The sequence below is a fragment of the Rickettsia aeschlimannii genome (assembly GCF_047973405.1).
Lineage (GTDB): Bacteria > Pseudomonadota > Alphaproteobacteria > Rickettsiales > Rickettsiaceae > Rickettsia > Rickettsia rickettsii.
In genome coordinates, this window is record NZ_JBFQGO010000001.1 from 172530 (window position 1) to 230200 (window position 57671).

Sequence of the window (57671 nt, forward strand, 5' to 3'; positions counted from 1 at the left end):
TTGAAACTGGTAAAGCACCTGATAAAATAGTAGAAGAAAAAGGACTTGTACAAGTTTCGGATAATAACGTGCTAAACACGGTAATTGACGAGGTAATAGCTGAAAATCCTGAATCAGTAGAGGGTTATAGAAGTGGTAAGGATAAATTATTCGGTTTCTTTGTAGGGCAGGTAATGAAAAAAACCGACGGTAAGGCTAATCCGACTCTTGTGAATCAGCTTTTAAAGGAGAAATTGAGTTCTTGATGCTATTCCCTTGAAGGTATTGCCCACGTGGATAGATTATCCTGTCATTGCGAGCAGCCATAGACTTTATTGCATGGCTCGGTTTCATCGTCATTGCAAGCAGCCGTAGGCTGTGTGACAATCTGGCCAAATATCCTGAGATTGCTTCGTCAATTACTTTGTAATTTTCCTCGCAATGACGATTTGATATCCGTACAACAAGGGCAATGCTTCGTAGGATGACACAGAACATACTCAAACTTAAAACATTATTTTTATGAAATTTCTGAAAATATTTTTACTATCTTGCTTACTAGTTTCTTGTGAAAAAAAAGAAACGGAAAAAACTTTAATAGTCGGTACTGCTGCAGATAATCCTCCTTATGAATTTATCCAAGACGGAGAGATTGTTGGGATTGATATTGATATTATCAAAGCAATAAGCGAACGTCTAAATAAAAAAGTTATCATAAAAAACTTCGACTTTAACGGTTTACTTGCAGCTTTGGTCAGTGAAAATATTGATGTCGCGGTGGCAGAGCTTTCCGTAACACCGGAGCGTGCCGAATATATCAGCTTTTCCGATAATTATGCTACTGCAAGATTTGCCATAATATATAGAACAGGCGATAATATACAAAATAGCAAAGATCTAGAAAATAAAATAGTAGGGGTACAGCTCGGTAGTGTTTTAGAAAAAAAAGCACACGATCTATCACAAACGATAAATATTAAAGTTCATTCTTTAGCAAATCATTTAATGTTGGTTGAAGAATTAAAAGCCAGAGTCATAGATGCTATTATTTCTGAGGAATTTCAAGGCAAAAAATTAAAAGAAAATAATTCAAATTTAGAAAGCAGTACTTTAGAAGAATTTTCATCCGATTTTGCTATAGGTATGTCTAAAAACTCAGGACTAATTAATGAAATTAATGAGGCAATCGATTCATTAAAAAAAGACGGAACCATTAACAAAATTATGAAAAAATGGCTGGGACAGTAACAGAAAGTCAATTTAAAGATGCTATGAGCCGATTCCCTCAGGGAGTGACTGTTATAACAACAAATTGCAACAACGAACTTTTTGGCTTTACTGCTAGTTCTCTTACTTCCGTATCTTTAAAACCACCGTTAATATTATTTTGCCTTAATAAAAACTCTTTTAGTATAAACAGTTTTCAAAAAAGTGATAAGTTTGCAATTAGTATTTTAGCAGAGAATCAAATTGATATCTCAAAACATTTTGCTAAATCACAATCTAATAAATTTACAAAAATTGATTATGAGCTTGGCAATAAAACTGATTGCCCTTTAATAAACGGTGCAACTTATCATATAGAGTGTAATAAATATGCTTCTTACGATGCCGGTGATCATGTTATATTTATCGGTGAAGTAATAAATACCGCTATTAAAAATGATTTAAAGCCTCTATTATATTTTCATAAATCTTATACAAAGATTTAATTTTGGTTATTTTTTGCTGCAAATTATAAGATTTTTTGAAATATAAGTAACTATTCCAGCAAAAATCTTATTAATTTTCGCTAAAAAATACTTCAAAATAGCCAATCAATTAGAAATATTCACAGAACCTAGTTTAATTTGAAAAATTGGCGTCGTCTAATAAGATCTGCGGTTCAAACTATATTAAGTATACACTACGATCCAAGGACTTTAGACTCCTTGCTCTTTTCCAAATTAAACTTCGTCTACTTACTGTTCATTTATTAGGAGTATACATTGCCAATATGTTAAATATCGGTCTTAGTGGTTCTACCGGTAAAATGGGAGAAACCATTCTAGAGAGAATAGATAAATTTAAAGATTGCAAAATTTCAGCAAAATTTAATAGTACTAATAATTTAGATGATTTAGATAATTTTTGTAAAAATTCTGATGTGATCATCGATTTTTCTACCCCTGAAATATTAGAAAAATTAATTAATTATGCATTAAAACATAATACAAAATTAGTAATCGGAACCACAGGTCTCCAACCTCAACATTTTAAGCTTTTAGAAAAAGCAGCTCAAACTTTACCTGTCTTATATTCTGCAAATATGAGTATAGGAGCTAATTTGCTTAGCTATCTAGCTAAAGAAGTAACAAAAATACTAGATGATTACGATGTTGAAATTCTAGAAACGCATCACCGTAATAAAAAAGATTCACCCTCAGGAACTGCTGTTATGCTTGCTGAAACAATTGCAAGCAAAAAAGGATTAAATATAACATTTAATCGTGGTAATAGACTAAGAAGCGAAAAAGAAATAGGTATTTCCTCGCTTCGTGGTGGAAATGTTCACGGTATACATGAAATATCTTTCTTAGGTGACGATGAAATAATCACCTTAAAACATGAAGCTCTGAATAAAAATTCTTTTTCTATTGGTGCAATTAAAGCCGCTATTTGGCTACAAGATAAACCTTCTGCTTTATATTCAATGCAAGATATTTATAAAATATAATTAATATAGCTTGAAAAAATACCTTTAAGAGGCTATATTTTATTATGTAAATAACATAATCCTAAGGTTACTTATGATCGATTATACAAAAACTTTAACTACCGCCTCAAAAAATAAAACTTTTGATGAAGGCCTAAGAAAATACATGCTTAAAGTATATAATTATATGGCTTTAGCACTTTTACTAACCGGTGTAGCAGCCGTAACAACTATATCAGTTGAGCCTATTTATAATTTAATGTTTCAAACAGGTTTCGGTACTATTATAATGTTTGCTCCGCTCGGTATTGCTTTATATTTCTTTATGGGCTTCGGACGAATGAACCTGCAAACGACACAAATATTATTTTGGGTTTATGCCGGTTTAATCGGTATGTCGCTTGCATATTTAGCTCTTATTTATACCGGTGCATCAATAGCTCGTACTTTCTTTATTTGCTCTTCCGTTTTTGGAGCAATGAGTTTATACGGTTATAGTACAAGTAGAGATTTAACATCTATGGGTTCATTTTTTGCAATGGGTCTTATAGGTCTTATCATTGCTTCATTAGTCAACTTGTTTCTAAAAAGCTCGGCTCTTTCTTTTGCTACTTCTCTTATTGGAATAGTAATATTTATGGGATTAATTGCTTGGGATACTCAAAAGATTAAGTCTATGTATTACACGGCAGGAAACGATGAAGTAGGACAAAAGCTTTCTATTATGGCAGCCTTTACTTTATATTTAGATTTTATAAATCTTTTCCTATATTTAATGAGATTTTTAGGCAATAGAAGAGATTAATTGGTATCATTCTTGCAAAGTTATGATTTTATTTCATTGCTTCCGTTTGTTCATTGTTATATCACGATCAAATCCATAGTACTGAATAGTTTTTAAAAAGACCTCGATGTCATATCCCCGCAAAAGCGGGGGCCTTGTTGCACGGCTTGGAAAACTTATTCAATGTCATTCCCACGTGGCATTGTTGCGTGGATACCGAATCGTCATTGCAAGCGGTCGCAGCGAACTTAACAATACAGAAAAAATAATACAAAAATTCTATAAATCAGAATGTTTACTGGATTGCTTCGTCAATTGCTGCGCGGTTTCCTCGCAATGATGAGGATTTTGACCCACGCAACAACACTCTTTCACTATTAGTTAATATTAATCAGATTATTTTTATGTCTAAAGAGAAAACTCAACAAGAGTTATTATTACAAGAGCAACTTTTTAAAGCCCTGAAAACTAACGATACAGAATTGAATGCCAAAATATCTAGAACCTGCGAAGGCATTGCCGAATCTGTTATTGACCTTTCTAATGACCAATCTCCTACTGCTGAAAGCCTATATATTAGCTATATGGCCCTAGCCGATTTAAACACTAAGGATTTAGCTAAAGTTACAACAATAATAAAAAACTCGTTTCCAGGAGATAAAAACAAGGAATTAAGGGAAATAATCGATGCACCTCTTTTACAGCATTTAGTTATGGCAGAGGCAATTGAACGACAGGTTGGATTAGATGATAGCCGATATAGCGCAGATTACAGAAAACTTGAAGGAATAAGAAATCCTAATGACCCTAAAAAAGCAATTGATGCTATGCTACGTGATAAGAGGGTGGCACAGCAAGCTGAGTTTGAGGGGAAAGGAAAAAAGGCAGCAGGAGTCTCAGCCGGTTATGTTGCTAAAGATAATGCCGGTAATACTTTTATTTTAAAACATTTTTATAAAACTCATGCTGCATGCCAAAAAATACAAGATAATAAGGCACAAAAACAGGCTATTGCTGACCGAAGAGACGGAGTACAAGAATTAATAGGCTCTACCATGTATCAATTTTTATTACATGATCGCGCACCAAAAGAAGGTCTGGTAACAGCGGATGAAAAACACCCTGATTCACTTTATGTACGTTCTAAATTTTTTGATAATGCTGTAACACTAACAGAATTTTCTGGTTTATCAGGTCAAACTAGAGTCAGAGCTAATGATCAAAATTTAAAAAAATTGGAAGGATTTGAAAAAGCCATAGCTGCTTGTCATATGCTGGGGGAAGTAGATTATCATGCTGGTAATTTAATGGTGCAGGATGGTAAAACAATAACCAAAATTGATCATGGTCGCTCTTTTTTAGCATTTCATAAGAATTTTGGCAGTATGATTCAATCAACAGCTAAAATGTTTGCACATCCTGGTGTTGGCTACAGTGCTGCTATTAAAGCAGGTAATTTCTCATTTAGTATCGATAAATATAGCGAATCGTTAAATCAAATGATAAGTCAATTTGATGAGAAACAGATGGAAGCAATAGTTGATCAAAAAATTGATGAATTAAAAAAAGCTGGGTTTGATCCAAAAAATATTGCGTTATCTACTAATATTAAAAATTTTGATGATTTGCGAAAACACTATAAAGGCAGTATAAAAGAAAATCTTGTTAATATGCAAGAAGTGGCCAAAGGAGCTGAGATAGTAACAAAATTTAGTAATGTTTCACCTGAATTTAAGAATGGTGGTTGGTTAGAGACTTTCGCTAATTCACCTGTAAAAGACCCGGTACTCTATGCAATAGATAATAACATTACAATTGAAGGTAAAGATGCTAAAGAGTGGGCGTATGAAAATAATTACCAAATTAAAATCTCTATAGGCTTGAAAAAAGAAATAATCAAGGAACAACAATGGAGCAAAGATTTGGATGGTAAATGGAAAGAAAAAGAAGTTGAGGTTAAGACAGGTAAAGTAGAAGTACAAATTTCTGATCCTGCAAAATCAATGCGTATACAAGACAAATCTACAGGCGAAAAATTGGCATCACTAATTGTTGATTTTACAAAGCAGACAACAACTAAAAACGTAACTGATAAAGCAGTAGCAAAATTCTACGACAATATAATGAAAGTGCTAAAAAAAGAAAATTATCTTACCGAGCAAGATATTGAGGGTATAAAGAAAAATTTAAAATATAAGGATAATATCGAAAACACGACCAACTTATTAAATGCTAAATCTTTCAAGTTAACTGCTAAAGATACTATATATTACAAGGTAGGAAATTTTTGTGAAAATAGAGGTTTACCTAGTATCTCAAATTATTTTATGAAACAAATTTCTCCCGAAAATTTAAATAAAATTCATAATACAGAAAAACTTATAGCGGAAAGTATAAAAATTGGTAATGTACTACAACAGAAGAAGCAAGAAGGACTCCAAACAAAAAGAGTAGAAACGGTAAAAGGAATCGCATTCTCTAAATTACAAGCTAGGAAGGAAAGACATCAACAAAGGTAAGCACTGTTGAGTGTATGCCTTAAACGTCATTGCGAGCAGTCACAGAGTCGTTGCATAGTCCTAATGTCATTTCTAGCTAAAAGCGGAAATCCAGTACTTTTCGATACCGTGGCTTGACCACGGTATCTAGAAAAAAATTTAAAAAAGACTAGATCCTGCGATCAAGTTGCAGGATGAGATTAATAGTTACTGGATTTCCGCTTTTAGCTAGAAATGACATACTATATGCCAAGTTGCGGTATGACATAATAACATACAACAACTATAAATTCTTATTCTTTTTCTGCATTTTTTCTAGCAGACGGTGAGAGCATATGCTTAGCTCTTTTAGAGCTTTATCCTCTACATAGCTTGGGGCGTTCATTAGTAAATCTTCAGCCTGCTGGTTTAAAGGAAAAGCAATTATTTCCCTTATATTTGTTGCTTCCGCAAGCAGCATAACGATTCGGTCAATACCGGGGGCTATTCCACCATGTGGTGGAGCTCCAAACTTAAATGCTCTAATCATCCCTCCAAATCTCTTATCAACTTCCTCTTCACTATAACCTGCTATGGAAAATGCTTTATACATAATTTCCGGCTTATGGTTTCTAATAGCACCGCTGGAAAGTTCAATACCGTTACAAACAATATCATATTGGTATGCGGTAAGTTCTAATAACTCTTCAGTGGTTTTAGCTTGCTCTAAAGCATCTATTCCACCCTGCGGCATAGAAAACGGATTATGGCTAAAATCAATTTTTCCTGTTTCTTCATTTAACTCATAGAATGGAAAATCGGTAATCCAGCAGAATTTAAAACAATCTTTTTCAAGTAAATCAAGCTCTTCACCAAGTCTTATTCTAACCTTACCGGCAAGTTTAGCAGCTTTCTCTTTCTTATCACTAGCGAAAAATACAGCATCACCGTTACTAATACTAGCTGTAGCTTTTAGACTCTCTAATTGCTGCTGGCTTAAGCATTTTACTACCGGACCTTTTGCTTCACCGGTTTCACTAAACTGAATATAGCCAAGTCCACCTGCTCCTTCTGATATCGCAAACTCTATCATTTTATCGAAGAAACTACGAGGCAGTGCAGCTGCCTTAGGTACAGGAATTGCACGAACTATGCTACCTTTTTGAATATTCTCTCTAAAGATTGTAAAATTGGAATCTCTAAATATCTCAGTTACATCGGCAATTATAATAGGGTTACGCAAATCAGGCTTATCAGAGCCGTATTTTAGCATAGATTCATTATATGGAATACAAACGAAAGGAGTCTCTGATACTTTCTTATCCGTGAATTTAGTGAATAAATCATACATCACAGGCTCAATAGTACTAAATATGTCTTCCTGTGTAACAAACGACATTTCTACATCTAGCTGATAAAACTCGCCGGGTGATCTATCGGCTCTTGCATCTTCATCCCGAAAACAAGGAGCAATTTGGAAATAACGATCAAAGCCTGATACCATCAATAACTGCTTGAATTGCTGAGGTGCTTGCGGTAATGCATAGAACTTACCAGGATGCATTCTACTCGGTACTAAAAAATCCCTAGCCCCCTCAGGTGAGCTTGCTGTTAAAATCGGAGTTTGAAATTCGGTAAAACCGCTTGCTGTCATCAAATGACGAATATGAGAAATAATTTGTGAGCGGAGTATTATATTATTATGTAATTTCTCACGTCTAAGATCTAAAAAGCGATGTTTAAGCCTAGACTCTTCGGGAGCGTCTTTTTCGGTATTAATAACAAAAGGTAGAGTGTCCGCAGCTGACTCAACACTAAATTCCACAGCTAGCACTTCAACATGACCTGTCGGAAGCGTATTATTAATCGTGTCCTCTGATCTTGCTACAACTGTCCCCCTTACCGTAATTACCGACTCATAACGCAAACGACTTGCATCCTCCATAAGCTGAGGGTTTTGATCGGTAAACACGATTTGAGTTATACCGTAATGATCACGTAAATCTATAAAAACTAGATTCCCGTGATCTCTTCTTCTATGTACCCAACCAGATAGCTTAACTTCTTTTTCTACATCGGATATTTGTAATTCGTTACAATTATGAGTTCTGTATTTATGCATTTTTATTTTTTTATTATACGATTTCCCCTATCTTATATACATAAAATCGCAAATTTTCGCAAATAAAAACTAAAAATTTATCTTGCCAAAGTTTTATCTTGATATTGCAGCAGCTTTTGGCTTTGATGGGCGTTGCTGATAATTTTGTTGTTGAGGTTTTACTTGATTTAACTCACCTTTAATCCATTCATATATTGCTTTCTTAGGATTTTTAATTATCTCTGCAACATTTTCGACTAGATTTATTATTCCTTTAACTAACGATAATACATCTTTTGCTATTTCACCTATAGAATTATTACCTGCTTGTAGTTTTTCTTGGTCTTGCTTAGACAAATTACTACGTATTCTATTCATTCTTGATTTAAGCTCATCTTGTTCTAGCTCTTCTTTTGTAAAATGTGACTTAAGTTTTCTATCAACAATTTTTTGTTCTTCCGGAGTTAAATTTTTATATTGATCAACAAGCTTATTAACTTTTTCTTGTTCTTCCGGTAGTTTTGAAATATTTTCAGCAATATTTGGCATTTGTTTCTCTTATAAAGTTAAAACATATTAATTTTGCACATTATATACATATTTTAACTTTATACAAGAAAAACTTGTATAGAAATTAACCTTTGAACGCAGCCTTAATTAATATCTAGAAAGTCTAAAAAATTTCGTAATTCTTGACGTGCAAGCACGTGTGAACTATTAAATGCTCTATCATATTTTGCAGTTTTTAGATCAAGTAATGTTAGACCTTGTAAAAATAACTCCCTATATATTACACGTTCACTAAATCCTTCTGCGAGTTTAAAGTTAATTCTTTTAGCAAGTTTAGCTAATACATTTCCTACACGTCTTTTATTTAATGCATCAAGATTACTTAAACGATTACGAAGTATTACCCAATCTATACTAATTCTATCACGACTAGCACGTTCCATTTTCTGCTCCCAAATCATTTGACTATATATTGATGGGCTAATAATTTCATCCTTGCTATCAACTTTTGCTATTACGTCTAAATCTAGAAAGCTATCATTAATCGGTGTAATAATTGTATTGGCGTAAGAATGAGCAACCCTTGATAAAGGAGTATGACTGCCTGGGGTATCAATCACTATATAATCGACATCCTGATTATTTTTGAGTATTTGCTCAAAACTCTTTGCTTGCTCTTCTACTTCGCTTTCCGATATATGAAAATGTTTCGGTACTAATACAGGTTTATCAGGATTTTGTTTATTATATAAATCTCGATTTTTTAAATAATTCGTTAACGAACTTTGACGTGAATCGGTATCTATACTTACTACCGAATAATTTTGATAAAGCAGAGCGATTATTAGATGCATAGAACAGGTAGTTTTACCTGCTCCGCCTTTCTCATTACCTATAACAAATATGTAAGGTTTATTTATTGTGTTCATAATTATATTCAGAATAAACGAATAGTAAATAGACGAAGTTTAATGTCATTCTTAGCTCAATATTGCCCATGTGGATAGTTTTTTCCATCATTGCGAGAAAATTACGTAAGTAATTGACGAAGCAATCTCAGGATATTTGATTCCGAGCAGCCTAAGGCTGCTCGCAATGATGACTCGGTATCCATGCGGGCAATGCAACGCAAGAATAGCATTTAAGTATATTCTTTGATAAATTTCTCTAGTAATCTCACGCCGTATCCTACTGCCCCCTTAGGACCAAGTGCTGAAGCTTTATTACTATTTGCAACACCTGCTATATCTAAATGAGCCCAATCTACTCCATCTTTAATGAAACGTTTAATGAAATGTGCAGCTATGCAGCTTCCGGCAGCTCCCGGTACGTTCCCGATATTTGCCATATCGGCTATGTCGGAGTTAATCATTGCATCATACTCATCGTGCAGCGGCATTCTCCAAAGTTTTTCATTAACTTCTTCCCCTACTTTTATTAACTTATCAGCTAACTCATCATTATTGGAAAAACAACCAGCATATGTATTACCAAGTGCTACGGTTATTGCTCCTGTTAGAGTTGCAACGTCAATCACACATTTAGGCTTAAATTTTTCTTGTGCATACCAAACAGCATCAGCAAGTACTAAACGCCCTTCTGCATCGGTATTTAAAACTTCGGCAGTTTGCCCTGACATGGTAGTTACTACATCCCCTGGACGCTGTGCATTACCGGACGGCATATTTTCGACAAGCCCTACAACACCAACTATATTTATAGGTAATTTTTGACCGGCAACCGCAATGATGGTACCCACAACTGCTGCAGAACCTCCCATATCGTATCTCATTAAGTGCATATTACTTGACGGTTTTAATGAAATACCGCCTGTATCAAAAATCACTCCTTTACCGACCAAAGCAATAGTCGGAGCATCTTTACTGCCGCCTTTATATTCCATCACCACTAACTTTGACTCGTTTTGTGAACCTTGCCCCACACCAAGTAATGCTCCCATACCAAGGTTTTTCATCTCACGTTCACCGATAACATCAACACCTACCCCTAGCGGTTCAAGTATATCAACTATTCTTTCGGCATAAACTTGAGGGGTTTTAATATTTGACGGTTCATTACTTATATCTCTTGTAAAAAATACTGCTTCAGCAATTAATTTTTTGATTTCAAATAATTTTGCCGTTTCAGTGCTATTATCGGTAAAAATTTCAATTGACTCTACTGCAAACTTCTCTGCTTCTTTTAAGGTAGTTCTATATTTATCAAATCTGTAAGAAGCAAGGAACGCACCGCTAGCAACTAAAGATGCAAATGTTTGAGATGTAAACCTGCTAATTCTATTTGTAAGTTTTAAGCCGATAGTAGAAATTTTACAACCGGTTGCATGCTGTAAGATTTTACCGCCTAACTCTTCAATTTTTGCTTCAGTTAATTTTTCTTCATTCCCAAGACCTGCTATTATCAAATATCTAACCTCGCCTGATTTAATGACAGACGGAATAACCTTGATCTGTCCATATTTACCGGTAAATTGCAGTTTATTCTGAATAGTTTTAGAAATTAATCCATGATGTTGTTGATCAAGTCCTATTAAATTACTATCAAGCTTTAACTGTTCATCAATAAAAACTACTAGACCTTGATTAGTAGATGATTCTTCATTCACAAAGTTTATGTTAAGCATACTTATTCCTTATATTACTTTTGACTTTGGATCATTCTATTTATCTTGATAAAACTTTGCAAGTATTATAATTGAAACAAAATCTCATTAAATAGCATTTGACAAATGTTAAAGTTTTTTATACCTTAAACTGATGATTAGTTAAATTTAAGTAATAATATGCCAGTATATGACATCACTTCTCATTTAATTAAGCAAAAGTATACAATGATTAAAACATCATGTGAGCTAAACCAAGATATGGCTAAGATTTATAGTCTCACGCCTCATCCAATACGATATACTTGCCTTAACTATTTAAAGTTATTATCTCTACCTATATCGCTAGCATTTTATGTAACAAAGCTTTGTTTTACGGCTAATCCTGTATGGACATGGATCGGGTTTAATGTTTTGTATGAGAAGATGGGTCAAGCAATAGCCAAAAAAATATTACACGGCTTACCTGACGAAGTAGAACCAGATCAAAATATACCTAAAATTGTCGAGTATGTATTTAGAAAATATGAAGAAAATCCTACATTAACCCCTCTTATTGAACCTACATTTATACAAAAATTTTTAGCAAAGGCCGGTAAATATATTCCTGTTTTGTCTAAAATAGTAAAGTTTTGGAATGAAGGAGGAATTAACTATTCTGATGAAATACAAACAAAACGAGCATTAATTGACTTTATTTATAAACAAATTATTGCTAAAGCTTATGAAGTAGGTAAAAAAGGAGGAAAACTTGAAATAACGGATGTGACAGCACTTTTCCCAGAGATAAATTTTCAAGAAAAAGTCAATGCTGAATCAGAAAATCTTGAAATAGAGAAGGTAGAAGTAAGCAATGAAGAGTCTTTAATTTCTGAATTGCCTGTTAGACATCTTTCTAAACCAACTTATAGAGAGGAATTTAAAATAGATACGGGACGCAGCACCACAGCGTATATAGACATACGTGAGGATTCGAGTACCGGATCGACGTACAAATCACCTCTAGAAGCGAAGTTTGGAAAGATGTCTATTGATCAAAAACACGAAGAAGCTACGATTACTACTAATGCAAATAATGCTATTAACCCATTAGTAAACTTACTCATGTTAAAAGCTTTACATGATCAAATTCGTCAAGAAGTACTGAAAACTTATGCTGAACATTGTTTAGCAGAAATTCAGATATCTAAAAATCAAGAAACACTTGAAAACTTCCAATATGAAGATTCTTTAGCAATATTACAATTATACGGTAATTATAATTATGATAACAATAATACGTATATCTTTGAACAACCAGTATCTTATTTAGGTCAAACCTACGAGCATTTAACAGCACCGATTGCTTGTTATTAAAGCGTCATTTCTGCAAGCGGGAAATAAGAAAAAGCCTATAAAAATCAAGTTTTTTATAGGCTTTTTGTCAATAATGCATAGTAAGATTATTTTTCTGGCTTCCCGCTTCTAGCTAGAAAGGCATCGTTGCGTGGATACCACCCCGTCATTGCGAGGAAATTATAAAGTAATTGACGAAGCCAGCTCAGGAGTTTGTTATTATTTCATGAGATTGCCACGCCAGCATAATGCTGGCTTGCAATGACGGGTTTTTTATAAACTATCCGGTACATAATACAAAAATCAACTTGGAAAAGAGCAAAGAGTCTGTAAGTCGAGGAGCGGAGCGTATATTAAACGTTCAGTATCCTAGGACTTACAAAAACGACACACAGCCAATTTTTCAAGTTCTATCTTAGTATATTTATACATTCTCTTCATCAAGCTTTACGGCTGCTTTACGCATTTTATCCATAAAGTAACCGGTTCCGGCAGGTACTAATCGTCCAACTATCACGTTTTCTTTTAGTCCTCGCAACTTATCTACTTTACCGGCAATAGCTGCTTCAGTTAAAACTCTAGTAGTCTCTTGGAATGATGCCGCAGAGATAAACGATCTAGTTTGCAGAGAAGCTTTAGTAATACCTTGTAATATTAATTGTGCTTCAGCAGGTTTTAAACCGTTTTTCATAGCTTTTTCATTTATCTCATCAAATTCATGTCTATCTATTTTTTCACCTGCTACTAACGTAGTTCCGCCTGAATCCGTAACCTCTACTTTTTGTAACATCTGACGGATAATAACTTCTATGTGCTTATCATCAATCTTTACACCTTGTAGACGATAAACGGCTTGAACCTCCTTAACAATATAATTTGCAAGAACCTCTACGCCCATTACTTTTAAAATATCTTGAAGTACCGGATTACCGTCAATCAATAAATCACCTTTTTTAACAAAGTCACCTTCGTTAACTACAACATGCTTGCCTTTTGGTACCATATACTCAATAGACATTGTTTCATCAATCGGATGTATAATAATACGTCTTTTAGATTTATAGTCCTTACCGAATTCTACTCTGCCATCAATTTCGGCAATAACTGCATGATCTTTAGGGCGTCTTGCTTCTACAAGCTCGGCAACTCTTGGTAAACCACCGGTAATATCTTTAGTAGTGGTTGATTCTTTCGGTATACGTGCAATGATATCACCTACCGATATTTGTACTCCGTCTTCTACGCTTAAAACTGCTCCAACCGGCAAGTAATATCTAGCTTCTAAACCGTTTGATAAGGTGATAACTTCACCTTTAGCATCTAAAAGCTGTATACGAGGGCGTAATTCTGCACCACGCGAATATTGCTTTGATTCAATAATAACTTTACTCGGTATTCCGGTAGCTTCGTCAGTTACATCACGAATAGAAATACCCTCAACCATATCTTTGAATAAAACTTTACCTGACTTCTCCGTGATAATCGGTATAGTATAAGGATCCCACTCTGCTAGTTTTTGAGTTTTAATCACCATATCACCGTCATCAACAAGTAATCTAGCACCGTATGGAATTTTATGACAAGCCTTTTCATTACCATTATTATCAAGCAATAATAATTCACAATTTCGGCTCATAACAATTTTGCGTTCTTCGGAATTAATAACAACGTTACGGCTTATAATTTTCACTTTTGCGTCATAGGAAGCGTCTACGGAAGAAACCTCAGCACCTTTTGTTGCCGCTCCTCCGATATGGAAAGTTCTCATTGTAAGCTGCGTACCCGGTTCACCGATAGATTGAGCAGCAATAACCCCGATTGCTTCACCCTCCGATACTAATGTACCGGTAGCAAGATCCCTACCGTAACATATGCTACATATACCGGTAGTACTTTCACAGGTTAATACGGATTTTATCATAATTCTGTCGAGTCCCGCCGACTCAATCTGCTCTAACTTTGCTTCATTAATAAGCTCGCCTTTATTGAGAATTAGATCATTAGTTACCGGATGAAATATATCAATAGCAGCAGTACGACCTAAAATCTTTTCAGCTAAAGGTACTATAACTTCTCCGCCTTCAATAACACTCTTAACTTCAATTCCTTTATCAGTTCTACAATCTTTTTCAGTAATAATACAATCTTGTGCAACATCTACTAATTTTCTTGTTAAGTAACCTGAGCTTGCCGTTTTTAAAGCCGTATCTATTTGCCCTTTACGCATTCCGTTAGCAGAATTAAAACACTCAAATTCAGTTAACCCTTCCTTAAAGTTAGAGATAATAGGAGTTTGTATAATTTGACCGTTTGATTTGGTCATTAAACCTCGCATACCGCCTAGCTGCTTAATTTGCTGGAAAGAACCTCTTGCTCCGGAAATAGCCATCATATATATAGCATTTATTTTCTGATGATTTGGATCATCAGAAACCGGCGGCGTAGCAATCTCTTTCATCATGTCGTTTGCTACTCTATCGGTACATCTGGACCAAGCATCGACTACTTTATTATATTTCTCTCCGTAAGTAATTAAACCGTTTGAATATTGTTGTTCAAATTCTTTTATTTCAAGCTGAGTTTCGTTGATATGAGTACTCTTAGATTCCGGTACTACCATATCGTCCATTCCAAAAGAAATACCCGAAGAACAAGCATATTTAAAACCTAGTTTCATTAGCTGATCGGCAAAAATTACCGTAGCTTTTTGACCGCAGTGACGATAAACTAAATCTATAACTAATGATATGTCTTTTTTAGTTAGTTGTTTATTAATAAACTTGAATTCTATATTAGGGTTAGAAGGCAATAACTCACCTACCATTAACCTACCATAAGTAGTATCAATGATAACAGGGACCATTTTACCTTCGGCATTTAACTGATTTCTGCGATATCTTATCTTTGTATGAATAGTTATAAATTTATTATATAAAGCATGTTCCATCTCAGCTAAATCTGAGAACATCATCCCTGCGCCTACTTCATTATCAAATGCAAGGGTTAGATAATATAAACCAAGCACTATATCTTTATCCGGTACAATGATAGGACGACCGTTTGCAGGGCTTAAGATATTATTTGTAGACATCATAAATACCCTAGCTTCAAGCTGTGCTTCAATTGATAACGGGATATGTACTGCCATCTGATCACCATCAAAATCCGCATTGAACGCAGTACACACAAGCGGATGAAGCTGGATCGCTTTACCTTCAATTAATAACGGTTCAAATGCTTGAATACCAAGCCTATGTAACGTCGGAGCCCTATTAAGTAAAACCGGATGCTCTCTAATTACCTCTTCAAGCACATCCCACACTTCTGATTTTTCAGCTTCCACCATTCTTTTAGCGGCTTTAATAGTTGTAGCGATGCCATACAACTCAAGCTTAGAATAAATAAACGGCTTAAATAACTCCAGAGCCATTTTTTTAGGCAAACCGCACTGGTGAAGTTTAAGCTCAGGTCCTACCACGATAACTGAACGTCCTGAGTAATCAACCCTCTTACCTAGCAAGTTCTGACGGAAACGCCCCTGCTTACCTTTAAGCATATCACTTAATGACTTAAATGGACGCTTATTAGCATTTTTCGCTGCTCTACCACGACGACCGTTATCAAATAACGCATCCACCGCTTCTTGTAACATTCTTTTTTCGTTTCTGACTATTATATCAGGAGCTTTTGACTCTATTAATTTCTTTAAACGATTATTTCTATTAATTACTCTTCTATAAAGTTCATTTAAGTCTGAAGTAGCAAATCTTCCGCCGTCAAGCATAACAAGCGGTCTAATTTCAGGAGGAATAACCGGTAAAACATCCATAATCATCCATTCCGGCTTGTTTTCCGACTCTAAAAAATCCTCTACTAATTTTAAACGCTTTACTAATTTTTTCTTTTTGACTTCTGAAGAAGTGGTTTGTAATTCCTCGTATAATTCTTGCTTTAACTTTGAAAAATCAAGCTCTTTAAGCATTTGTTGTATTACTTCTGCACCTATAGAGGCAGTAAATGCATCTTCACCGTACTTATCTTTTGCTTTCTGTAATTCTTCCTCTGTTAAGAGTTCGCCTTTTTGTAAAATCGATAGCCCTGGGTCAACTACTACATAATTTTCAAAATAAAGAATCTTTTCTACATCTCGCATTGTCATATCAAGAAGTGTACTAATTCTTGAAGGTAGCGACTTTAAAAACCAAATATGAGCAACGGGAGCTGCAAGTTCAATATGCCCCATTCTTTCACGTCTTACTCTAGAAACCGTAACTTCAACGCCGCATTTCTCACATGTAATTCCACGATTTTTCATCCGCTTATATTTACCGCAGAGACATTCATAATCTTTTACCGGACCAAAAATTCTTGCACAAAATAAACCATCTTTCTCAGGTTTAAAAGTTCGATAGTTAATTGTTTCAGGTTTTGTTACTTCACCGAAAGACCACGAACGTACCTGATCGGGACTTGCTATATTAATCCTTATCTGATCAAATTGTTGAGTATTACTTAATTGTCCGCAAAAATTTACTACGCTCATAAAAATACTTTTCCTTAAAAAATTACTCGTATATACTCGGTCAATTTCAAAAATTAGCGTTGTCGTTCTACATTGACCTTCGTCTACCAAGAGTTCTTATTGCACCCTATATGTCATTCCCGCAAAAGCGGGAATCCAGTAAAACAGATAAAAAACAAGTTTTTTATCTGTTTAAATGACCTATCTTTCTTAACTTGAAGTTACTTCAAGCTTTACGTTAAGACATAAAGATCTAAATTCTTTTATCATAACATTAAATGATTCAGGAATGCCTGATTCAAAATTATTTTCACCGCGTACTATAGAATCATAAATTTTGATCCTACCGTTTACGTCATCCGACTTAACCGTTAACATTTCCTGTAACGTATAAGCTGCACCGTAAGCTTGTAATGCCCAGCATTCCATTTCCCCGAAACGCTGTCCGCCGAAATGAGACTTACCTCCAAGTGGTTGCTGCGTTACTAAGCTATAAGGTCCTATAGAACGAGAGTGAATTTTATTATCGACCAAATGATGCAATTTCAGCAAATATTTCTGTCCAACGGTTACTAGACGGTCAAAATATTCACCGGTTCTACCGTCAATTAATTTCACTTGTCCTGAAGGATCTTGACCGGCAAGCTTTAGCATATCTTTAACGTCCTGAACTTTTGCTCCGTCAAATACAGGAGTTGCAAAATATACACCTTTACTTACTTTCTTACAAAAAGAGATAATCTCTTCTTCCGGTCTTTCAAGTATAGAATTAATATTTTCTCCATACAGTTCAATTAAGAATTTCCTAATCTGCTCAATACCTATATGTTTATTTTTATATTCCTTTACTAAGGTAGATATTTTTTTTGCTAAATTTATTGATGCCCACCCAAGATGCGTTTCTAAAATCTGTCCTATATTCATACGGGACGGAAGACCTAGAGGGTTAAGAACGATATCTACCACAGTTCCATCTTCTAAAAACGGCATATCCTCTTCAGGTACGATACGTGAAATAACACCTTTATTTCCGTGTCTTCCTGCCATTTTATCCCCTGGTTGTAACTTATGCTTAGTTGCAATAAATACTTTTACTACTTTTAAAGCTCCCTGAGGTAAATCATCACCACTTTGCAATTTCTCTACCTTAGTAGTAAATCTTTTATCAAGAGCCTCTTTTTTCTCCTCATAATGAGTCTTTATCTGCTCTATTTCATTCATTACATTTGCATCTTCCACGGTAATCTGCCAAAATTGCCCTTTAGATAAGCCTTTTAGCATTTCAGTAGTAATAGTTTGTCCTACTTTTACTTGCTTAGGACCGTTAATAATCACCTGCCCTACTAAAAGCTTTTCAAGCCAACTAAACACAAAATGCTCAATAATTTCTAATTCATCGTCTCTGTCTTTTGCTAATTTTTCAATTTGTTGTTTTTCAATAGCAATAGCTCGCTGGTCTTTTTCTACACCTCTACGAGAAAATACCCTTACTTCTACTACAGTTCCGCTAACTCCGGAAGGTACATGCAGCGATGAATCTTTTACGTCAAAAGCTTTTTCCCCGAAAATAGCACGTAGTAGCTTCTCTTCAGGAGTAATAGGCGATTCACTTTTCGGTGTTACTTTTCCGACTAAAATATCACCGGCTTTTACTTCTGCACCTATATAAATTATTCCGACCTCATCAAGATTACGCAACGCTTCTTCACTTACATTCGGTATATCACGGGTAATTTCTTCAGGACCAAGGCGTGTATCTCTAGCTATTACTTCAAACTCTTCAATATGAATAGATGTAAATACATCCTCTTTTACTATACGTTCAGATATTAAAATTGAATCTTCAAAATTATAACCGTTCCAAGGTAAGAAAGCCACAAGCACGTTTCTACCTAAAGCAATTTCACCGTTATCCGTACTAGGACCGTCAGCTATAATATCGTTTTTCTTAACGTAATGACCGACCTTAACTAAAGGCTTTTGATTTATACAAGTATTATGATTGGATTTTTGGAATTTTAGTAAGTTATAAATATCAACCGAAGGAGAACCGTCAACTTTTTGTTCTAGAGTTCTAATCACGATTCTATTTGAATCTACCTGCTCAACAATACCGTCATGTAATGCAAGCACTGACGCTCCGGAATCTTTAGCTACTACCCCTTCAACTCCGGTACCTACAAAAGGTGCATCCGTTTTAATTAAAGGAACGGCTTGTCTTTGCATGTTTGAACCCATCAAAGCACGGTTAGCATCATCGTTTTCTAAGAACGGTATAAGAGAAGCCGCAACCGATACTACCTGCATAGGAGTCACATCAATGAAGTCTACCTCATACGGTTCTACCATTACAAAATTACCGCCTTCAACACGGCAATTAATAAACTCTCCTTGCAGCTTTCCGTCTTTATTAACTTTAGAATTTGCTTGTCCGATTTTGTATTTACCTTCTTCAATAGCAGAAAGATATACCACTTCATCGGTTATATATCCATCTTTAACTCTTCTATACGGACTCTCTATAAAACCGTGTTTATTTATTCTAGCATAAGTAGCCATAGAGTTAATTAACCCGATATTCTGACCTTCTGGTGTTTCAATAGGACAAATGCGACCGTAATGAGTCGGATGTACGTCACGCACCTCAAAACCTGCTCGATCTCGACTAAGACCTCCGGGACCAAGTGCCGACAGCCTTCTTTTATGAGTTATTTCTGATAATGGATTTGTTTGATCCATAAATTGGGATAATTGGGAGGTACTAAAAAATTCTTTTACTACTGAAACTAAAATTTTAGAATTTACTAAATCATGAGGCATTACGGTATCAACATCACCTGCCGACATCCTTTCAATTACAAATTTTTCCATTCGGACTAAACCTATTCTAAATTGATTTTCTATCAATTCACCTACCGATCTAACCCTTCTATTACCTAAATGATCAATATCGTCTATGATACCTTTACCGTCTTTAAGCTCTACTAAAACTCTTACGATATTTTTAATATCATCAATTGTTAAAATCGTAACTTCTTCAGAAATATTCAGCTCTAACCTAGAATTCATTTTTATTCGCCCGACTTCTGAAAGATCATATCTTTCCGCATCAAAGAATAAATTATAAAACAGGCTTTCAGCCGCTTCGATATTAACAGGTTCGCCTGGTCTTAGAACTCTGAAAATATCACATAATGCTGCCTCACGATCCTGATTTTTATCAGCAAATAAGGTGTTCCTTATATATGGACCTGATTGAGGATTGATTACTAATACGTTAACATTTTTAATTTTAAGATCATTAATAACATTTAGCATATCAGCAGTAATCATTTCACCGATTTTTGCTAATACTTCATCGCTTGCAGGATCTCTTAAATCTTCGGATAGATATTTGCCGATTAAAGTTTCATGAGTTACTAAAATATTATTAAGCCCTTCCCCAAAATATTTTTTAGCCAAACGCGGAGTAATTTTTTGTCCTGCTTTCAGTAGAACATTTCCGGTATCTGCATCTACTAAATCACTTGTTAAACGATGAGCAGTAATATGCTGAGGTATAAATTTAACCGCCCAACCTTTATTTTTAACAAGCTTATAAGTTACTGAATTATAATAAAATTTTATAATTTCTTCAGTACTCATACCTATAGCTCTAAGCAAAGTAGTAGTATAAAGCTTTCTTTTTCTATCAATCCTGAAATAAATAACATCCTTAGCGTCGAATTCTAAATCAAGCCAAGACCCTCTATATGGAATAACACGAGCAGAATATAAAAGCTTGCCGGAAGAGTGGACTTTTCCTTCATCATGATAAAAGAATACACCAGGTGAGCGATGCATTTGTGATACAACTACTCTTTCCGTACCGTTGATAATAAAAGTACCGTTTTTAGTCATTAATGGGATATCACCCATATATACTTCTTGCTCTTTAATCCCTTTAATTTCTCTAGTACCGGTATCCTCATCTATATCCCAAATACTTAATCTTAAAGTAACTTTAAGAGGGGCAGCATAACTTAAACTTCTTTGACTGCACTCTTCTACATCATATTTTGGAGTATCGAACTCATATTTTACAAATTCTAAATTAGCAATATTGGAGGAATCTGAAATAGGGAAAATTGAGTTTAATATAGATTGTAAACCTTTGTTTTTTCTTTCAGAATCTTTAATATTTAACTGTAGAAAGTTTTTCTCATATGAATTTTTTTGAATTTCAATCAAATTCGGTATATCTGCTACTAAATTTATGTGACCGAAATTTTTTCTTATTCTTCTATTATGTGACAAGGATTGTGCTTCTATATTATCCCTTAATGAAACCATATAATCTCCTGACTGATAAAATTACTGCCCGTATTGCAGTGATTAGGTCCTATGCACTTTTAATAGAATAATCATAATTATGGCTCTTTTTAGCTGTAAATCATAAGGTTTTTTTGAAATAGTAATAAACTCTCCTCTCAAAAATCTTATTAATTTTCGCTTAAAAATATCTCCTAATTATAACCATGAATCAAAAGTGTTTAGAACCTAGGTTCTGTATATAAAATTTAAATTATATTTTAAACAGTAAAGTTTTTATTGGAATAGATACCTATTTCAATAAAATACTTATAATTTGCAGTAAAATAAAATATACTGTTTTAAATTTTTTTACATAGAAATTAAATTAAAGAAACCTAGTAAGTTTCTTATTTAGATCTTGTGTAGACTCTACGAACATTTCCAAAAAGATTTGATTTTGGTTATTTGTTTGTTGCAACAAATTATAATAATAATATTTTTTTAAAATAGGTAGAGCTATTCCTTCAAAAATCTTATTAATTTTCACTAAAAATCAATTATAAATGTTCACAGAACCTAGAAAATTTCAATAATTTAAATTTCTAGACGTATGGTACGTTAACAAAATTATTTTAATCAATAAGATTTTTAATGTAATAGCTTTATCCTATTTCAAAAGAATAACTTAAATTAGCTTTAAAATAATTTTTAAACAAAAAAGCCTTATTCAAATTTAATTACTAAAATAAGGCTTTTTGGATTTTAAGAAGTTAATTTAAAGCTATAAAATATTTCATCTGTAATGCAAAAACATTAGGTCCTGTAAAAAAATTAATCTATACTTAGTTGTTTTTGATTGAAAATTATAAGATTTTTCTTGGAATAAAAATAACTGTTTCAACAAGAATCTTATTAATTTTTACTTAAAAATATCTAAAAATACGAATAATTCAACTTTTCTTTACAGAACCTAGTGCAGAAATAATTATTTTAATTCAACTTTTGCTCCAGCAGCCTCTAACTTACCTTTGATTTCGTCTGCTTCTGCTTTTTTCACATTGCTTTTAATCGGCTTTGGAGCTTCATCAACTAATTTCTTAGCTTCAATTAAACCAAGACCTGTGATATCTTTCACAACTTTAATTACTTCAACTTTCTTGTCACCGGCAGCTGTTAAAACTACTTCAAACTCAGTTTTTTCAGCTACTGCTTCAGCCGTAGGAGCTGCAGCACCAGCAGCTGCTACAGCTACAGGAGCTGCTGCAGATACACCCCATTTTTCTTCTAGCATTTTCACAAGCTCAGCTGCTTGCATTAATGTTAATGATGATAATTGTTCTTCAATTTTAGCTAAATCTGCCATAATTTTTTCCTTTTTACTTTTTTTATATTGAAAGGTTACTGCATCCGGTATTTTAAAGTTAATTAAATTCTTTTTTGCTTCAAATTATAAGACTTTTTTAAAATAAGAATAATATTCTATAAAAAACCTTATTAATTTCCACTATAAAAACTCTTTAATTATCAATTAAAATACCTGATGCAGTAACCTTTAAGTTAATTTTTACTAGCATGTGCTTGTATTACTCTCGCCATACTCGAAGACGGGGCTTGTAAAACACCTACAACCTTAGTAGCCGGTGCTTGTAATAACCCAACAATTTTACCCCTAAGCTCATTAAGTGCAGGTAGCTTAGAAAGTTCTTTTATTGAATGTTCATCTAATACGTGATTATCGACTATTCCACCGATAATCTTAAGATTATCATTAGCCTTAGCAAAATTAACTACTAATTTTGCCATCTCAACCGGTTCTTTAGAATAAACAATAGCAGTAGGACCCGCAAATAAATTAGCAATACTATCAAACCCTGTTTGATTTGCAGCTATTTTTGCTAAAGTATTTTTAACTACTTTAAAACCTGCTTCTTTAGATTTAAGTGATTCTCTAAGCGAACTCACTTGACTAACGGTTAACCCGTGATAATGAGTAATAATTATAGAGGGCGATTCTTTATAAATATTTACAATATCCTCTACTGCTACCGGTTTTTCTGATCTTAACACCTTTTAATTCTCCTTTTATAATACAGTTTAATATATTTAAACTGATACAAATGCTTAAAATAACAAAATTTTTTTATTATTACTATATTACCGTTAAACGGCTATAAAAATTATGCTATACTAGTTAAATCTATTTGTACCGATGCTCCCATAGTAGAAGATAAATACATTGCTTTTAAATAACTTCCTTTTAATCCGGCAGGTTTTGCTTTAATTACTGCCTCAATAAACGCATTTAAATTTTTTAATAAATCTTGGTCTGAAAAAGATAATTTTCCAAGCCCTGCATGAATTATACCTGCTTTCTCTGCTCTATATTCTACCTGACCGCTTTTAGCATTTTTAATAGCATTTTTAATATCTAAAGTTACGGTACCAAGTTTAGGGTTAGGCATTAAACCTTTTGGTCCTAAAATTCTTGCAACTGAACCTATAGCTGCCATCATATCGGGAGTAGCTATACATACATCGAAATTAATTTTCCCTGCTTTAATTTCATCAATAATATTTGTTGAACCTACTAAATCTGCTCCGGCACTTTTAGCTTCTTCTTCTCTTTCTTCTTTACAAATAACGGCAACTCTTACGTTTTTGCCTGTACCGGCAGGTAAATTAACTACACCACGTACCATTTGATCGGAATGCCTAGGATCAATTCCAAGCTTCATAACTATTTCTAAGGTTGGGTCAAATTTAACATATGATGCTGATTTTAATCGTTCAACTGCATTTATTAAATTATATAAAGTATCTGATTTTACTTTTTCTCTAGCTTCTCTTATTTTTTTACCGCCGCTAATTTTTACAGCAACATCTTTCTTATTTGACATAATAATTAATTCCCTACTACTTCAAGTCCCATAGATGCAGCACTACCACAAATAATTTTTGTTGCTGCTTCAATATTTTTTGTATTTAAATCAGGCATTTTTAACTTTGCAATTTCACAACAATCATCCATAGTAACTTTACCTACTACGGCTTCTTTTTTAGTAGCACTAGAACCTTTAGTAATTTTAGCATACTTCTTTAAAAAGTAAGAAGCAGGAGGAGTTTTTATTTTAAAAGAAAAACTACTATCTTCATAAACGGTAATTACGGTTGGCAGAGGTATTCCTTTTTCCATACCTTGCGTAGCATCATTAAAATCTTTACAAAATGCTGCAATATTGACTTTTCTTTGTCCTAGGGCCGGTCCTATAGGAGGTGCAGGAGTGGCTCCGGCAGCCGGGATTATCAAGTTAATATAACCTTTTATTGCTTTCTGAGACATTTATAAATATCCTTATTTTTCTCTTAAATTAATATTACTTTATAACAACTGCATGGATCTTGTTTCCCATCATTATTGCGAGGAAAAGCTGTAAGTTTTGACAAAACAAGGAAGAAAAAAAATTCTGTAAATCAGAAGTTTTTTATTATTTCTTCTAGATTGTCACGCAGCCTACGTCTGCTTGCAATTACGACTCATTATCCCGCAACAATGACATCCTGAACATTCGTACAATACAGCTTAAGTAATTTATAAACCGTATTTAGTCCAATTTTTAATCATTTTTCTTTACTTGATTAAAATTTAGTTCTATTGGAGTTGCTTTACCAAATATTGCAACTGAAACTTTTAACCTATTTTTTCCTTGATCTATTTCTTCTACTGTACCCATGAAAGTTTCAAAAGGACCGTCTGTAACAGTCACTATTTCACCAACTTCATACAATTTAGAATTCTTTGCTTCTTTAGCTTCTGCTTCCAAATTATTAAAAATATTTTGTATTTCACTTTCTGTAAGAGCTTTTGGCGTGGTTTTGCTTCCTAAAAAGCCGGTTACTCCAGATATATTTTTTACTAAATGCCAAGATTTATCAGTCATATTCATCTTTATCAAGATATAACTCGGCATTAGTTTTTTTTCTACCTTGACATTTTTACCGCGTTTAACTTCAGAAACTCCAAAAACAGGTATTAATATATCTTCAAAAAAATCCGTCATTTTCTGTTTAGCGATTTTTCTAAGCATATCTTCTTTAATGCGTTTCTCTGCTCCCGATGCCGTATGTACTACATACCACTGCTTTACATTTTTTGCAGAAGAAGGCAATATATTATCTATACTCTGTTCTGTCACAATTTATTCCTTATACTATTTGCCGATATTAAGCAAAAGCTGCATTATGTTATGTATACTATAATCAAGTACCAAACAAATTAGGCTAAAAATAAAAACTGCTACTACCACTATTAATGTTGAAGCAACAAGCTCTTTTCTAGTTGGCCAAACTACCTTATAAGTTTCTTGTTTAACTTGTTCAAAAAACTTATAAATTTTATATTCTTTAAACATATTTTTGTTAGGTAATTTATTAGACTTCTTACAAAATTCTACTTCTAGAGGCAATTGAGACGATGATCCAGCATAGTATGTACGCTGCGATTCGAGGTGAAGTACCTCTTTCAAATTTCTCTTTATAAGCAAATTTTGTAAAAATTCTATATTTTATAGCAAAAAAGCTCTAAGCCTATAATGGCAGGAGTGACAGGCATCGAACCCGCAACCTCCGGTTTTGGAGACCGGCGCTCTACCAATTGAGCTACACTCCTATCATATTTTTAATAAAAAATCAATAAAATTTATTAAAAATATTTGTTATTATTAAAAAATTACTATAATAAACAGTACTTCTAATTTATAAGCTGCCACGGCAAAACAACATTTATTTCTGTAAGATGTAACATCTCACCCCTAAATTATTTTTTAGCTTTAATAATATCAGCTACTTGACTCGGCACTTGATCATAATGAGAGAATATCATACTAAACTGAGCTCTACCTTGAGATAAAGACCTAAGCGTATTAACATAACCAAACATTTCCGCTAAAGGAACATTCGCAGTAACTACTTGAGCATTCCCTCTTGGATCCATGCTTTGAATTTGTCCTCTACGACTATTTAAATCGCCTATAATATCACCCATATATTCATCAGGAGTGATAACTTCAACTTGCATAATCGGCTCAAGTAATTTAGGATTACCTTTCGGCATCCCTTCTCTAAATGCTGCCTTTGCAGCAATTTCAAACGCAAGTACACTAGAATCTACATCATGAAACGCACCATCAACTAAAGTTGCTTTAAAATCAATCATAGGATAACCGGCAATAACACCGGTTTCTCTAATATTATTTAATCCTTTTTCAACACCTGGTATATATTCTTTAGGCACGGCACCGCCGATGATTTTACTTTCAAAGACAAAAATTTTATCTTCATCTTTTAGATCTTTTACCTCTTTTAGAGGCTCAAAAATAATTTTTACACGAGCAAATTGTCCTGCACCGCCGGATTGTTTCTTATGGGTATAATCAATTTCACAAGCTTTTGTTATAGTTTCACGATATGCTACTTGAGGAGCTCCAATATTTGCTTCGACCTTAAACTCTCTTCTCATACGATCAATGATAATTTCTAAATGGAGTTCTCCCATTCCTTTTATCACTGTTTGTCCTGTTTCATGATCAGTTGACACTCTAAATGATGGATCTTCAGCTGCTAAACGAGAAAGTGCGAGGCCCATTTTTTCTTGATCGGCTGTTGATTTAGGTTCTACCGCCAGCTCAATTACCGGCTCTGGAAATTCCATTCTTTCTAAGATTACTTGCTGATCAATATCGGATAACGTATCACCTGTGGTAGTATCTTTAAGACCTGCTAAAGCTACTATATCACCTGCTGATGCTTCTTTTACGTCTTCACGATTATTAGCATGCATTAATAGCATTCTACCGATTTTTTCTCTTTTATTCTTTACGGTATTAATAACAGTTGTTCCTGAAGTAATTTTACCTGAATATATTCTAATAAAAGTTAATGAACCGACAAACGGGTCATTCATAATTTTAAATGCTAAAGCTGCAAAAGGCTCAGTTACCGAAATAGGGAAATCTTTTTCTTCACCGGTACTTACTTCCATACCTTTTACTATACCTATATCAGTAGGCGAAGGTAGGAAATCTACTACAGCATCAAGTAAAGGCTGTACCCCTTTATTTTTAAAAGCACTACCGCATAAAACCGGATAAAATGCTGCTGAAATAGTACCTTTTCTGATTAATCTTTTAATCTCTTCTGCTGTTACTTCTTCACCTGATAAATATTTTTCCATAATATGATCATCTAACTCAACAACCGTATCAAGTAATTTAGCACGATATTCTTCAGCTTTATCTTTCATATTGGCAGGTATACCTTCTTCAAAATACTCAGCTCCAAGTGCTTCATCTTTCCAAACCACTACTTTCATTTTAACAAGATCAATTATACCTTTAAAATTTTCTTCAATCCCTACAGGCAACTGAATAACAAGCGGTTTTGCTCCTAAACGATCTTTGAGCATTTCAACGCATCTATAAAAATCTGCTCCCATTCTGTCCATTTTATTGACAAAACATATTCTAGGAACATTATATTTATCTGCTTGCCTCCAAACCGTTTCTGACTGCGGTTCAACACCTGCTACACCGTCAAATACTGCAACCGCACCGTCAAGAACACGAAGAGAACGCTCTACTTCAATAGTAAAGTCAACGTGTCCAGGAGTATCGATAATATTAATTATTTTATCTTGCCATCTACAAGTAGTAGCAGCTGAGGTAATGGTTATACCGCGTTCTTGTTCTTGTTCCATCCAATCCATGGTAGCACCGCCCTCATGAACTTCACCTATTTTATGCGATTTACCGGTATAATATAAAATACGTTCGGTAGTTGTGGTTTTACCGGCATCAATGTGAGCACATATACCGATATTACGAATATGCTCAAGTTTATTTATTTTACTCATTATACCCTACCTTATTTCATTTTTTTAGGGCTAAAATGAGAGAAAGCTTTATTAGCTTCGGCCATTTTATGAGTATCTTCTTTCTTCTTAATGGCAACACCTCTATTATTAGAAGCTTCAAACAGCTCTTCGGCAAGTTTATCAATCATCATTTTTTCAGAACGTTTTGACGCAGCATTAATAATCCAACGGCTAGCAAGGGCATATCCTCTTCTTTCATCAACATGCGTCGGAACTTGATAATTAGCTCCTCCAACCCTAACCGAAGTTACTTCTAAATGCGGCTTCACGTTATGCATAGCATTATTAAAGGTTTGATACGGATCAACTCTATGCTTCTTTTCAATTTTATTAAAGGCTGAATAAACAATTTTCTCTGCAAGGGCTTTCTTCCCTTCTTTCATAATATTATTGATAAATCTTGACAGTAAAATACTGTTATATTTCATATCAGGTAAAATTACTCGCTTTTCCGCGGCATGACGACGTGACATTTTATTTTTTCTCTCAACTAATAATTTATTTTTTTGTAACTGCAACTTGTTTACTAGGAGCACCGTAACGTGACCGACCTTGCTTACGTCCTTTAACTCCGGCAATATCATAAGCACCGAGTACGATATGATATTTCACCCCCGGAAGATCAGGAACCTGACCGCCTCTTACTAACACCCTATCATGTTCCTTTACACTATGCTTTTCACCAGGAATATATGCATTTACGGTTCTTTTATTACTTAAACGCACTGTTGCAATCTTACGCAGTGCAGAGTTAGGCTTTTTAGGGGTAACGGTTTTTACAACTAGGCAAACACCGCTTTTAAAAGGATTAGATTCTAAGGCAGGAGATTTGGTCTTACGAGTTTTTGACTTTCTCCCAAAACGTACTAATTGATTATATGTCGGCATTAAAAAAAATACTCCAAAAAAACTTATATATACGATAATTAAAGGGTAGAAAATATTTCCACCCTTTATTTTCAATCATTTCTAAATACAAATTATAATAATTTGTAAATTACACTAAATTTAAACTATAATTACTTTTTCCATAAAAGCAAGTATGTTTTAATTAACAATCATTTTTTTCTCAATTATTTTTGCTATAAAACTGATTAACATCACTAAAATATAGTAACAGCACGCAGCAATAAGCATTGGAAAAAAATAATTATATGTTTCAATTGATACAATTTGTGCTCTACGCATTAAATCCATTTCTCCAAGCATAGAAATAATGGCTGATTCTTTAATCAAATTTATAAGCTCATTTACTAATGACGGAAAAATATTTTTAACTGCTTGCGGTAGAATTATATCTTTCGTTATTAAAAACTTTGGAATAGCAAGAGCTTCAGCCGCTTCAAACTGGCCTTTATCAACTGTATTAATCCCTGCCCTGATTACTTCGGAAACATATGCTCCCGAATTAAGAGAAAAAGAAATAGCTCCCGCCATAAACACACTAAATTTAACGCCTATGATATAAGGTGAAGCAAAATAAATAATACTTAATTGAATTAATAAAGGCGTTCCTCTGAAAATAGAAGTATAGAAATTTGCAAAAAGCCTTAAAGCACGATTTTTATGTACCTTACAAATAGCGAGCAGCATTCCTATTACTAAACCAAATATAACGGCAATAACACTATATTTTAAAGTTACCAAAGTTCCCTCTACAATAAAAAAGATTTTTGGATAGAATTTTATTAAATACTCAAACATATTTTATATATTTTTTTTCTTGTCATACCGCGGCTTGACCGCGATATCTAAAAAATAAGCATTTTTGGATCCCGCGATTTAATCGCGGGATGACACTAAAGGTTTCTAGATTCCTGCTTTCGCAGGAATGACATAAGAACATTAATCAGTACACTCTCTTCGCCGGCGGGACTGCTGTTACTTCATCGGTTAAAGTAGTTAAAGTCACAGGTTTATAATCAAGAACTACTTTACCTGCTTCATCGATAGAGCTAAGAGTATGCTTCATCCAATCCCCATCATTACGATCAGGATAATCTTCACGTGCATGAGCTCCTCTGCTTTCTTTTCTTGCAGCTGCCGAATATACTGTTACTAAAGCTTGATCAAGTAGATTATCTAGCTCTAAGGCTTCTACTAAATCGCTATTCCAAATTAAAGATTTATCGTTAATTTTTATATCTTTATAACCGCTTCTTATTTCGCTAATCATTCCTGCTCCTTCATCTAGCACCTCTTGAGTTCTAAATACCGAAGCATGGCTTTGCATAGTTCTTTGCATTTTAAGCCTTAACTCTGCAACTAAAATATTACCATTAGCGTGACGGACTTTATCAAATCTATTTATAATTTTTTCAAGGCTTTCTTCTTTTATAGACTTGTGGGGACTCGCAGGCTTAATAAGCTCGGCTGCTTTTAATGCAGAACTTCTACCAAATACTACTAAATCAAGCAAAGAATTTGATCCTAATCGGTTAGCACCGTGTACCGATACGCAAGCAGCTTCACCGATTGCCATAAGCCCTTTTACTACGCTATTATGATTTTTACCGTCTTTGATTATGACTTGACCGTGATAATTCGTCGGTATCCCGCCCATATTATAATGTACCGTAGGAAGTACCGGTATCGGCTCTTTAGTCACGTCAACACCGGCAAAAATTTTAGCCGTCTCAGAGATACCGGGCAAACGACTATGTAAAATTTCAGGCAATAAATGATTTAAATGTAAAAATACATGATCTTTATGCTCGCCGACTCCTCGCCCCTCTCTGATTTCTATAGTCATTGCTCTTGAAACTACATCTCTTGAAGCTAAATCCTTTGCAGCAGGAGCATAACGCTCCATAAAACGCTCACCGTTTGCATTAACGAGATATCCCCCTTCGCCTCTTGCCCCCTCGGTAATAAGACAGCCCGCCGAATATATACCTGTCGGATGGAACTGTACAAATTCCATATCTTGCAGTGGAAGACCGGCTCTAATCGCCATACCGCCCCCATCACCAGTACAAGTATGAGCAGACGTCGCCGAAAAATAAGCACGCCCGTATCCGCCCGTTGCAAGCACTACATTATGAGCCCTAAAACAATACAGACTACCGTCATCTAAATTCCACGCAACTACGCCTCTACATTCACCATCTTCCATCAATAAATCAATAGCAAAATACTCAACGAAAAACTGTACTTTATGTTTTAGTGACTGTTGATATAAAGTATGAAGTATGGCATGCCCCGTACGATCTGCCGCAGCACATGTACGCTGAGCTGCTTTTCCTTTGCCGTACTCTGTTGTCATTCCTCCAAAAGGACGCTGATAAATTTTTCCCTCTTCAGTTCTTGAGAAAGGTACGCCGTAATGCTCTAGCTCTAAAATCGCATCGGGAGCGTTTTTGCACATATACTCAATGGCATCCTGATCGCCTAACCAATCAGAACCTTTTACCGTATCATACATATGCCAACGCCAATCATCTTCGCCCATATTCCCAAGAGCCGCACTAATTCCGCCCTGAGCAGCCACAGTATGACTACGGGTTGGGAACAGCTTAGTTATACAAGCGGTATTTAGCCCTTCTTTAGCCATACCGAATGCAGAACGAAGACCTGCTCCACCTGCACCTACAACTACTACGTCAAATTTATGATGAATGATATTATACGCTTTGGTCATTAAATTAATTTTTTACTATTTTGATACGTGACCTCTGTTACCCCATGGCTTGACCATGGAGTCCAGTAATTCAATACACAATAATGCTATAAATTGTTTTCTGGATACCGCGGTCAAGCCGCGGGGTGACAATTTTTATCCTTTATAAAACATTGCTACTACAAAAGCTACAATAGTCACAATGCAAAATAATTGCACTATTATAATCAATGTATTACGTAATTTGTGACAACTTATATAATCCTCAATTACTACACGCATACCAAGCATCGCATGATACAACGAAATAACCACCATAATTAACAAAGCTACTACATTAAAAGGCTTTTTAAGCTCCCACATAATAATATTTATATCATTATTTTTGTTGGTTAACGTAAAATATATTAGCCACACAGAACATAAAGCTAATATAATCCCCGTTACTCTTTGCAATAACCAATGATGAGAACCGCTTTTAGCAGAACCGCTATTTTTTGCTTTTACAATTTCTGCTTTAAAATCATATACCATTAATTTTCTCTATTATTTGTTTTAGCTTTTCGTCATTGCGAGGAAATTGCATAGCAATTGACGAAGAAATCTCAGTATTTGTTATTATTTCTGAGATTGCCACGTCGATGCTACGCATCTCCTCGCAATGACGTTTTTAATTACTACACCCATAACAATACCGTTAATAATACAGATCCTACCACTACACACCAACTGGTGATATTAACCAATTTTATAGAAAAACCGTACCCGATATCCCAAAATAAATGCCGAATGCCGTTACATAAATGATAAAACCAAGCGTAGCTAACAGCTACTAAGCATATTTTTATAATACAGCATTCAGCAAGCTGTAAATAATTATTGTCATATTTACTAAGAATCAACCACCACACCAAGATTGACACCACAAAAAACAAAGCTACACCGGTCATACGATGCAAAATTGATAATGCAGAACTTATTTGCGGCTTATATATAGTTAAATGCGGCGAAGTTGGACGCTTATTATAAATTTCTTGTTTGGTTTTAGTCATATATTTCTAATAAATAAAAAAGGGTTATGTCATTCCCGCGAAAGCAGGAATCCAGTAATTAAAAAATACACATATACTGAATTTTTAAAATTAAAAGCTCTCTTTTCCGCTTTTGCGGGAATGACATACTACACGTTTCAATCGGTCAACGACGTCTATCTCTGCAACCAATATCTTTCTACGGGCGATAAATCATCTGTCACTGCTCTCCTATCATCGAAGACAAAACATTCACCTTGCCATAAATTGTTCTTGTTTTGTGTATCTTCTAGATATTGCAGTATTCCACCCTTTAAATGATATACCTCATCATAACCTATGCTTTTAAGTAAGCTGGTGGATTTTTCACACCTGATACCACCTGTACAAACCATAGCAATTTTCTTACCTTTGAGCAATTCTTGATTCTGCTGAACCCAAGCAGGAAATTGTTTAAATGTTTTGGTATTAGGATTAATTGCTGATTTAAATGTACCGACCTCTATTTCATAATCATTTCGAGTATCTATTACTATAACATCTTGTTTTGTGATAAATTCATCCCAATCTTTCGGCTCTATATATTCGCCTTTAAACAAATCAACATTTAAATCATCAACGTTCATTGCTACGATCTCTTTCTTAAGTCTGACTTTCAATTTCTGAAAAGGATGAACATCACTATAATTTATTTTAACGTTAACATCTTTGGGACCGGTCAGCTTTATCAATTCTTCAAGTACAAGATTTACATTTTCATATGAACCTGAAAAAGAACCGTTAAAGCCTTCATTAGCTAATAAAATAGTACCTCTAACATATTTTCTTTTACCGATAAGCAAAAGTTTCGGTATCAAATTCGCCGGTTCTTTTATATTAACAAAACTATATGCACTTAAAATTGCTATTTTTTCATTCATAAATTATTTAGGTATTATTTTTACATTCTATGTCATTTCCGCCTTCGCGGGAATGACATAGAAAACTATATCTTACATAACCTGCAATGGTACGAACATATTACTACTACCCCTTTCAATCAGGAGCAAAATATTTTGCTTATCTGATTTTTTAGCATTTTCATATAATTCTTCTAGCTTACTTATATCGTCTATGCTTTCCTGATTAATATTGGTTATTAGATCACCAATTTTGAAGCTACTTTCTCCTTCATCAATATTGGTTATAACTATTCCTATTTTATCTTGAGGAATAGTATATTTTTGTCTTAGTTCTTCAGTCAAATTACCAAAAGTAATATTATTTTTAGTAATAGATAAATTATTTTCTTCTTTATTTGTTATGTCTTTCTTATTGGTCTTTTCTGTAGAATCTTTGGTAACTTCTTCATTATCCGAAGTAATTTTAATAGGTAATTCAAGCTCCTTTTTATCGCGAAGTATTTTTACTTTTACTTCCTGATCAATAGGAGCATCTGCAATAATTACACGTAATTTTTTAGTATTTTTAACCGGTATATCTGCAAATTCCATTATTATATCACCTGTTTTAATTCCTGCTTTATCACCTGGACCGTCTTCTTGTACTTTAGCCACTAACACCCCCCTAGTATCTTTAAGTCCTAGCCCTTCAGAAATTTCCTCGGTTAAATCTTGTATTGTTACTCCAAGGCGTCCTCTACTTACTTTTCCATCTTTCTTAAGACGTTCGATTATAGGCTTTGCAGTATTTGACGGTATTGCAAAACCGATACCTATATTAGTACCGAGCGGTGAAAAAATTGCCGTATTTACGCCGATTACTTTCTGATCCAAATTAAACATAGGACCACCGGAATTACCGTTATTAATTGCAGCATCCGTTTGAATAAAATTATCGACTATATTGTCCGTATCTATATCGATATCCCGCCCTTTAGAAGAAATAATACCGCTTGTCACCGTACCGCCTAGATTACCGAACGGATTACCGATCGCAATAACCCAATCTCCTACTCTTGCATCATTTGAATCTCCAAACTCAACAAAAGGTAGAGGTTCCTCGCTATCTATTTTTAAGAGAGCTAAATCTGTTTTAGTATCATTACCTATTAATTTAGCCGATAATTCGGTATTATCTGCAAGTTTTATATTAATTTTATCAACATTTGCAATTACATGATAGTTTGTCACTATTAAGCCGTTAGGTTCAATAATAAATCCTGAACCAAGCGGAACACTTTTCGGAGTTTGATCGACCTCTTCCAAATTCAGCGGTATATTAAGCTTTTCTAAAAAATCATTAACTTTTTCTTGCAGAGGATCTTTCTCGGCATTTTCCGATTTACTATTAACATATTCTATTGTTGAAATATTAACGACTGCAGGAATTAACGGTTCAACTATATCGGCAAAGCTATAACGGGCGGCTTCACCGACTTTTAAAGGAGCAGAATTTATTTCCGTAAATTCATTCTCTTCTTGATCTGCTACTTTTAAAGACTTACTATTTTCTTGTGCTAGAACAACGTTACTTGATATCAAAACTATTATAACAAGAACTATTTTCAGATTAACCATATACTCCAAGTAAATAAAAAGTAGATAGACTAGTATACTACTTAGTTAGATTTAGATATTTTAAAACTTCAGCATCCGGTGAAATTACAAAATTAGTATTCTCTTTCTTTAAAGAATTTTTATATACTAAAAGTGATCTATAAAATTTATAAAATTCCGGGTCGACTGAATAAGCAGAATTATATATTGTTGCCGCTTTCTCATCGCCGTTACCTTTAATAATTTGTGCATCTCGATAAGCTTTAGCAAGTATTATTTTACTTTCTTTATCTGCTTTTGAACGAATACGCACGCTTTCTTCTTGTCCTTCCGCTCTAATTTGGGTTGCTTCTTTTTCACGTGCCGTTTGCATACGACGATAAATAGCCGCACTATTTTCTTTTGGTAAGTCTGCTCTTAAAATTCTAACATCTACAACATCAATACCGAAGCTTTTAGCTTCACCATCTACTTGACTTAAGATATTTAACATTACGTTACTACGTTCCTGACTTAAAAGGCTACTTAGCGAGATTTTACCTATCACCTTACGCATTGACGATTCAAGATTACGAGTCAGCCTAATTTTCACACCTTGATAATCATGTACCGTTTTATAAAACATTACGGGATTATTAATTTGGAATTTGGCGTAGGCGTCAACAATAACTCGTTTACCATCAGCAGCCGTTAATTCTTTTGCCTCAACCTCAACATCTAAAAGACGCTTATCAAAAAACTCAACATTTTGAATAAACGGGATTTTAATATTCAGTCCTGGATTTTCTATAGTTCTAACTGCCTCACCAAACTGGAATACTACTGCAGATTGGCGTTGGTCAACTGAAAATAAGGAGCTAGAAATCAGTATCAGCCCAAAAACAATTGTAAAAATTATATAATAAATCTTTTGTTGCATTTAATATTCCTTGTTGTTTAGTGTCATTCGTGTATAGCGTGAAAAACACGCTCGATGTCATTCCCGCTTTCGCGGGAATGACATCGCCCACCTATGGTTTAATAGCCATGTGCGGCAGTAGTGCATTATTAATAATCGTTTTATTTGAACCACCTAATATCTCTTCGACTACTTCTAAATATAATCTATCTCTAGTTACTTGCCTACCTGTAGCATATTGTTTATAAATAGCATTAAATCTTTGGCTATCACCTTCTGCTTTCGATATAACTTCTTCTCTATAACCTTCTGCTTCTTGTATAATCTTTGCAGCCGCTCCTCTAGCTTCCGGCAAAATCTTATTATTATAGGCTTGAGCTTGATTTATTTCTTTTTCTTTATCTGCTTTTGAAGTTTGCACGTCTCTATAAGCGTCTATTACTTCGGCAGGCGGCTCGGCTTTTAATAATTGTACTTTCTCAATCATAACGCCGGCATTATAACTATCCAATATCTTCTGTGCTAATTTCTCTATTTTATAAGTAATCTCCTGCTTTTGATCAGATAATACCCAAGAAATAGGAGTATTACCTATAACTTCCCTAACGGCACTCTCGACTGTTGCTTTTACTGTTTCTTCAGGTCTTTGTAAGTTAAAAATAAAATCTTCAAGATTATTAATATGCCACATTACGTCACAATTTAAAGCAACGATATTTTCATCACCGGTGAGCATTATACTTTCACCGGCAATATTTTTAGTATTATCGCCACCGCTACGCAGAGAGCTATTTGTACGATAACCAATCTCAATCCGGCGTGATTGTTTAACTTTCTCAACTATTATCTTTTCAAAAGGCGCCGGTAAATGATAATTAAGCCCGGGGTAGCCCTTACGCACAAAACGCCCAAATCTTATTACTGCTGCTTCTTCGCCTTCTTTTATTTCATAAATACCCGAAGCGAGCCATAAAGCAACCACTGCGACAACAGCTAAAATTATTGTTTTAGCATTGAAATTAAACGGGAATTGAAATTGATCAAAATTAAATTGATTTTTACGCGGTCTTGTGAATATGTTATCTTCTTTATCAGAATCAAAATCTTTCCATGGGGATTTTTTTAAAATTGAGATATATTTTTTATTAAGCATTTGCTTTGTTGTTTTATATTATTTTAAAGATGAGATAATTATATATACTATAGTATATAACGTCAAGTTATGAGCTTCAACAGCTTTAAAAAGGAAATTTAATTATGGCGAATTTACACCAACGACAAATTATAGATAAAATTCAGCATATTACCTTTAAAGACGGTACTTTTTTAAATGAAGTTATATCGGATATTATAATTAAAGGTAATAATATCGGTTTCTCAATAGATATATCAGGTAAAAACAAGTTAGAAGCCGAAGAAATTAGACTTAAGGCAATTAATAAACTTAACGAGATTTCGGAAGTAAATAAAATAACAATTGTTTTTACCGAAAGTAAACCGATGGAGAAAAAAGTTCAAAAACCAAAACATTTTGTAGAAAATGTAAAAAAAATTATCTTAGTAGCGTCAGGTAAAGGCGGAGTCGGAAAATCTACAATATCGGCTCTTATTGCTCAGCAGTTAAGTCTAGAAAATTACCGAGTCGGGATAGTAGATGCGGATATTTATGGTCCGTCAATTCCGCATATATTCGGCATTAACGAAGTACCGGAAACGAAAGATGGGCGAATAATACCGGTACTTGCTCAAAGCATCAAAATTATGTCTATAGGCTTCTTCGTTAAAGACCACTCGGCAATTATTTGGCGTGGTCCTATGGCGAGTAAGACTATTTATCAATTATTATCGTTAACAAAATGGGATAATTTAGATTATTTAATTATCGATATGCCGCCGGGAACAGGTGATATTCATTTAAGTATACTAGAAAATTATCATTTAGACGACGTAATAATCGTAACTACACCACAAAAAATATCAGAAATAGACGTAATACGTTCTATAGATTTATATCAAAAACTAAATTTACCTATTTTGGGAATAATTGAAAATATGAGCTATATGCTTAAAAATAATAGCGGCGGACATTTATCGCAAAAATATAATATACCACTAATCGCTCAAATTCCGATCACACCGCAAATAGCCGAGGCTTGCGATAAATCACTACCTCTAACAAACTTATTAACATTGCCTTTAGAGAAGTATTTACAATGAAAATACACGTATTGGCAGATGATAGAACAGGCAACACCCATCAGGCTATTGCACTTGCTGAAAAATTAACGGAAGAATATACAACAATTAAGCTTGAATATAATTGCTTAGCTAAGCTACCGAACTTTTTACTAAAATATTATCCTATTCATATAAAAAGTAAGCTATTGCAGTATCTTTTGGATAAGTCCCCGCCTGATATGATAATTACCGCTGGAAGAAGAACGGCAGTACTAGCATTTTATTTAAAAAAGAAATTTAAAAATATCAAGTTAATACAAATAATGCAGCCTAATCTTCCTTACAATGCATTTGATGCCGTTATTCTGCCTTATCATGACCAACGTCATTGCGAAGCCACAAAGTGGCTGAAGCAATCTCAGGACTTTTTTACTAGATTGCTTCGTCAATACTTCGTATTTCCTTGCAATGAGGACTTTAAAAACATCATCCCCATCAACGGAGCTATCAACAACGTAACCGAAAAGTTCGCCACGGCGAACTTGGAACTCCAAAAACATTATTCTAATCTTAAACAGTTTATTGCAGTGATAATCGGTGGGAATAATAAAAAATTTAATTTCCATGAAGATGAAGCAGTTTTATTTGCTTCATTATTAAATAAAATATATACTAATCAAAAAATACCTTTTTTCATTAGTTTTAGTAGACGTACACCACACACTATAAAATCAATTATTAAAAATAATATGCCATCTTCCATAATTATTTATGACCCGAACGAAGACACAGGCTATAATCCTTATATAGCTATGCTCTCCAAGGCAAAATATATAATCTCTACGGCCGACTCAATCTCAATGTGCAGTGAAGCAGCTTCAAGCGGCAAGCCTCTTTATATATTCTGCCCACCAAACTTTAATTCTTCAAAGCATAAGATTTTTATAAAGCAGTTAGTAGAACAGAAGATAGCAAGAATTTTTGATAAGTCGGCTATTGCTCTAGAAGAATATAGCTACAAACCCTTAAATGAAGCAGAAAGAGTAGCTGAAATTATTAAATCTTTAATCAAAAGCTGGTAATTATATGGATAAAGATATACAATCATATATGTTCATTAATAAGCTAAAATCTTTACCGTTTGTCAACGAAATATGGCTTTTTGGCTCTCATGCTAGAGGGAATAACGATGAGCGTTCCGATATTGATATTGCAATTATTTGCCCTAATATTACAGATCAAGAATGGCTAGAAGTTATGTCTATTATAGAGGATGCCAACACGCTTTTAAAAATAGATTGTGTAAGGTTTGAAAGTACTAAAATAAGCTCTGAACTTTATAAAAATATATTAAAAGAGAAAAAAATTATATATGTCAAAAATAAACCTTAAACTTAAATTTCGTAAAGCTTTTATGACGCTTGAAGATATTTATTTAAAACCGACAACAGAAGATAGGGCTTATATTGATGCCACTATACAAAGATTTGAATTTACTTTTGAACTCGCTTGGAAGTTTTTAAAAGAATATTTTTCTCAAAAAGGCACAGTTCTTTACTATCCTAAAGAAGTGATAAAGGAAGCTTTTGTTGCCGGTATTATAAATGATGAGAGTTTATGGATTTATACGCTTACTGATCGCATACTTACAATAAAAAGCTTGCCAACGAAATATATAACCGAATAAGAAATTATGTTCCTGAACTTAAGAAATTACTAAATATAAATATCATTGATTTAAAGATTTAATAATACCTTGCAGAGTTTGGACTTCAGTGGAAGAGAGACTATTTATACGTGTAAATATATTAGTGATATTTTGTTGTATAGCAGGTTTTTTGTCGGGAGCCTTGAAGAATCGGGCTTTATCGAGTTTGCCGAATAAATTTACTAAAAAATGCTCTATTTCTTCTTTAGTAGCTAATTTTTGAATGTTATGTACATCCTCTCTGGGCGTAGAATTACGAAACAACTCATAGCATATAATAATAACCGCTTGAGCAATGTTTAATGAGCGAAATTCGGTTGTATTAATAGTAATAATCTTATTAGCAAATGCGATTTCTTCGTTGCTAAGCCCATTATTTTCCCGCCCGAACATTATCCCGACTTTTTCAGAATTTGGGTAATCTAAAGGTAAATTTTGTGAAAATACATAATCTTTATTCATAGCCCTTTTAATGCAAGTAGTAGCATATAAATATTCGAGGTCTTTAATGCTGTCCTCTAGGCTATCAAAAATTTTTGCATGATCTATAATATTAACCGCTCCGACTGCATTACTACCTGCTTGCTCGTTAGGCCAGCCGTCTCTTGGAGCTACGATTCTAAGCTCATTTAAGCCAAAATTCTTCATTGCTCTTGCAGTAGCACCGATATTCGCACCCATTTGCGGGGCAACTAATATTATTATTGGATTCATTTTAATAATTTTTTGTAACTAAGCAGGTATAGGCAATCGCTACCGCGTCAGCTTCATCGGAATTGGTAATTAAGGAAGTGCCAGGCAGCAAAAGCTTTATCATATGCAAAATTTGGTCTTTCTCTGCATGCCCATATCCCGTTATGGTTTTTTTTACCGTATTTGGCTTAAACTCTCGCATGTCCAAATTATATCTACCGACCAGCGACATTATCGCCCCTCTAGCATATCCAAGCTTTAAAGAAGTTACACTATTAATATTAACAAATGTTTCTTCAATCGCTACCATATTTGGTTGATATTCTAATATTACTTTTTCTAATGTACTGTTAATAAAAGCAAGTCTATGATGAATTTCATCCTTACTATTTGTTTTAATAATACCACTAGCTAAATATTTCAACTGTGCGGTCTCCTTTGCCACTACTGCCCATCCAAGACTCCCAAGTGCCGGATCAATGCCAAGTATTATCATGATTATTTAATGTTATTTTTATTGGCATTATTATATGGCTTTTATGTCATTCCCGCGAAAGCGGGGATGACATCGAAAACCATCCAACAAAGCCTGTCAAGCCACAGGGTGACAGCTTTATATCTTCATATATTGATAAAATTCTTGATTATTCTCCCACAACTCACGCACCTTAACGAATAAAAATAAATGAACAGGAAATCCAAAAAACCTCTCCATTCGCATTCGGGATTTTGCTCCTATTTCTTTGATTTTAGAGCCGTTTTTACCGAGTATTATAGTTTTATAGCTCTCTCTTGAAACTACTATAACTTGATTAATCTTTACGGATTTGTCTTTAAGCTCTTCCCATTTTTCGGTTTGTACGGTTAATTTATAAGGGAGTTCTTTCTGCAAATTTAAAAATAACTGCTCTCTTGTAATTTCTGCTGCAATAAAACGCATAGGTAAATCCGTTATGTCGTCTTCCGCATAAAGCCAAGGAGAAATTTTAGCCTTACTTGTTATATATTCAAGTAATCCATCAATATTTTTGCATGATAAAGCAGATATAGGAAAAAGCAAGCTATCAGGATGATTTTCTGTTAAAAAAGCTTTAATTTCATTTAGATATTTTGATTCGATGTCTATTTTGTTCAATAAAAATATCGGAACAATATTAAGTGAGCGAAGCTTATCTAAAATATTATGCGTTATATCATCAAACGACTTTAGACTATCAATAATTAACAGAACTAAATCCGCACTATGCAAACTAGACCACGCACATCTTACCATTGCTTTCTCTAAGCTCCCTTTCGGTTCAAATATACCAGGCGTATCGTATAAAATTACCTGCGTATCTTTTAAGGTAATAATACCGGTAATAATTGACCTAGTAGTTTGAACTTTTGGGGTAACGATTGAAAGCTTCTCACCGATTATTCTGTTTAATAAAGTTGATTTTCCGCTATTAGGTCGCCCGATTATACAAACCGATACCGTTTTCTGATTAGACATCTTCCCAAACTTCACTTCTAGAGGTAATTTAGACGTCGATCCAGTACTCACATCCTCGCGTACTAGTGTGTACGCTACGGCGGCAAGTGCTTCCGTGTCTCCTTTAAATTCCTCTCTATAAGCTGGTTTGGCAAGATGTCTATTAGTCATTTTTAAGTCTATGCAATAAGCTTCGTGCTGCGTTTTTCTCTGCTTCTTTTATTGCGTGACCAGTGCCTGTTTGTTCATAATCTTTTACTTTTACAAGAACCGTAAAAGTCGATGAATGGGAGGCTCCTTCTCTTTTTATCAGACGATATATAGGTAGGTGATGGTCACTAGCTTGAGCCCATTCTTGTAAAGCAGTTTTTGGGTCATAATCCGTTAAATTCTGAACTTTTATAAATTCTGCCCATAACTTCTCGATAATATCATGGGTTGTTTCAATATTGCTATCAAGATATATAGCTGCAATTAAAGCTTCCATGGCATTTTCTATATTATTAAGATTATCACGCCCACCTGCTACTTCTTCACCATGAGTCATAATTATATAATTTTTTAAAGTAAGTTTAGCTCCAACCATGCATATTGTTTCTTTGCAAACCAAATATGATCTAATTTTAGCTAAATTCCCCTCATTATAATTTGCAAAATTTCTAAATAAAATTTCTGTGATTACTAAATTTAATACGGCATCACCTAGAAATTCTAATCGTTCATAATCTTTATCATCCTTGTACTCGTGATGTTGCCTTAAAGACGGGTGACTCAACGCCTCTATTAAAAGCTCTTTATTTTTAAAACTATAGCTAAGTAGCTTTTCTAACTTCTCAAATGGTTCCATTACGCATCTGTGTTATAAAGATTTCTGAAAATTCGATTTAACCTAACAGATTCAATCCATGGCTTTAACTTTAGTACTAGATTAATAACTCCTATATCATTATCCCACCAAGTTATTTTTGTTGAGAACCAAATAAATTGTGCTTTAGCAATAAAATTTTCAAACGGTACAAATCCAAGATTTACTCTACTATCATTTGACTGATCTCTATTATCCCCTAAAAAGAAATATTTCCCTTCAGGTACATAAAAAACATCCGTATTACCGTATCTATCATTATATATAACGCCATAAATAGGAGCAAGCTTATAAGAAAAATATGTTCTACCGTTTGGCAGTGTTTCTTTAAACTTTAAATATTTTATCCCCTCTTCGCTTATATAAGTTCCAACTTCCGTGCGTTCTATTTTTTTGTCGTTAATATATATTACGTCATCAATCAATTGAATTTTATCGCCGGGTAGCCCTATTAAACGCTTTATATATCTAACACTCATATCGTGAGGCGGACGAAAAACTACAATATCGCCACGCTCCGGTTCACGAGCAAATATTCGCCCTTTAAAAAGAGGAATAAAATCAAAAAAAGATAAAGAATAATTACTATAACCATAACTATATTTCGTAGAAAATATATAGTCATTCTCAAGTATGGTTGCTTTCATAGACCCGGTCGGAACGGTAAACGGCTCCATAATAAGTATTCTAATAAGTAAAGCGATACATATTACAAAAGCAAAAGACCCCCACTCTTGCTTAGCTGTTTTATTAGTGTTTGATTTTGTATTATCTGTTTGCATAATCTCTTAATTATTTATAAATTGGAATCATCATTGCGAGAAAATTACAAAGTAATTGACGAAGTAATCTCAGGAGTTTGTTATTATTTCATGAGATTGCCACGCCCCTTTCTCCTTACAGTCGCTCGCAATGACGGCTTAGTAGTATCCACGTGGGTAATATCTCCTCGCAATGACGATAAAGTCAAACCACGCTATAACTCTTTATCCTCGCCTCAATCTCGCTTCTAAAATGACGTATCAGCCCTTGAATCGGCCAAGCTGCCGCATCACCTAAAGCACAGATAGTATGCCCCTCTATTTCTTTCGTAACGTTAAGGAGTTCGTCTATCTCAGATTTTTTGGCATTACCTTTAACTAGCCGCATCATAACTCGCCAAATCCAGCCCGTACCCTCACGACAAGGAGTACATTGCCCGCAAGATTCATGCATGTAAAATTTACTAAGCCTTGCTATTGCATAAATAATATCGGTAGATTTATCCATAACTATAATACCGCCTGTACCAAGTCCGGAACCTGCAGTTCTTAAACTATCAAAATCCATATCCACTTCACATAATGACTTAGGAAGTAAAGGCACGGAAGAACCGCCCGGGATTATGGCTTTAAGATTATCCCATCCACCACGAACACCGCCCGCATATTTCTCAATCAATTCTTTCAACGAAATTCCCATTGCTTCTTCAACATTACAAGGCTTGTTAACATGCCCTGATATGCAGAAAATCTTAGTTCCCGTATTGTTAGGTTTACCTATACCGGCAAACCAGCTAGCTCCTCGTCTTAAAATGGTTGGCACTACTGCGATAGACTCAACATTATTTATAGTAGTCGGGCAGCCATATAACCCAAAGCCGGCAGGAAAAGGCGGTTTTAAACGAGGCATACCTTTTTTGCCCTCTAAGCTTTCAAGCAATGCCGTTTCTTCGCCACAAATATAAGCACCCGCCCCACGATGTAAATAAATATTACAATCAAAGCCCGAATCGCAAGCATTCTTTCCTATTAACCCTTCTTTATATGCTTCATCTAAGGCACGCTGAATATTAGAGGTTTCATTATAAAACTCACCTCTAATATAGATATAACAATTATTCGCTCCTATAGCAAAGCTTGCAACCAAGCAACCTTCTATTAATTTGTGCGGCTCAAACCTTAATATATCACGATCCTTACAAGTGCCAGGCTCAGACTCGTCGGCATTTACTACTAAATAGCAAGGCTTCTCTGAATTTTTAGGCATAAATGACCATTTCATACCGGTAGAAAATCCAGCACCTCCTCGCCCTCTAAGCCCTGATTTCTTAACCTCTTCAACGATGAAATCTCTACCTTTATCAAGCAAAGCTTTAGTATTATCCCAATCGCCTCGCTTCTTGCTAGATTTCAAATCATGGCTTTGCTGCCCATACAGGTTAGTAAAAATTTTGTCTTCTTCTTTTAGCATAAACTATTCTCGTTATGGCTTAAAAACGTCATTGCGAGGAAAAATTGAAAATTTTGACGAAGCAATCTTGTGCCAAAATCCTGAGATTGTCACCGCAGCCTACGGCCCGTCCACGCAACAATGCCTGCTTGCAATGACGATTCTTTACCTTTCTATTACTTTTTTATTAAACTTCCTATTAACAAACATTGTAAGTATTGGAGCAGAGATAAAAATTGAGGAATAAGTACCGGCTATTATCCCAAAAAATACAAGTACGCTAAAACTACGGATTGCCTCACCACCAAAAAGAATAAGAGCTAAATTGGCAAGTAGCGTGGTAATGACAGTTAAAATAGTTCTTGATAAAGTCTCATTAATACTTAAATTTATAATTTCCGTGATATTTTTTTTATGATATTTACGTAAATTTTCTCTAATCCTATCATATATTACTACCGAATCATTAACGGAATAACCTATAATAGTTAACACTGCAGCAATAGTACTTAAGTTAAAATCAAGCTTTGTCATACTCATAAACCCAAGAGCGAGTATTACGTCATGCACTAAGGCGATAAGTATACCAAGACCGAAATACCACTCAAAACGCACCCAAATATAAACCATAATTGCTAAGAAAGAGAATAGCATCGCCATAGCCCCCGCTTCTATTAGCTGCCTACCGATTTGCGGACCGACAAAATCTACCTTACGATATTCAAACTTATACGGAAAATTACTTTGCAAAGATGCTTTAATTAACTCAATATTTTTCATGAGATTTTCTTCGCTACTACTACCGAATCTAATCGATAAATCACGCTCACTACCGAAATTCTGTAAGACCACCTCACCTATTCCAAGCTTGCCTAGAACCACACGCATTTTTGGCAAATCAGGAGCTTGATCAAGCCTTACTTCAATAACTATACCGCCAACAAAATCAATACCGAAATTAAATTTATATATACCGATCCAAATAAAGCTAATGAGTGATAAAATAATTGAGAAAGTGTAGCTAACTTTTTTAAAATTCATAAAATCAAAATCGATTTTATTAGGTAAAAGTCTTAAAGGATAAATTTGCATTATTATATATCTTGTTGAATAAGGATTATATTTGTATTATATAGTAAATTCAAAAAGGTTAAATGATTTTTTATGTCAGAAGTAATAGTAAAAGAACAATTAGAGCAATATATAAGCAAAATAGAAAGATTAGAACAAGAAAAAGCTGATTTATCTCAAGAAGTAAAAGATATCTTCCAAGATGCTTCTTCACATGGATTTGATGTTAAAGCTATGAAATCTATATTGAAACTAAAGAAATTGGATAAAGATAAACTTGCCGAGCAGGACACCATGCTTGAGCTTTATAGAGATACTTTAGGGATTTGAGGCATACGTCATTGCGAGGAAATTACGAAGTAATTGATGAAGTAATCTCAGGAGTTTGTTATTATTTCATGAGATTGCCACGCAGCCTACGGCTGCTCGCAATGACGTATTTAGTATTCACATAGCAACGGACTCTTTCGCAGTAATGACATAAGAGATACAAATATATTTAAGCTTTTGCTGCCTTAGTTTTAGCAATAGGGATATGTCTCTCTTTAATTCTAGCCGACTTACCACTTCTATTTCTTAAATAATAAAGTTTAGCACGACGAACTACTCCGTATTTTACTACATCAATAGAGTGTACTATCGGCGAGTAAGTCATAAAGCGTCTTTCAACTCCTTCACCGTGGCTAATTTTACGTACTAAGAAAGATGAAGTAATACCGCGATTTCTTTTTGCGATAACTACACCTTCATAAGCTTGAAATCTTTCCGTTAATTTTTCCTTACCGTCTTTCTCAATCGATCTATCAATAATTTTAACAGTTACCTTAACTGTATCGCCGGCTTCAAACTCAGGAATTTTTTTATTTGCAGTACGCTTTGAAATATTTTCCTGTTCAAAGCGGTCAATAATATTCATTTTTTAACTCCTTAACTCTATAAATCTTTAAGTAACTCCGGACGGCGTAATTTAGTAATCATATATGATTGCTTTTTTTTCCATTCATTAATTAGCCTGTGGTTACCGGATAACAAAACACTCGGTACAGCTCGATCACGCCAAATTTCAGGTCTTGTATATAGTCCGCATTCAAGCCCGCCCTTAAATTCCCCGTCTTCTTCAAAAGACTCAGAAGATAAGGTATTTTGGTTCATTAAAACACCTGGCAGTAGTCTAATTAAGCAATCGAGAATGGTGAGGGTAGGTATTTCTCCGCCGGATAAAATGTAGTCACCTACACTAATTTCTTTAACATTATACTCTTCAATTACACGTTCGTCAATCCCTTCGTAACGTCCACATAAGAATATGAAGTTTTTATTTTTCAACATCTCTTTAGCAAAGCTTTGGGTAAAGACTCTACCGCGAGGTGAAGGATAGTACATTTCAGCATTAGGATTTAAAGCAAGAGCATGATCTATGCTACTGCCTAGAACATCAGGACGCATTATAAGCCCGTTACCACCACCATAAGCCTCATCATCAATATTTTTATGCTTAGTTAAACCGAAATCTCGAATATTAATAACGTCATATGACCAAATATTTTTATTTAGTGCTTGTCCTGCTAAAGAATGTCCTAGAGTCCCAGGAAACATTTCAGGAAAAACGGTTAAGATTGTGGCATGAAGTACAGACATACGTTTAAAATAGTAGACAGTACCAATTAACGCAATAAAATTATAATTTAATTATTTACCCCACCCACCTGTCCTATAATCTTCTTTTCTTTGTTTTTTAGCAGCAGCTGTTGTCTCCTAAATGCTTCAGCTTTTTGTTGACGCGTTTTATGAGCTTGATCACTTTGAAATTTTTAAAATTCTGCTTTCTTAGCAGCTTCTATATAACGACTTGTTATTTTCTCTAAGCGTCTCATAGTATCTTTATCTAAACTAATACCTGCTTCTTTTGCTTGCTGCTCTATTTTTAATGCTGTCTTATAACCTGCTGCTGCGTTTTTAGCTATAACTTGCCTCTGCATAACCCCCACTCTAGAATCTTTCTTCATTGCATCATTATATGGATTTATCTTATTATTTTTAATATCCTTTATTTGTTTTTCTGCTTTCTTTTTAATCAAAATCTTCCGGCATAACTTCCCCCAAAATTTAAGTTAAAAATATACCTATAGTTGCATATATTTTATTTCAAAAAAAGTTAATAAAGAAAAATAGAGGTATAAGTAATTAAAAATTAACCAATTTGTGTTATAAAAACTTTATCACTTCCTCAGCGATGATTAACTCTTCGTTTGTCGGCACAGCGAAAACTTTAACCTTACTGCTTTCAGCGCTTATTAGATGCTCATTTTTTTGGTTTTTTGCATCATCTATTTAATGCCTAGCCATAAAAGTTTTTCAGTAATCATTTCTCGTATTACAGCAGAATTTTGTCCAACATCGGCAGTAAAAATTAGACAATCAACTCCCTCAAGTGCAGCAGTTAGCTTACCTATTTCAAGTACAATGCGATACATAAATAAATCTATAGCAAATTTAGCATCAGGTGAGTTATTGGCAAGCAAAGTACTCATATCGGAGCTCTCACCGGACATACCAAGTAATCCTGATTTCTCTTATATAGTAACGGTTACTTCTTTTGTAGTCATTTGCTCATGATCGATAAGATATAACACTACTCCAGGATCAAGGTTACCTGTCCTTGTACCCATCATAACACCGTCAAGTATGCTAAAACCCATGGAATTTGTTAGACTAAGACCGTTTTTAATAGCACATAGACTACTACCACTTCCTAAATAAGCTATAATAGTCTTTGTAGGTAAATCTTCCTTTGTCATTTCTTTAAAATGGCTGCTAACATATTTATATGATAACCGATGAAAACCGTAACGAATTATCCCTTTATCATAATATTTTTTCGGTAAACCGAAAGCTTTTGTAATAGGAGGATTGGTAAAATGAAACGACGTATCAAAACAAGCTATATGTGAGATTTCTTTATATTTTTGAAGAAATAAATCCAGTACCTGCAAATTATAAGGTTGATGCAAGGGGCTTAGAGGTATTAATGCTCTTAAATTTTCACTAACTTTTTCATTAACAATAACCGGTTTATTAAAAATTTCCCCGCCATGGACAATACGGGGACCGGTTGCAATTAACTTGAGATTTTCTTGTTTTTTCCACCAATCCTCAAAAAGATCAATCATCATTTCAATAGCATCATCTTTAATGTCGGTAGCAGATGCCTGTTTTTTATTTATATGAAATAATATTTTATTATCATTTTTTCTAAAAAAATATTATAAATTTTATCCTTAACTTTTTTATTCTGAATTTCAAAAATAGAAATTTTTAAACTAGATGAGCCGGCATTAGCTATTAAAATAACATTTTTCATTATTTACCTGCTTGGATATGTAGCTTCGCCTTAGTGTGATTATAAATAAATGAAGCAAGTACACAAGAAATAACACGCATATCCATACGATCGGCTCTACTTGTTAAAATAATAGGTACACGGACTCCAAAAACGATACCCGCCATAACCGCTTGACCCCAATATTTTAGCTGCTTTGCAAGCATATTGCCTGATTCAAGATCAGGTACTACTAATATATCGGCATTTCATGAAACTGAAGAACTAATGCCTTTTGCTTCTGCAGCAAATAAAGAGATAGCATTATCAAACGCAAGCGGTCCGTCAACTATAGCATTCGTAATTTGCCCTCTATCTGCCATTTTCGATAAAGCAACAGCATCAAGGGTTGTAGGGATTGCAGAAGTTACCGTCTCAACTGCCGATAATACCGCAACTCTAACCTGCTTGTCTTCTTTGATCATATGCATTAAATCAATAGCATTCTGCACTATATCACGCTTTATCTTCTAGAGTAGGACGAATATTATTAATAGCAGCATCAGTAATAATGAACGGTTTTGGAAAGGTAGCAACTGCCATTAAGAAAGCATGGCTTATACGACGTTCGGTACGTAGTCCATTCTCCTTATGAACTACCGCAGACATAAGCTCATCAGTATGAAGCGCCCTTTCATAATAGCTGCAACTTCTCTTTTCTTCGCAAGCTCTACGGCTTTTTTTTTGCTGCTTCGTGGCTATGCTCAACATTAATTACTTGATAATCCTCAAGATCGACATTATTAACTTTTGCTACTGATTTAATTTTACGTTGCGAACCAATCAAGACCGGTTTTATTACATTAAATTGTGCCGCTCTAACTGCACCGAGTAATGATTCCTTATCGATCGGATGGACTACTGCAGTTTTAACAGGCTTAAAGCGGTCGGCTCTAAGTAATAGATCGATGAAATGCTTTGCTGCTTCATCAAAGTCAGGATCGTTGATTTCTTTTGGAGGAGTATAAATAGTACCTAATTTCTTAGCTAGAATGGCATCTAAAAAAGTCTCGTTCATTATATGTTGCTTCTTCATAAACCCCTTAATAAATCAATCACCAACTTAATTAGATAGTATATATTAATTAATAAAGGGAAAACTAATTATTGTTTTCCGGCATTGCTTAAGTGCTATTAACGCAACAGTATATATTCGAATCCGTGTAGGCATTGTTGCGTAGTTCGGAAAATACCCTTAATGTCATTCCCACGGAAACGAGAATCCAGTAAAGCATAAAAAAACTTGTTTCTTATATGCTTATTTCATCAAATATGTAACTTCTGTATCAATATTGAAGTTATTTTTCTGGATTCCTGCTTTTGCAGGAATGACATAAGAGCTATATATCAATCATTTAAATAATTTCCAATTTCGTTCTTGCGGTTGAGAATCTTCTCTTCCTTCAGAAAAAAAATCATTAGTAGGATTTGAGCTTAGTTCTGTAAATATTTCTTCCAACTTTTTGCGGTTTTAAGCTTTTATCTGATGATAAATACTTGAGTTCTTCAGAACCATTTTTAGTTTGATCGTTCACAAATATTTTTGTTTTTACATATTCTATATACTATAATTGTTTAAAAAACAACTATTAGTTATTCTACTTCACATTTCTTAAATGATCTTCTAATTTTCTTAGCTTTCTACCCTTGTTTACTATAGGCTTTACATAGGTTTGCATTTTGGCATTTTCTCTATATTTATTAATCTGATCAATCTGAGCATTAACTTCATCGGTAATGACTTGCTTTCTATCCTCTATTTTATTTAATACTTCGGTACTATATTCATAATTTTTAACATCAGCATTAAAGTTATTAAGCTCTTCCATAATCTTTTGGTCTATTTCAGCTCCCTCAGCGGTATCTTTAACTTTTTGTGCTATTAATGCCGGCATTTCTTCGATCTTGATATCATCTCTTTTGAAATGATTTTTAAGCTCTTTATAAGTTTGCTCTAAATTTTCCTGGGCTTTCTCGTGCATAATATCATAATGCTCTTGGCGACGAATATATCGATCTCCATCTATAAATTCTGCATGTTTTCTATGAGCGTTATCTATCATATCTCGCATCTGAGAATCAGTAGCTTTCTCACGCATAAATCTGTCGCCCATCATTACCGGTTCACCTTCCTCAAATAACCTACCATGCACCTCATGAATAAGCTTTCTGTGAGCTAATTCTTGATAATATTCCACATCACTATGTCTACCTGCTTTTTCTAGTCTTGCTAGATATTCCGGTGATAATATATCTGCTTGAGCAGCTAGCGCTTCCTTATTAATATGCATTTGGAGCTCTTCGTGTTCTCGTGCTTTTTCATCATCTTTTAATTTTTCGCTATAAGTTCTAAGCCTTGGATCGTTATATTCAAAATCATGCCATTCAGCACTGGTTAGATTACCCTCATAAGCATCACGTAAATCTTTACCGACTATTGCAGTTAAAGCTCCTCTTTTTATTCCTGTATAACCTGCATATATTTTTTCGCCTATACCTACACGCTTTTCTTCTTTTAATTTACGTTTTGTATCAACACGATGCTCTATCTCTTGCCAGCTTCTAAGCACTCCTATATTCTTACCGAACAGACCAACACCTCGCCCTGACATTTCTTGGTGAGCATTTTTATAAGCATCTTGATAATCTCTAGTAAAGTTTGCATCGCTAGCGAGTTCACGTAACTTAGCATCTTTTAATGACTTATCAAGCTCAGCTTTTTGTTCTTTACTTAAAGCGGCGTAATCTTTCACTCCATATTTATTTGCAACAATTTTATCTCGAAGCTGAGTAAACTTCATTTGCGATAGTTCTTTTGCTTTTAATTCATTCCCCTTAGGTAAATTCTTTAATAATCCTGCAATACCGTTTTCATAATCTGTAATAGCATTCATTTTTACATCTTTAAAATCTATACCGTATTTTCTCTTAACCTCATTTTGTACGGTTTTATTTGCTGAAGAACCGAGAGCTTGCTTTTCAAGCCTTCTCATCATCATATTTTCAAATTTCTCGGCAAAGAACATACGAGCTTGCTCTTTCCCTGCACTTACACGGCTAGTTACAGGCGCACTTACCGTCTTAGCCACATAATTTAGCGGTCTATTCATTTGTTTCGCTGCAGATTCATAAGATTGCTGATTAACTTTTTGTATGTCTGTTAAATTACCTGAAGTACCGGCAATAAATTGTGCCGTCGATATAGCAGTATCGTTAAATTTACTTAGCAAATAAATAGACACAAAAATTAGTAATATCCCGTCAAGTTGGACAAATTTCCCATTTATAAAATTACTAATTCTTTTTGCATCTTTAACTAAATCTAAAAACGGTAATTCAATATAGCGTTCATCTATACATTCATACGCAGCACAATGCTTACATTTATCAGGGTCATTCTTACAAGAATCATCTACTATTATATGATCTTCAGGAACTAATATATTTGCTTTGTGGAAATTATTTATACCGCCTTTCATCGGTACTGGGAACCACCAATAAAATATTGAATGACCCAGGCTTGGATCTATATCCTCAAGGAAACTACCGAATATTTCATTTATCGGACCTAAATTAGGAAAATCATGTTTACATACCGCAAAACCAAGCGTTGAATATATTTCGGTTCTGATGATCATTGAAATAAAAGCGATACCGGCAAATAAAATTATAGGCTGTAATGCATATGATATTAATTGTCTTAACCAATTCTCAAATAACGAACGAGTTATATTAAACAACATGAAACAAATAAATATCGGTCCCATAATTATGATCATACCGATAGTTATAAGAGCGGTTAGATAGATAATAGTGGCTTTAAATATAAGAAAGAAAATAAAATATAAGGCTATTAAATATAGAATGATATATATAAAACCAAGCCAATCAACAAATAGTAAAGAAAATAATTTAGATAAAGTTTGAGGAGAAATAAGTAACCCAAGCAAGCTTTGAGAACCGGGACCGGTAGCCGAAGCTTCATTAATTATTTGCAGTATTTGCTGAACCCCATCAATAAAAAATACGAATAAATAATCATGAAAAAATGTCCAAGCTTTATCCGTACTTAATAATATTGAGACTATACTAACTTTTAATATTCTAACTATAAGTTCAACATGAGTAAGGTTTATATTACCTATTAAAAAGGAAAAGCCCGTAAACATTATATATAGAGTTAAAATAGCCGAGACACTCATCCTATAACCCGACGTATCAATTATTTGTTGATAAGTTTTCTTTATAATCCCATCCTTACCAAATAATACTCCTTTTATTAAATCCGTTAAAAATTGTAGCGGATCGGGTCTAGTATCAGTAACTCCGGACTTTATTACTAATCTATATTGCCCGCTATTATCATCATAAAATTTATCTATAATCTTAAAATAAAGAGGAGATTGAGTATATTTTGACTTATCTTCACCTTTATATTGATAATTTATACCGCCGGCTTTCAAGAATTGTCCTGTACTACTAATACTATAAAATTCATAGCCTACACTCGAAGTAAGCTCTCCTAAATGCTGAGTTATACCTTGCGGTTTACGCTGTGAGTCCGGTGAAATATTGGGATCGGTATTTTTAGCGGCAATAAGAAAATAAAGCCCGACACCGTCTGTCATTATACATGGAGCATTACTAATCATTGCATCATTTTGATTTGCGGGATTAGGAGTACACATATCAAGTCTAGCATTATCCCAAAAAGTACAAGGTTGTAGCTTAACGCAAAAAGCAGCCAAAGTAGTTGTGTTATTTTTTTGACCATACCATGGACACCATGCAGATAATTGACCTGAAGTATTTTTATTGCCAAGTATATAACTCCATGGTCTTACCATAACGGTTAAAGGATAGCCGTTTACTTTATAAGCACTATCACGCCATGGTGCTACCTGATCACCTTCCTGTCTTGAAGTAATTTCTTCTGGATCATATCTAGAAGAGACATTGAATTTGATAAAACCGAAATCATCAGGGTCAATACAAGTATCGCCAGTACAACCGGAAAGCAGCAATAGCGATATTAATAATGTAATAAAAATATTTTTGTTCATTTATTATGTGTTATTTCCATATGTCTCAATTTCAACGTCATTGCAAGCGACCATAGGGAGCGCGTGGCAATCTCATGAAGCAGTACTAAATTCCTGAGATTGCTTCGTCAATTGCTATGCAATTTCCTCGCAATGACGATGAAAATATTTACAATTATTTTTTCTTCTCTCCTTCTTCTTTCTTCACATCATTACGCTCAGCAAGAAATTTATTTGTAAATTCACCACCTCCTTCAGGTTTTCTAGCTTTATAATTTTGATCAATTATCTTGTCTTTGAAAACTCTAGCCGGAGCTATTGCAGCCTTTTTAACCGGTTTTGTTACCGAATCTATATCCTGCATAACGGCTCCCACAGGATCAGAACGTTCTTGATAATTTCCTGATATTCGTGCCGGTGTAACATTTGTAAGCATTCCAACTACTATATTTACAAAAGTTACTAAACCATATGACATCAAGCAATATGAATAAAATAATAAAGACGTAGTAAATAACACTAAGAAAGTATTAGCATTGTTCGTTAGAATATTCGAGCTACTAATTTCCGGAACATCCGGTACATAGAAAGGTATTCCGGGTAAGAACGGTAATGTAAAAGAGAAATGAATCGGAATACCAAGATTTGTTAAATCAAGCCCTATTTTTATTGGTATAAGAGTATCCCAACAGGCTCTAACTACCACTTTTAAAAGCTGCTCAGATAAAACCTGATCTATCAATAAAAAGAAAATCAATAATATTGTCGGCTGCACTACATAGCTAAGCAATGTCGATATCCAATTATCAAATAAACTTTTAGTTTTTTCAAATAACATTAATATTATAAAAAACGGTGCCAATGAAATCATAACAGTTACCCCTATGAATGCAATAACATAACCTATTATAACTTCTAAAATAGCTCTAAAATAAGTAATAAGTGAATAAATGGTTATAATAGCGATAAATGCTAAACCATTATGTATTTGCAATAATTCAATAAATAGTAATCCCCAAATTCTACCATTAGTATATTTATCAAATATAGGATCAATAAAACCAAAAATATTAGATCTAGAGCTTGTAGCACCTACTACGTTAGTTACAAAGAAATCAATACCGTCAGTAAATGCACTAAAGAAGTATGTATTAAAGAAGCTCCAACTTTCTTCTCTAATTAAAAAAGCTACTATAGCTATTTTGCATATACGTGTTATTACTTCTACGGCAGTTAATTTTAATGCTCCTGCAACGAACATTAGCCCAAATATAGTAACATAAAGGGTTAATGCAGCTTTAGCTAAATTCTGCACTGCAGAATTTTTAACTAACTTAATATAAAAGTTTTGACTAAAAGTTCTAAACTGATCGGTAATAGGTTTAATAGCACCGTTATATATTATATCAGAAAACCAAGTTGTACCGGTATAATTAGCATAATTTACACTAACTACCCCTTGTATATTACTATTAGGATTTACCACCCTTAACCATAAATATCCATCTTGCGGTGCATCAGCCGCAAAGTTATAATCTACCGGCGTACCACGAACAGATGGATCAGGTAACGTACCATCAGATGTTATTAAATATTCTAACTTTATATTTTGTTGATCATCAGGATTAATTGAATTTGCCCCATTACCTATTTCAACAATCATCGAATAACGACCAAAATATAAAAAATTAGCTGACCAATCATTCTTATTTATATAATCTACAAAACTAGCATAATTTGAAAAATTTTGGCTCCAATCACTCATTAAAACTGAATTACTAAACATGTTACTAACTTGCCAATCACTAGTAAAATCCATAATACCGCCGCTAGTGGCTTGATAATATATAAAGCTACTTTGAGTGCTGCCTGAATTTACAAAACTCTGATCTCGTCCCTTAATAACCTGCCCGCCTACTTTAATTATCATCCCTCTACCTTGATCGTAATAGCAAGCAGGGCTAGTATTTATAACGGCATTAGCAGGACAAGCATTAATTAAATCCATGAAATATTGTACCGCTCCCGTTATCATAGGCTTACCGACTATTACTCCATTATCGGTATTTTTATACTTTGTAGCAGTACCCATGCCGCTACATACACTTTTCCTTTCCTCATCTATTATATTACACACCTGCTCTGCAGAAGAGTAAATTATTCTATTATCAAAATTTCCAAGGTTACTTTGAGTATAAAGTGCAGAAGCAGCGAATATCGAGCTATCAAGTTCCTGTGTTAAAATATTATCTACGGTATTAGGAAGTTTTGGAGTATTAGGACTAAAAAAATTATCTTTACCAACTAAACTAATATTTACTACATCACCGGCCTTAACTTCAATTTTCGAATTACCGTTAGAATAGTTAAAATATTTAACAGAATCAGACATTTTAGTAAATGAAAGTGCATCAAGGTCTTTATCAGGCGGTATAGCACCCGGTGTTTCACTGTTATTGTCCGTAACAAAACGAGGAAATCCTAAAGCTTCAAATTGTAATTTAGAATAATTATAAGTTTTAATGAAAACTTGCGGCGTACTAAACCTTGGATCAATTCTATATAATACTAGATATTTTCTAGGTTCAAGAGTAATACCTGAAGTAGACCAATTTATTTTTAACAATTTACCTTTCGCAACAGTGTTACCTGTTGATTGCCAAATTCCGGCTGTAGATAAACTAATTCCTATATTACCCTCTTGAAAACTTGTAAATTCAGGCACTTCTAAACAACCAAATAAGCTTTTCAACCCAC

General features: G+C 34.1%; 46 protein-coding genes, 1 tRNA gene and 3 pseudogenes (2 of these 50 cut by a window edge). 12 read left to right on the plus strand and 38 right to left on the minus strand.

The features are described from left to right. The 6 genes from gatB to risK1 form a co-directional block, all read left to right on the plus strand. On the plus strand, positions 1–245 hold the 3' end of the coding sequence (gatB, locus tag AB4K15_RS01000) for an Asp-tRNA(Asn)/Glu-tRNA(Gln) amidotransferase subunit GatB (protein WP_500225255.1). The gene continues 1207 nt to the left of window position 1, outside the view; only the last 245 of its 1452 coding nucleotides appear in the window; its start codon lies off the left edge, out of view; it ends in the stop codon at positions 243–245. 256 nt (positions 246–501) lie between these two features. Further along, a complete protein-coding gene (locus AB4K15_RS01005; RefSeq protein WP_010976861.1) occupies positions 502–1227 on the plus strand; it encodes an ABC transporter substrate-binding protein in 726 nt (241 codons plus the stop codon). Continuing rightward, positions 1212–1691 carry a flavin reductase family protein gene (locus AB4K15_RS01010; RefSeq protein WP_014013901.1) on the plus strand — a complete coding sequence of 160 codons (480 nt, stop codon included), beginning with the start codon at positions 1212–1214 and terminating at the stop codon, positions 1689–1691. The genes AB4K15_RS01005 and AB4K15_RS01010 overlap by 16 nt, the downstream gene beginning before the upstream one ends. A 284-nt stretch (positions 1692–1975) precedes the next feature. Further along, positions 1976–2695 carry a 4-hydroxy-tetrahydrodipicolinate reductase gene (dapB, locus tag AB4K15_RS01015; protein ID WP_032073889.1) on the plus strand — a complete coding sequence of 240 codons (720 nt, stop codon included), beginning with the start codon at positions 1976–1978 and terminating at the stop codon, positions 2693–2695. Positions 2696–2768: 73 nt separating this feature from the next. Then, positions 2769–3479: a Bax inhibitor-1/YccA family protein gene (locus tag AB4K15_RS01020; RefSeq protein ID WP_032073888.1), complete on the plus strand. Its 711-nt coding sequence runs from the start codon at positions 2769–2771 to the stop codon at positions 3477–3479. A 383-nt stretch (positions 3480–3862) separates the two neighbouring features. After that, on the plus strand, positions 3863–5977 hold the full coding sequence (risK1, locus tag AB4K15_RS01025) for a T4SS effector phosphatidylinositol 3-Kinase RisK1 (RefSeq protein WP_032073887.1): 2115 nt from the start codon (positions 3863–3865) through the stop codon (positions 5975–5977). Positions 5978–6249: 272 nt separating this feature from the next. On the opposite strand, the pseudogene aspS reads toward risK1, so the two are convergent. From aspS to AB4K15_RS01045, 4 genes and pseudogenes are all read right to left on the minus strand, one after another. Next, positions 6250–8057, minus strand: a pseudogene (gene aspS / locus AB4K15_RS01030) (aspartate--tRNA ligase). Between the two features lie 93 nt (positions 8058–8150). Beyond that, on the minus strand, positions 8151–8585 hold the full coding sequence (locus tag AB4K15_RS01035; protein ID WP_014362761.1) for a DUF3106 domain-containing protein: 435 nt from the start codon (positions 8583–8585) through the stop codon (positions 8151–8153). A 104-nt stretch (positions 8586–8689) separates the two neighbouring features. Further along, positions 8690–9475 (minus strand): division plane positioning ATPase MipZ, encoded by a 786-nt coding sequence (locus tag AB4K15_RS01040; RefSeq protein WP_500225252.1) that lies wholly within the window; start codon positions 9473–9475, stop codon positions 8690–8692. Positions 9476–9687: 212 nt separating this feature from the next. Continuing rightward, entirely contained in the window at positions 9688–11190 is a 1503-nt protein-coding gene (locus tag AB4K15_RS01045) for a leucyl aminopeptidase (protein ID WP_032073886.1), read from the minus strand. A gap of 159 nt (positions 11191–11349) precedes the next feature. On the opposite strand from AB4K15_RS01045, the gene AB4K15_RS01050 reads away from it, so the two are divergent. Next, positions 11350–12525 (plus strand): palindromic element RPE1 domain-containing protein, encoded by a 1176-nt coding sequence (locus tag AB4K15_RS01050; RefSeq protein ID WP_032073885.1) that lies wholly within the window; start codon positions 11350–11352, stop codon positions 12523–12525. 403 nt (positions 12526–12928) lie between these two features. Here the strand turns inward: AB4K15_RS01050 and rpoC are convergent, their stop codons facing one another. The 20 genes from rpoC to hflK all read right to left on the minus strand — a co-directional run bounded on the left by rpoC (position 12929) and on the right by hflK (position 37446). Next, complete coding sequence (rpoC, locus tag AB4K15_RS01055) at positions 12929–17047, minus strand: DNA-directed RNA polymerase subunit beta' (RefSeq protein WP_032073884.1); 4119 nt, start codon at positions 17045–17047, stop codon at positions 12929–12931. 189 nt (positions 17048–17236) lie between these two features. After that, positions 17237–21358: a DNA-directed RNA polymerase subunit beta gene (gene rpoB, locus AB4K15_RS01060; RefSeq protein WP_500225249.1), complete on the minus strand. Its 4122-nt coding sequence runs from the start codon at positions 21356–21358 to the stop codon at positions 17237–17239. A 946-nt stretch (positions 21359–22304) separates the two neighbouring features. After that, entirely contained in the window at positions 22305–22682 is a 378-nt protein-coding gene (rplL, locus tag AB4K15_RS01065; protein WP_500225247.1) for a 50S ribosomal protein L7/L12, read from the minus strand. 194 nt (positions 22683–22876) lie between these two features. Then, a complete protein-coding gene (rplJ, locus tag AB4K15_RS01070) occupies positions 22877–23386 on the minus strand; it encodes a 50S ribosomal protein L10 (protein ID WP_032073881.1) in 510 nt (169 codons plus the stop codon). Positions 23387–23496: 110 nt separating this feature from the next. Next, entirely contained in the window at positions 23497–24216 is a 720-nt protein-coding gene (rplA, locus tag AB4K15_RS01075) for a 50S ribosomal protein L1 (RefSeq protein WP_032073880.1), read from the minus strand. A gap of 5 nt (positions 24217–24221) precedes the next feature. Further along, positions 24222–24659 carry a 50S ribosomal protein L11 gene (rplK, locus tag AB4K15_RS01080; protein WP_032073879.1) on the minus strand — a complete coding sequence of 146 codons (438 nt, stop codon included), beginning with the start codon at positions 24657–24659 and terminating at the stop codon, positions 24222–24224. Positions 24660–24933: 274 nt separating this feature from the next. Continuing rightward, positions 24934–25512 (minus strand): transcription termination/antitermination protein NusG, encoded by a 579-nt coding sequence (nusG, locus tag AB4K15_RS01085; RefSeq protein WP_032073878.1) that lies wholly within the window; start codon positions 25510–25512, stop codon positions 24934–24936. Between the two features lie 15 nt (positions 25513–25527). Further along, positions 25528–25728 (minus strand): preprotein translocase subunit SecE, encoded by a 201-nt coding sequence (gene secE, locus AB4K15_RS01090; RefSeq protein WP_032074014.1) that lies wholly within the window; start codon positions 25726–25728, stop codon positions 25528–25530. A 181-nt stretch (positions 25729–25909) separates the two neighbouring features. Continuing rightward, positions 25910–25985 (minus strand) — tRNA-Trp (locus AB4K15_RS01095). Positions 25986–26132: 147 nt separating this feature from the next. Next, positions 26133–28226, minus strand: coding sequence for an elongation factor G (gene fusA / locus AB4K15_RS01100; RefSeq protein ID WP_500225644.1), 2094 nt, complete (start codon positions 28224–28226; stop codon positions 26133–26135). 11 nt (positions 28227–28237) lie between these two features. Then, on the minus strand, positions 28238–28720 hold the full coding sequence (gene rpsG, locus AB4K15_RS01105; protein WP_004996646.1) for a 30S ribosomal protein S7: 483 nt from the start codon (positions 28718–28720) through the stop codon (positions 28238–28240). Between the two features lie 25 nt (positions 28721–28745). Then, complete coding sequence (rpsL, locus tag AB4K15_RS01110; protein ID WP_012148283.1) at positions 28746–29135, minus strand: 30S ribosomal protein S12; 390 nt, start codon at positions 29133–29135, stop codon at positions 28746–28748. Between the two features lie 159 nt (positions 29136–29294). Beyond that, a complete protein-coding gene (locus AB4K15_RS01115) occupies positions 29295–29951 on the minus strand; it encodes an amino acid ABC transporter permease (RefSeq protein ID WP_500225242.1) in 657 nt (218 codons plus the stop codon). 145 nt (positions 29952–30096) lie between these two features. After that, positions 30097–31887 carry a succinate dehydrogenase flavoprotein subunit gene (gene sdhA / locus AB4K15_RS01120; RefSeq protein WP_500225241.1) on the minus strand — a complete coding sequence of 597 codons (1791 nt, stop codon included), beginning with the start codon at positions 31885–31887 and terminating at the stop codon, positions 30097–30099. Between the two features lie 135 nt (positions 31888–32022). Then, positions 32023–32400 carry a succinate dehydrogenase, hydrophobic membrane anchor protein gene (sdhD, locus tag AB4K15_RS01125; RefSeq protein WP_032073873.1) on the minus strand — a complete coding sequence of 126 codons (378 nt, stop codon included), beginning with the start codon at positions 32398–32400 and terminating at the stop codon, positions 32023–32025. A 143-nt stretch (positions 32401–32543) separates the two neighbouring features. Further along, entirely contained in the window at positions 32544–32918 is a 375-nt protein-coding gene (gene sdhC, locus AB4K15_RS01130; protein ID WP_032073849.1) for a succinate dehydrogenase, cytochrome b556 subunit, read from the minus strand. Between the two features lie 155 nt (positions 32919–33073). Continuing rightward, the gene (trhO, locus tag AB4K15_RS01135) at positions 33074–33817 is read right to left on the minus strand and encodes an oxygen-dependent tRNA uridine(34) hydroxylase TrhO (RefSeq protein ID WP_032073848.1); all 744 of its coding nucleotides are present in this window, start codon (positions 33815–33817) and stop codon (positions 33074–33076) included. A gap of 72 nt (positions 33818–33889) precedes the next feature. Then, positions 33890–35416, minus strand: a complete 1527-nt coding sequence (locus AB4K15_RS01140; RefSeq protein ID WP_032073847.1) for a Do family serine endopeptidase — start codon at positions 35414–35416, stop codon at positions 33890–33892. A gap of 37 nt (positions 35417–35453) precedes the next feature. Beyond that, on the minus strand, positions 35454–36314 hold the full coding sequence (hflC, locus tag AB4K15_RS01145) for a protease modulator HflC (protein ID WP_032073846.1): 861 nt from the start codon (positions 36312–36314) through the stop codon (positions 35454–35456). A gap of 91 nt (positions 36315–36405) precedes the next feature. Further along, on the minus strand, positions 36406–37446 hold the full coding sequence (hflK, locus tag AB4K15_RS01150; RefSeq protein WP_500225235.1) for an FtsH protease activity modulator HflK: 1041 nt from the start codon (positions 37444–37446) through the stop codon (positions 36406–36408). A 104-nt stretch (positions 37447–37550) separates the two neighbouring features. On the opposite strand from hflK, the gene AB4K15_RS01155 reads away from it, so the two are divergent. From AB4K15_RS01155 to AB4K15_RS01170, 4 genes are read left to right on the plus strand one after another with little or no spacing between them, the layout of a single operon-like run. Then, positions 37551–38510 carry an Mrp/NBP35 family ATP-binding protein gene (locus tag AB4K15_RS01155; protein WP_032073844.1) on the plus strand — a complete coding sequence of 320 codons (960 nt, stop codon included), beginning with the start codon at positions 37551–37553 and terminating at the stop codon, positions 38508–38510. Further along, positions 38507–39553, plus strand: coding sequence for a mitochondrial fission ELM1 family protein (locus AB4K15_RS01160; RefSeq protein ID WP_032073843.1), 1047 nt, complete (start codon positions 38507–38509; stop codon positions 39551–39553). The genes AB4K15_RS01155 and AB4K15_RS01160 overlap by 4 nt, the downstream gene beginning before the upstream one ends. 4 nt (positions 39554–39557) lie before the next feature. Further along, positions 39558–39863, plus strand: coding sequence for a nucleotidyltransferase domain-containing protein (locus AB4K15_RS01165; protein ID WP_500225232.1), 306 nt, complete (start codon positions 39558–39560; stop codon positions 39861–39863). After that, the gene (locus AB4K15_RS01170) at positions 39844–40158 is read left to right on the plus strand and encodes an HI0074 family nucleotidyltransferase substrate-binding subunit (protein WP_500225230.1); all 315 of its coding nucleotides are present in this window, start codon (positions 39844–39846) and stop codon (positions 40156–40158) included. Before AB4K15_RS01165 ends, AB4K15_RS01170 begins: the two co-directional genes overlap by 20 nt. A 42-nt stretch (positions 40159–40200) precedes the next feature. On the opposite strand, the gene AB4K15_RS01175 is transcribed toward AB4K15_RS01170, so the two are convergent. The 7 genes from AB4K15_RS01175 to secF all read right to left on the minus strand — a co-directional run bounded on the left by AB4K15_RS01175 (position 40201) and on the right by secF (position 46514). Then, a complete protein-coding gene (locus AB4K15_RS01175; protein ID WP_500225227.1) occupies positions 40201–40893 on the minus strand; it encodes an RNA methyltransferase in 693 nt (230 codons plus the stop codon). Position 40894: 1 nt separating this feature from the next. Further along, positions 40895–41368: a crossover junction endodeoxyribonuclease RuvC gene (ruvC, locus tag AB4K15_RS01180; protein WP_032073840.1), complete on the minus strand. Its 474-nt coding sequence runs from the start codon at positions 41366–41368 to the stop codon at positions 40895–40897. A 117-nt stretch (positions 41369–41485) separates the two neighbouring features. After that, the gene (gene era / locus AB4K15_RS01185) at positions 41486–42517 is read right to left on the minus strand and encodes a GTPase Era (RefSeq protein ID WP_500225223.1); all 1032 of its coding nucleotides are present in this window, start codon (positions 42515–42517) and stop codon (positions 41486–41488) included. Beyond that, on the minus strand, positions 42510–43193 hold the full coding sequence (rnc, locus tag AB4K15_RS01190) for a ribonuclease III (protein ID WP_032073838.1): 684 nt from the start codon (positions 43191–43193) through the stop codon (positions 42510–42512). The genes era and rnc overlap by 8 nt, the downstream gene beginning before the upstream one ends. Beyond that, positions 43193–43993: a signal peptidase I gene (lepB, locus tag AB4K15_RS01195; protein WP_032073837.1), complete on the minus strand. Its 801-nt coding sequence runs from the start codon at positions 43991–43993 to the stop codon at positions 43193–43195. Before lepB ends, rnc begins: the two co-directional genes overlap by 1 nt. A gap of 184 nt (positions 43994–44177) precedes the next feature. After that, positions 44178–45443, minus strand: a complete 1266-nt coding sequence (gene nuoF / locus AB4K15_RS01200; RefSeq protein ID WP_032073836.1) for an NADH-quinone oxidoreductase subunit NuoF — start codon at positions 45441–45443, stop codon at positions 44178–44180. A gap of 144 nt (positions 45444–45587) precedes the next feature. Then, entirely contained in the window at positions 45588–46514 is a 927-nt protein-coding gene (secF, locus tag AB4K15_RS01205) for a protein translocase subunit SecF (protein ID WP_032073835.1), read from the minus strand. A 72-nt stretch (positions 46515–46586) separates the two neighbouring features. Here secF and AB4K15_RS01210 point away from each other — a divergent pair, with 72 nt between their 5' ends. Next, complete coding sequence (locus AB4K15_RS01210) at positions 46587–46823, plus strand: DUF2312 domain-containing protein (RefSeq protein ID WP_032073834.1); 237 nt, start codon at positions 46587–46589, stop codon at positions 46821–46823. Between the two features lie 169 nt (positions 46824–46992). On the opposite strand, the gene rplS is transcribed toward AB4K15_RS01210, so the two are convergent. The 7 genes and pseudogenes from rplS to AB4K15_RS01245 form a co-directional block, all read right to left on the minus strand. Then, positions 46993–47409 carry a 50S ribosomal protein L19 gene (gene rplS / locus AB4K15_RS01215; RefSeq protein ID WP_032073833.1) on the minus strand — a complete coding sequence of 139 codons (417 nt, stop codon included), beginning with the start codon at positions 47407–47409 and terminating at the stop codon, positions 46993–46995. A 17-nt stretch (positions 47410–47426) separates the two neighbouring features. Beyond that, the gene (gene trmD / locus AB4K15_RS01220; RefSeq protein ID WP_500225220.1) at positions 47427–48131 is read right to left on the minus strand and encodes a tRNA (guanosine(37)-N1)-methyltransferase TrmD; all 705 of its coding nucleotides are present in this window, start codon (positions 48129–48131) and stop codon (positions 47427–47429) included. A gap of 173 nt (positions 48132–48304) precedes the next feature. Then, positions 48305–48571: a hypothetical protein gene (locus AB4K15_RS01225; protein ID WP_048751033.1), complete on the minus strand. Its 267-nt coding sequence runs from the start codon at positions 48569–48571 to the stop codon at positions 48305–48307. Positions 48572–48698: 127 nt separating this feature from the next. After that, positions 48699–49854: pseudogene (locus AB4K15_RS01230) on the minus strand (acetate/propionate family kinase). Continuing rightward, positions 49854–50908: pseudogene (locus AB4K15_RS01235) on the minus strand (phosphate acetyltransferase). Before AB4K15_RS01235 ends, AB4K15_RS01230 begins: the two co-directional pseudogenes overlap by 1 nt. A 562-nt stretch (positions 50909–51470) precedes the next feature. Further along, positions 51471–54935: a TrbL/VirB6 family protein gene (locus AB4K15_RS01240; protein ID WP_500225646.1), complete on the minus strand. Its 3465-nt coding sequence runs from the start codon at positions 54933–54935 to the stop codon at positions 51471–51473. Between the two features lie 154 nt (positions 54936–55089). Continuing rightward, on the minus strand, positions 55090–57671 hold the 3' portion of the coding sequence (locus AB4K15_RS01245) for a TrbL/VirB6 family protein (protein WP_032073830.1). 94 nt of this gene lie beyond the right edge of the window; 2582 of the gene's 2676 nt are visible here — the last part of the coding sequence; the start codon falls outside the window, past its right edge; it ends in the stop codon at positions 55090–55092.

What these genes read in the sequence shown, in the direction of transcription:
- AB4K15_RS01005 (WP_010976861.1), top strand. Translation starts at nt 502, where the DNA reads ATGAAATTTCTGAAAATATTTTTACTATCTTGCTTACTAGTTTCTTGT.
- AB4K15_RS01010 (WP_014013901.1), top strand. Translation starts at nt 1,212, where the DNA reads ATGGCTGGGACAGTAACAGAAAGTCAATTTAAAGATGCTATGAGCCGA.
- dapB (WP_032073889.1), top strand. Translation starts at nt 1,976, where the DNA reads ATGTTAAATATCGGTCTTAGTGGTTCTACCGGTAAAATGGGAGAAACC.
- AB4K15_RS01020 (WP_032073888.1), top strand. Translation starts at nt 2,769, where the DNA reads ATGATCGATTATACAAAAACTTTAACTACCGCCTCAAAAAATAAAACT.
- risK1 (WP_032073887.1), top strand. Translation starts at nt 3,863, where the DNA reads ATGTCTAAAGAGAAAACTCAACAAGAGTTATTATTACAAGAGCAACTT.
- AB4K15_RS01035 (WP_014362761.1), bottom strand. Translation starts at nt 8,585, where the DNA reads ATGCCAAATATTGCTGAAAATATTTCAAAACTACCGGAAGAACAAGAA.
- AB4K15_RS01040 (WP_500225252.1), bottom strand. Translation starts at nt 9,475, where the DNA reads ATGAACACAATAAATAAACCTTACATATTTGTTATAGGTAATGAGAAA.
- AB4K15_RS01045 (WP_032073886.1), bottom strand. Translation starts at nt 11,190, where the DNA reads ATGCTTAACATAAACTTTGTGAATGAAGAATCATCTACTAATCAAGGT.
- AB4K15_RS01050 (WP_032073885.1), top strand. Translation starts at nt 11,350, where the DNA reads ATGCCAGTATATGACATCACTTCTCATTTAATTAAGCAAAAGTATACA.
- rpoC (WP_032073884.1), bottom strand. Translation starts at nt 17,047, where the DNA reads ATGAGCGTAGTAAATTTTTGCGGACAATTAAGTAATACTCAACAATTT.
- rpoB (WP_500225249.1), bottom strand. Translation starts at nt 21,358, where the DNA reads ATGGTTTCATTAAGGGATAATATAGAAGCACAATCCTTGTCACATAAT.
- rplL (WP_500225247.1), bottom strand. Translation starts at nt 22,682, where the DNA reads ATGGCAGATTTAGCTAAAATTGAAGAACAATTATCATCATTAACATTA.
- rplA (WP_032073880.1), bottom strand. Translation starts at nt 24,216, where the DNA reads ATGTCAAATAAGAAAGATGTTGCTGTAAAAATTAGCGGCGGTAAAAAA.
- rplK (WP_032073879.1), bottom strand. Translation starts at nt 24,659, where the DNA reads ATGTCTCAGAAAGCAATAAAAGGTTATATTAACTTGATAATCCCGGCT.
- secE (WP_032074014.1), bottom strand. Translation starts at nt 25,728, where the DNA reads ATGTTTAAAGAATATAAAATTTATAAGTTTTTTGAACAAGTTAAACAA.
- fusA (WP_500225644.1), bottom strand. Translation starts at nt 28,226, where the DNA reads ATGAGTAAAATAAATAAACTTGAGCATATTCGTAATATCGGTATATGT.
- rpsG (WP_004996646.1), bottom strand. Translation starts at nt 28,720, where the DNA reads ATGTCACGTCGTCATGCCGCGGAAAAGCGAGTAATTTTACCTGATATG.
- rpsL (WP_012148283.1), bottom strand. Translation starts at nt 29,135, where the DNA reads ATGCCGACATATAATCAATTAGTACGTTTTGGGAGAAAGTCAAAAACT.
- AB4K15_RS01115 (WP_500225242.1), bottom strand. Translation starts at nt 29,951, where the DNA reads ATGTTTGAGTATTTAATAAAATTCTATCCAAAAATCTTTTTTATTGTA.
- sdhA (WP_500225241.1), bottom strand. Translation starts at nt 31,887, where the DNA reads ATGACCAAAGCGTATAATATCATTCATCATAAATTTGACGTAGTAGTT.
- sdhD (WP_032073873.1), bottom strand. Translation starts at nt 32,400, where the DNA reads ATGGTATATGATTTTAAAGCAGAAATTGTAAAAGCAAAAAATAGCGGT.
- sdhC (WP_032073849.1), bottom strand. Translation starts at nt 32,918, where the DNA reads ATGACTAAAACCAAACAAGAAATTTATAATAAGCGTCCAACTTCGCCG.
- trhO (WP_032073848.1), bottom strand. Translation starts at nt 33,817, where the DNA reads ATGAATGAAAAAATAGCAATTTTAAGTGCATATAGTTTTGTTAATATA.
- AB4K15_RS01140 (WP_032073847.1), bottom strand. Translation starts at nt 35,416, where the DNA reads ATGGTTAATCTGAAAATAGTTCTTGTTATAATAGTTTTGATATCAAGT.
- hflC (WP_032073846.1), bottom strand. Translation starts at nt 36,314, where the DNA reads ATGCAACAAAAGATTTATTATATAATTTTTACAATTGTTTTTGGGCTG.
- hflK (WP_500225235.1), bottom strand. Translation starts at nt 37,446, where the DNA reads ATGCTTAATAAAAAATATATCTCAATTTTAAAAAAATCCCCATGGAAA.
- AB4K15_RS01155 (WP_032073844.1), top strand. Translation starts at nt 37,551, where the DNA reads ATGGCGAATTTACACCAACGACAAATTATAGATAAAATTCAGCATATT.
- AB4K15_RS01160 (WP_032073843.1), top strand. Translation starts at nt 38,507, where the DNA reads ATGAAAATACACGTATTGGCAGATGATAGAACAGGCAACACCCATCAG.
- AB4K15_RS01165 (WP_500225232.1), top strand. Translation starts at nt 39,558, where the DNA reads ATGGATAAAGATATACAATCATATATGTTCATTAATAAGCTAAAATCT.
- AB4K15_RS01170 (WP_500225230.1), top strand. Translation starts at nt 39,844, where the DNA reads ATGTCAAAAATAAACCTTAAACTTAAATTTCGTAAAGCTTTTATGACG.
- AB4K15_RS01175 (WP_500225227.1), bottom strand. Translation starts at nt 40,893, where the DNA reads ATGAATCCAATAATAATATTAGTTGCCCCGCAAATGGGTGCGAATATC.
- ruvC (WP_032073840.1), bottom strand. Translation starts at nt 41,368, where the DNA reads ATGATAATACTTGGCATTGATCCGGCACTTGGGAGTCTTGGATGGGCA.
- era (WP_500225223.1), bottom strand. Translation starts at nt 42,517, where the DNA reads ATGACTAATAGACATCTTGCCAAACCAGCTTATAGAGAGGAATTTAAA.
- rnc (WP_032073838.1), bottom strand. Translation starts at nt 43,193, where the DNA reads ATGGAACCATTTGAGAAGTTAGAAAAGCTACTTAGCTATAGTTTTAAA.
- lepB (WP_032073837.1), bottom strand. Translation starts at nt 43,993, where the DNA reads ATGCAAACAGATAATACAAAATCAAACACTAATAAAACAGCTAAGCAA.
- nuoF (WP_032073836.1), bottom strand. Translation starts at nt 45,443, where the DNA reads ATGCTAAAAGAAGAAGACAAAATTTTTACTAACCTGTATGGGCAGCAA.
- secF (WP_032073835.1), bottom strand. Translation starts at nt 46,514, where the DNA reads ATGCAAATTTATCCTTTAAGACTTTTACCTAATAAAATCGATTTTGAT.
- AB4K15_RS01210 (WP_032073834.1), top strand. Translation starts at nt 46,587, where the DNA reads ATGTCAGAAGTAATAGTAAAAGAACAATTAGAGCAATATATAAGCAAA.
- rplS (WP_032073833.1), bottom strand. Translation starts at nt 47,409, where the DNA reads ATGAATATTATTGACCGCTTTGAACAGGAAAATATTTCAAAGCGTACT.
- trmD (WP_500225220.1), bottom strand. Translation starts at nt 48,131, where the DNA reads ATGTCTGTACTTCATGCCACAATCTTAACCGTTTTTCCTGAAATGTTT.
- AB4K15_RS01240 (WP_500225646.1), bottom strand. Translation starts at nt 54,935, where the DNA reads ATGAACAAAAATATTTTTATTACATTATTAATATCGCTATTGCTGCTT.